Origin of the sequence: Desulfuribacillus alkaliarsenatis, assembly GCF_001730225.1 — a bacterium.
Taxonomy (GTDB): domain Bacteria; phylum Bacillota; class Bacilli; order Desulfuribacillales; family Desulfuribacillaceae; genus Desulfuribacillus; species Desulfuribacillus alkaliarsenatis.
This window is the reverse complement of sequence record NZ_MIJE01000001.1, coordinates 288,358-346,028: the sequence shown is the minus strand read 5'-3', so window position 1 is coordinate 346,028 and position 57,671 is coordinate 288,358. Positions and strand designations below refer to the sequence as shown.

Annotated in this window: 59 protein-coding genes and 1 riboswitch (2 of these 60 only partly in view); of the genes, 10 read left to right on the top strand and 49 right to left on the bottom strand. The window is 36.6% G+C overall.

Features of this window, described 5'->3' with window-relative positions:
* The 4 genes in view from gcvPB to gcvT are tightly spaced (at most 37 nt apart) and all read right to left on the bottom strand, a layout consistent with a single transcriptional unit that may run on beyond the window.
* Positions 1 to 718 carry the start of an aminomethyl-transferring glycine dehydrogenase subunit GcvPB gene (gene gcvPB / locus BHF68_RS01705; protein ID WP_069641910.1) on the bottom strand. It extends 740 nt beyond the left edge of the window, so only the first 718 of its 1,458 coding nucleotides appear in the window; it begins with the start codon at positions 716 to 718; its stop codon lies off the left edge, out of view.
* A complete protein-coding gene (gene gcvPA, locus BHF68_RS01700; protein WP_069641909.1) occupies positions 715 to 2,061 on the bottom strand; it encodes an aminomethyl-transferring glycine dehydrogenase subunit GcvPA in 1,347 nt (448 codons plus the stop codon). The genes gcvPB and gcvPA overlap by 4 nt, the downstream gene beginning before the upstream one ends.
* 4 nt (positions 2,062 to 2,065) lie before the next feature.
* A complete protein-coding gene (gcvH, locus tag BHF68_RS01695; protein WP_069641908.1) occupies positions 2,066 to 2,455 on the bottom strand; it encodes a glycine cleavage system protein GcvH in 390 nt (129 codons plus the stop codon).
* Between the two features lie 37 nt (positions 2,456 to 2,492).
* A complete protein-coding gene (gene gcvT, locus BHF68_RS01690) occupies positions 2,493 to 3,593 on the bottom strand; it encodes a glycine cleavage system aminomethyltransferase GcvT (RefSeq protein WP_069641907.1) in 1,101 nt (366 codons plus the stop codon).
* Positions 3,594 to 3,845: 252 nt separating this feature from the next.
* A riboswitch (glycine riboswitch) is annotated at positions 3,846 to 3,952 on the bottom strand.
* 290 nt (positions 3,953 to 4,242) lie between these two features.
* Between gcvT and BHF68_RS01685 the strand changes: the two genes are divergently transcribed.
* The 3 genes from BHF68_RS01685 to BHF68_RS15295 are packed head-to-tail and all read left to right on the top strand — an operon-like array spanning position 4,243 to position 6,947.
* Complete coding sequence (locus BHF68_RS01685; protein WP_069642261.1) at positions 4,243 to 5,871, top strand: DEAD/DEAH box helicase; 1,629 nt, start codon at positions 4,243 to 4,245, stop codon at positions 5,869 to 5,871.
* The gene (locus BHF68_RS01680; protein WP_069641906.1) at positions 5,855 to 6,745 is read left to right on the top strand and encodes a YqhG family protein; all 891 of its coding nucleotides are present in this window, start codon (positions 5,855 to 5,857) and stop codon (positions 6,743 to 6,745) included. Before BHF68_RS01685 ends, BHF68_RS01680 begins: the two co-directional genes overlap by 17 nt.
* A gap of 49 nt (positions 6,746 to 6,794) precedes the next feature.
* Positions 6,795 to 6,947 carry a hypothetical protein gene (locus BHF68_RS15295; RefSeq protein ID WP_176719859.1) on the top strand — a complete coding sequence of 51 codons (153 nt, stop codon included), beginning with the start codon at positions 6,795 to 6,797 and terminating at the stop codon, positions 6,945 to 6,947.
* 29 nt (positions 6,948 to 6,976) lie between these two features.
* Here BHF68_RS15295 and BHF68_RS01675 read toward each other — a convergent pair whose 3' ends face one another.
* On the bottom strand, positions 6,977 to 7,681 hold the full coding sequence (locus BHF68_RS01675) for an HAD family hydrolase (protein WP_069641905.1): 705 nt from the start codon (positions 7,679 to 7,681) through the stop codon (positions 6,977 to 6,979).
* A 154-nt stretch (positions 7,682 to 7,835) separates the two neighbouring features.
* On the opposite strand from BHF68_RS01675, the gene BHF68_RS01670 reads away from it, so the two are divergent.
* Both BHF68_RS01670 and BHF68_RS01665 read left to right on the top strand, forming a co-directional pair.
* On the top strand, positions 7,836 to 8,528 hold the full coding sequence (locus BHF68_RS01670; protein ID WP_069641904.1) for an HAD-IC family P-type ATPase: 693 nt from the start codon (positions 7,836 to 7,838) through the stop codon (positions 8,526 to 8,528).
* Between the two features lie 160 nt (positions 8,529 to 8,688).
* Positions 8,689 to 9,387 carry a hypothetical protein gene (locus BHF68_RS01665; protein WP_069641903.1) on the top strand — a complete coding sequence of 233 codons (699 nt, stop codon included), beginning with the start codon at positions 8,689 to 8,691 and terminating at the stop codon, positions 9,385 to 9,387.
* On the opposite strand, the gene asnB is transcribed toward BHF68_RS01665, so the two are convergent.
* From asnB to BHF68_RS01560, 21 genes are all read right to left on the bottom strand, one after another.
* Positions 9,347 to 11,281 (bottom strand): asparagine synthase (glutamine-hydrolyzing), encoded by a 1,935-nt coding sequence (asnB, locus tag BHF68_RS01660; RefSeq protein ID WP_069642260.1) that lies wholly within the window; start codon positions 11,279 to 11,281, stop codon positions 9,347 to 9,349. The genes BHF68_RS01665 and asnB overlap by 41 nt on opposite strands.
* Before the next feature lie 136 nt (positions 11,282 to 11,417).
* Positions 11,418 to 11,990: a shikimate kinase gene (locus tag BHF68_RS01655; protein WP_069641902.1), complete on the bottom strand. Its 573-nt coding sequence runs from the start codon at positions 11,988 to 11,990 to the stop codon at positions 11,418 to 11,420.
* A gap of 115 nt (positions 11,991 to 12,105) precedes the next feature.
* Entirely contained in the window at positions 12,106 to 12,546 is a 441-nt protein-coding gene (locus BHF68_RS01650) for a hypothetical protein (RefSeq protein ID WP_069641901.1), read from the bottom strand.
* 3 nt (positions 12,547 to 12,549) lie between these two features.
* On the bottom strand, positions 12,550 to 13,041 hold the full coding sequence (locus BHF68_RS01645; RefSeq protein WP_084019127.1) for a prepilin-type N-terminal cleavage/methylation domain-containing protein: 492 nt from the start codon (positions 13,039 to 13,041) through the stop codon (positions 12,550 to 12,552).
* Positions 13,016 to 13,450, bottom strand: a complete 435-nt coding sequence (locus BHF68_RS01640; RefSeq protein WP_069641899.1) for a hypothetical protein — start codon at positions 13,448 to 13,450, stop codon at positions 13,016 to 13,018. The genes BHF68_RS01645 and BHF68_RS01640 overlap by 26 nt, the downstream gene beginning before the upstream one ends.
* A gap of 95 nt (positions 13,451 to 13,545) precedes the next feature.
* Complete coding sequence (locus BHF68_RS01635) at positions 13,546 to 13,986, bottom strand: prepilin-type N-terminal cleavage/methylation domain-containing protein (protein ID WP_084019126.1); 441 nt, start codon at positions 13,984 to 13,986, stop codon at positions 13,546 to 13,548.
* Between the two features lie 3 nt (positions 13,987 to 13,989).
* A complete protein-coding gene (locus BHF68_RS01630) occupies positions 13,990 to 14,526 on the bottom strand; it encodes a competence type IV pilus major pilin ComGC (protein ID WP_069641897.1) in 537 nt (178 codons plus the stop codon).
* Between the two features lie 26 nt (positions 14,527 to 14,552).
* Complete coding sequence (locus tag BHF68_RS01625; protein ID WP_069641896.1) at positions 14,553 to 15,608, bottom strand: type II secretion system F family protein; 1,056 nt, start codon at positions 15,606 to 15,608, stop codon at positions 14,553 to 14,555.
* Positions 15,571 to 16,737 (bottom strand): GspE/PulE family protein, encoded by a 1,167-nt coding sequence (locus BHF68_RS01620; RefSeq protein ID WP_069641895.1) that lies wholly within the window; start codon positions 16,735 to 16,737, stop codon positions 15,571 to 15,573. Before BHF68_RS01620 ends, BHF68_RS01625 begins: the two co-directional genes overlap by 38 nt.
* A 151-nt stretch (positions 16,738 to 16,888) precedes the next feature.
* Positions 16,889 to 17,770 carry a protease HtpX gene (htpX, locus tag BHF68_RS01615; protein WP_069641894.1) on the bottom strand — a complete coding sequence of 294 codons (882 nt, stop codon included), beginning with the start codon at positions 17,768 to 17,770 and terminating at the stop codon, positions 16,889 to 16,891.
* A 107-nt stretch (positions 17,771 to 17,877) separates the two neighbouring features.
* Positions 17,878 to 19,551: a putative bifunctional diguanylate cyclase/phosphodiesterase gene (locus BHF68_RS01610; protein WP_069641893.1), complete on the bottom strand. Its 1,674-nt coding sequence runs from the start codon at positions 19,549 to 19,551 to the stop codon at positions 17,878 to 17,880.
* Positions 19,552 to 19,582: 31 nt separating this feature from the next.
* Positions 19,583 to 21,604, bottom strand: a complete 2,022-nt coding sequence (locus BHF68_RS01605) for a putative bifunctional diguanylate cyclase/phosphodiesterase (protein ID WP_069641892.1) — start codon at positions 21,602 to 21,604, stop codon at positions 19,583 to 19,585.
* Positions 21,605 to 21,744: 140 nt separating this feature from the next.
* On the bottom strand, positions 21,745 to 22,050 hold the full coding sequence (locus BHF68_RS01600) for an STAS domain-containing protein (protein ID WP_069641891.1): 306 nt from the start codon (positions 22,048 to 22,050) through the stop codon (positions 21,745 to 21,747).
* A 16-nt stretch (positions 22,051 to 22,066) separates the two neighbouring features.
* Positions 22,067 to 22,552, bottom strand: a complete 486-nt coding sequence (locus BHF68_RS01595; protein WP_069641890.1) for a chemotaxis protein CheD — start codon at positions 22,550 to 22,552, stop codon at positions 22,067 to 22,069.
* The gene (locus BHF68_RS01590) at positions 22,539 to 23,186 is read right to left on the bottom strand and encodes a chemotaxis protein CheC (protein WP_069641889.1); all 648 of its coding nucleotides are present in this window, start codon (positions 23,184 to 23,186) and stop codon (positions 22,539 to 22,541) included. The genes BHF68_RS01595 and BHF68_RS01590 overlap by 14 nt, the downstream gene beginning before the upstream one ends.
* A gap of 17 nt (positions 23,187 to 23,203) precedes the next feature.
* Positions 23,204 to 23,566, bottom strand: coding sequence for a response regulator (locus BHF68_RS01585; RefSeq protein ID WP_069641888.1), 363 nt, complete (start codon positions 23,564 to 23,566; stop codon positions 23,204 to 23,206).
* A 30-nt stretch (positions 23,567 to 23,596) separates the two neighbouring features.
* Entirely contained in the window at positions 23,597 to 23,998 is a 402-nt protein-coding gene (locus tag BHF68_RS01580; protein WP_069641887.1) for a bacteriohemerythrin, read from the bottom strand.
* Between the two features lie 53 nt (positions 23,999 to 24,051).
* Positions 24,052 to 25,122 carry an HD-GYP domain-containing protein gene (locus BHF68_RS01575; protein ID WP_069641886.1) on the bottom strand — a complete coding sequence of 357 codons (1,071 nt, stop codon included), beginning with the start codon at positions 25,120 to 25,122 and terminating at the stop codon, positions 24,052 to 24,054.
* A 79-nt stretch (positions 25,123 to 25,201) separates the two neighbouring features.
* Positions 25,202 to 25,501, bottom strand: coding sequence for an Hpt domain-containing protein (locus tag BHF68_RS01570; RefSeq protein WP_069641885.1), 300 nt, complete (start codon positions 25,499 to 25,501; stop codon positions 25,202 to 25,204).
* 82 nt (positions 25,502 to 25,583) lie between these two features.
* On the bottom strand, positions 25,584 to 26,663 hold the full coding sequence (locus BHF68_RS01565) for an HD-GYP domain-containing protein (protein WP_069641884.1): 1,080 nt from the start codon (positions 26,661 to 26,663) through the stop codon (positions 25,584 to 25,586).
* 135 nt (positions 26,664 to 26,798) lie between these two features.
* On the bottom strand, positions 26,799 to 28,820 hold the full coding sequence (locus BHF68_RS01560; protein WP_069641883.1) for a methyl-accepting chemotaxis protein: 2,022 nt from the start codon (positions 28,818 to 28,820) through the stop codon (positions 26,799 to 26,801).
* 183 nt (positions 28,821 to 29,003) lie between these two features.
* Between BHF68_RS01560 and BHF68_RS01555 the strand changes: the two genes are divergently transcribed.
* Positions 29,004 to 29,645: a phosphoribosyltransferase gene (locus BHF68_RS01555; protein WP_084019123.1), complete on the top strand. Its 642-nt coding sequence runs from the start codon at positions 29,004 to 29,006 to the stop codon at positions 29,643 to 29,645.
* On the opposite strand, the gene BHF68_RS01550 is transcribed toward BHF68_RS01555, so the two are convergent.
* Together BHF68_RS01550 and BHF68_RS01545 are read right to left on the bottom strand one after the other, a co-directional pair.
* Entirely contained in the window at positions 29,628 to 29,879 is a 252-nt protein-coding gene (locus BHF68_RS01550) for a hypothetical protein (protein ID WP_069641882.1), read from the bottom strand. The genes BHF68_RS01555 and BHF68_RS01550 overlap by 18 nt on opposite strands.
* Positions 29,880 to 29,898: 19 nt before the next feature.
* Positions 29,899 to 30,957: an asparaginase gene (locus tag BHF68_RS01545; protein WP_069641881.1), complete on the bottom strand. Its 1,059-nt coding sequence runs from the start codon at positions 30,955 to 30,957 to the stop codon at positions 29,899 to 29,901.
* Between the two features lie 130 nt (positions 30,958 to 31,087).
* On the opposite strand from BHF68_RS01545, the gene BHF68_RS01540 reads away from it, so the two are divergent.
* Entirely contained in the window at positions 31,088 to 32,551 is a 1,464-nt protein-coding gene (locus tag BHF68_RS01540; RefSeq protein WP_069641880.1) for a M14 family zinc carboxypeptidase, read from the top strand.
* 281 nt (positions 32,552 to 32,832) lie between these two features.
* On the opposite strand, the gene BHF68_RS01535 is transcribed toward BHF68_RS01540, so the two are convergent.
* The 7 genes from BHF68_RS01535 to BHF68_RS01505 form a co-directional block, all read right to left on the bottom strand.
* Positions 32,833 to 33,666, bottom strand: a complete 834-nt coding sequence (locus BHF68_RS01535; protein ID WP_069641879.1) for a 1,4-dihydroxy-6-naphtoate synthase — start codon at positions 33,664 to 33,666, stop codon at positions 32,833 to 32,835.
* Positions 33,667 to 34,362, bottom strand: coding sequence for a futalosine hydrolase (locus tag BHF68_RS01530; RefSeq protein WP_069641878.1), 696 nt, complete (start codon positions 34,360 to 34,362; stop codon positions 33,667 to 33,669).
* Positions 34,363 to 34,408: 46 nt separating this feature from the next.
* A complete protein-coding gene (locus BHF68_RS01525; RefSeq protein ID WP_069641877.1) occupies positions 34,409 to 35,764 on the bottom strand; it encodes a stalk domain-containing protein in 1,356 nt (451 codons plus the stop codon).
* A 117-nt stretch (positions 35,765 to 35,881) separates the two neighbouring features.
* The gene (locus BHF68_RS01520; protein WP_069641876.1) at positions 35,882 to 36,121 is read right to left on the bottom strand and encodes a hypothetical protein; all 240 of its coding nucleotides are present in this window, start codon (positions 36,119 to 36,121) and stop codon (positions 35,882 to 35,884) included.
* 39 nt (positions 36,122 to 36,160) lie between these two features.
* Positions 36,161 to 38,203 (bottom strand): putative bifunctional diguanylate cyclase/phosphodiesterase, encoded by a 2,043-nt coding sequence (locus BHF68_RS01515; RefSeq protein ID WP_069641875.1) that lies wholly within the window; start codon positions 38,201 to 38,203, stop codon positions 36,161 to 36,163.
* A 150-nt stretch (positions 38,204 to 38,353) separates the two neighbouring features.
* Positions 38,354 to 39,205 carry a thiamine pyrophosphate-dependent enzyme gene (locus tag BHF68_RS01510; protein ID WP_069641874.1) on the bottom strand — a complete coding sequence of 284 codons (852 nt, stop codon included), beginning with the start codon at positions 39,203 to 39,205 and terminating at the stop codon, positions 38,354 to 38,356.
* Positions 39,206 to 40,894: a 2-oxoacid:acceptor oxidoreductase subunit alpha gene (locus BHF68_RS01505; protein WP_069641873.1), complete on the bottom strand. Its 1,689-nt coding sequence runs from the start codon at positions 40,892 to 40,894 to the stop codon at positions 39,206 to 39,208.
* A gap of 205 nt (positions 40,895 to 41,099) precedes the next feature.
* Here BHF68_RS01505 and BHF68_RS01500 point away from each other — a divergent pair, with 205 nt between their 5' ends.
* Both BHF68_RS01500 and BHF68_RS01495 read left to right on the top strand, forming a co-directional pair.
* Positions 41,100 to 41,981 (top strand): DMT family transporter, encoded by an 882-nt coding sequence (locus tag BHF68_RS01500; RefSeq protein WP_069641872.1) that lies wholly within the window; start codon positions 41,100 to 41,102, stop codon positions 41,979 to 41,981.
* A 26-nt stretch (positions 41,982 to 42,007) separates the two neighbouring features.
* Complete coding sequence (locus BHF68_RS01495) at positions 42,008 to 42,217, top strand: DUF3892 domain-containing protein (RefSeq protein ID WP_069641871.1); 210 nt, start codon at positions 42,008 to 42,010, stop codon at positions 42,215 to 42,217.
* Positions 42,218 to 42,285: 68 nt separating this feature from the next.
* Here the strand turns inward: BHF68_RS01495 and sucD are convergent, their stop codons facing one another.
* Together sucD and sucC are read right to left on the bottom strand one after the other, a co-directional pair.
* Positions 42,286 to 43,161, bottom strand: a complete 876-nt coding sequence (gene sucD, locus BHF68_RS01490) for a succinate--CoA ligase subunit alpha (protein ID WP_069641870.1) — start codon at positions 43,159 to 43,161, stop codon at positions 42,286 to 42,288.
* Positions 43,145 to 44,353, bottom strand: coding sequence for an ADP-forming succinate--CoA ligase subunit beta (gene sucC, locus BHF68_RS01485; RefSeq protein WP_069641869.1), 1,209 nt, complete (start codon positions 44,351 to 44,353; stop codon positions 43,145 to 43,147). Before sucC ends, sucD begins: the two co-directional genes overlap by 17 nt.
* Positions 44,354 to 44,532: 179 nt before the next feature.
* Here sucC and BHF68_RS01480 point away from each other — a divergent pair, with 179 nt between their 5' ends.
* A complete protein-coding gene (locus tag BHF68_RS01480; protein WP_069641868.1) occupies positions 44,533 to 45,453 on the top strand; it encodes a DHH family phosphoesterase in 921 nt (306 codons plus the stop codon).
* Between the two features lie 140 nt (positions 45,454 to 45,593).
* On the opposite strand, the gene BHF68_RS01475 is transcribed toward BHF68_RS01480, so the two are convergent.
* The 12 genes from BHF68_RS01475 to BHF68_RS01425 all read right to left on the bottom strand — a co-directional run.
* Positions 45,594 to 46,352 carry an XdhC family protein gene (locus BHF68_RS01475; protein WP_069641867.1) on the bottom strand — a complete coding sequence of 253 codons (759 nt, stop codon included), beginning with the start codon at positions 46,350 to 46,352 and terminating at the stop codon, positions 45,594 to 45,596.
* 225 nt (positions 46,353 to 46,577) lie between these two features.
* Entirely contained in the window at positions 46,578 to 46,754 is a 177-nt protein-coding gene (locus BHF68_RS15290) for a hypothetical protein (protein ID WP_176719858.1), read from the bottom strand.
* A 189-nt stretch (positions 46,755 to 46,943) separates the two neighbouring features.
* Positions 46,944 to 47,582, bottom strand: a complete 639-nt coding sequence (locus tag BHF68_RS01465) for a hypothetical protein (RefSeq protein WP_069641865.1) — start codon at positions 47,580 to 47,582, stop codon at positions 46,944 to 46,946.
* A 16-nt stretch (positions 47,583 to 47,598) separates the two neighbouring features.
* Positions 47,599 to 49,227: an N-acyl-D-amino-acid deacylase family protein gene (locus BHF68_RS01460; RefSeq protein ID WP_069641864.1), complete on the bottom strand. Its 1,629-nt coding sequence runs from the start codon at positions 49,225 to 49,227 to the stop codon at positions 47,599 to 47,601.
* Positions 49,228 to 49,275: 48 nt separating this feature from the next.
* Positions 49,276 to 49,413, bottom strand: coding sequence for a His/Gly/Thr/Pro-type tRNA ligase C-terminal domain-containing protein (locus BHF68_RS15770; protein WP_141706215.1), 138 nt, complete (start codon positions 49,411 to 49,413; stop codon positions 49,276 to 49,278).
* 126 nt (positions 49,414 to 49,539) lie between these two features.
* Positions 49,540 to 51,501: a guanylate kinase gene (gene gmk / locus BHF68_RS01455; protein WP_069641863.1), complete on the bottom strand. Its 1,962-nt coding sequence runs from the start codon at positions 51,499 to 51,501 to the stop codon at positions 49,540 to 49,542.
* 42 nt (positions 51,502 to 51,543) lie between these two features.
* Positions 51,544 to 52,860 carry a B12-binding domain-containing radical SAM protein gene (locus BHF68_RS01450; RefSeq protein ID WP_069641862.1) on the bottom strand — a complete coding sequence of 439 codons (1,317 nt, stop codon included), beginning with the start codon at positions 52,858 to 52,860 and terminating at the stop codon, positions 51,544 to 51,546.
* A 28-nt stretch (positions 52,861 to 52,888) separates the two neighbouring features.
* Complete coding sequence (locus BHF68_RS01445; protein WP_069641861.1) at positions 52,889 to 54,253, bottom strand: B12-binding domain-containing radical SAM protein; 1,365 nt, start codon at positions 54,251 to 54,253, stop codon at positions 52,889 to 52,891.
* A gap of 13 nt (positions 54,254 to 54,266) precedes the next feature.
* Entirely contained in the window at positions 54,267 to 54,929 is a 663-nt protein-coding gene (locus tag BHF68_RS01440) for a class I SAM-dependent DNA methyltransferase (protein WP_069641860.1), read from the bottom strand.
* Between the two features lie 3 nt (positions 54,930 to 54,932).
* Positions 54,933 to 56,237 (bottom strand): B12-binding domain-containing radical SAM protein, encoded by a 1,305-nt coding sequence (locus BHF68_RS01435; RefSeq protein WP_069641859.1) that lies wholly within the window; start codon positions 56,235 to 56,237, stop codon positions 54,933 to 54,935.
* A 37-nt stretch (positions 56,238 to 56,274) separates the two neighbouring features.
* Positions 56,275 to 57,291, bottom strand: a complete 1,017-nt coding sequence (locus BHF68_RS01430; protein ID WP_069641858.1) for a GNAT family N-acetyltransferase — start codon at positions 57,289 to 57,291, stop codon at positions 56,275 to 56,277.
* A gap of 12 nt (positions 57,292 to 57,303) precedes the next feature.
* Positions 57,304 to 57,671 carry the 3' portion of a hypothetical protein gene (locus BHF68_RS01425; RefSeq protein WP_069641857.1) on the bottom strand. The gene runs 709 nt beyond the window's last position, so only the last 368 of its 1,077 coding nucleotides appear in the window; the start codon falls outside the window, past its right edge — the gene reads right to left on this strand; it ends in the stop codon at positions 57,304 to 57,306.

The following is a 57,671-nucleotide window of genomic DNA, read 5'->3' as shown; positions in this document are numbered from 1 at the left end:
ATAATAAGCCACCAGCTTTATGTACGAGCTGAGCAATTTCTAAAATTTGCTCCTCAAACAAACCAAGGGTACTTGGGTTCGTCAACATAATCGCTGCTACATCAGCGCCTAAGTGACTCTTTAAATCTTCAATATCGACGCCACCCTGCGCGTTAGATTTTATTGTAATAGTCTCAAAACCCGCCACGGTAGCACTGGCTGGATTCGTTCCATGGGCTGTGTCTGGGATGAGGACTTTATTCCGCTGCTCACCCTTTGCTTCATGATAAGCACGAATCATCATCAGGGCTGCCCATTCCCCATGTGCCCCTGCCGCTGGCTGTAGGCTAAATCGTTCCATACCTGTAATTTCAGACAGGTCTCGCTCTAGCTCATACATTAGCTGTAAAGCACCTTGAACCGTTACCGGCTCTTGGTAAGGATGAATATTTGCAAAACCAGTTAGTTGCGCCATATCTTCGTTAATCTTTGGATTGTACTTCATCGTACATGAGCCTAAGGGATAAAAACCATTATCTACACCAAAGCTGCGACGCGAAAGTGCTGTATAATGCCTAACTACGTCCACTTCACTTACCTCAGGTAAATCTACAGGCTCATCTCGCAGATATTGTTGAGGGATAAAATCTGTAATATCTTGCGCTGGTACGTCTATTGCTGGTATTGTACTTGCCCGTCTACCAGCCTTTGATATTTCAAAAATCAGTGGCTGACTCATATTATCCCCTCCAATACCTTCACAAAATCATCCAGCTCTTCCTTCGTCCGCTTTTCAGTAACTGCAATCAGCATATGCTTTTCTAGCTGAACATCAACCTTACCTAAATCGTATCCACCAATCATCTTATACTTATATAACTCTGCATTGACAGTGCTAATTTCTACTGGAAGCTTAATTGCAAATTCATTAAAAAACGGATTCTTAAATGGTATTTCTACGCCCTCTAGCTGACTTAGTTTATTATATAGGTAATGTGCTTTTTGTACATTTGCCTGAGCTAACTCCACAAGTCCTTGTTTTCCTATCGTAGCTAAATAGATTGTCGCCACTAAGGCATTCAACGCCTGATTCGAGCAAATGTTGGATGTCGCCTTTTCCCTACGAATATGCTGCTCACGAGCTTGTAGGGTTAAAGCAAAACCCCTGCGCCCTTCTCCGTCAACGGTCTGCCCAACAATACGCCCTGGAATCTTCCGCATTAGTGCCTTGGTCGTCGCAAAAAAACCTAGGTATGGGCCTCCAAAAGATAAACTATTTCCTAATGGTTGACCTTCTCCAACTACAATATCTGCCCCTAGCTCCCCTGGCGATTTTAGTACTCCTAAGGCAATCGGGTTAACACTTACGACAAATAATCCTTTACGCTGATGTGTCAACTCAGCAATACGCTGTAAATCCTCTATGCTACCAAAGAAATTTGGACATTGCACACAAACAGCCGCTATTTCATCAGTAATCATCGATGAAAGGGCTTCCATATCTATAATTCCTAACCTTTGTGGTATTTCCTCAACCTCAATGCCTTGACCTTTACAATAGTTATTAATAATTTCAAAAGATTCTGGATGTACTGTTTCTGAGACTAGTACTTTTTTTCTTCTAGTACTGGCCGCTGCCATCGTTGCAGCTTCCGCAAATGCTGTTTGCCCGTCGTACATCGATGCATTTACTACCTCTAGCCCTGTGAGCTGACTAATCATCGTTTGATATTCATAGATAGCCTGCAGGATTCCCTGGGAAATTTCTGGCTGATAAGGTGTATAGGCAGTGTAGAATTCAGAACGGAACACTAAATGTTTAACTAAGCTAGGTATGTAATGATCATAGGCTCCAGCACCTAAAAACGTAGCATATTCTTCTGTTGAAGCATTCTTACTGGCAAGTCCTTTCATGTGTTTCACTAACGCATCCTCAGTCATTGCTGGTGTAATATGTAGTTCTCTGTTAAGGCGGGCTTTTGCTGGTATATTTTGAAATAATTCATCCATACCTTCGGCCCCTATGCTATCAAGCATCTCTTTTATGTCAGCTTCCGTGTTAGGTATATAGCGAAACACCATCGTTCTATTCCTCCTCTTTTGTAAAGCCGTCATACTCCTTCGCAGATAGTAGCTGCTCTAATTCGCTTGAGTCTGACATCTCAATAATACAAATCCAGCCTTCATCATATGGTGATTCATTTATTAATTCTGGTGAGTCTTCGAGTGCTTCGTTGACCTCTACAACAGTTCCGCTAACTGGGATATATATATCTGATACTGCCTTAACGGATTCAACTACACCAATATTTTCATTAGCCGTAATCTCTCTTCCTACCTCAGGTAACTCGATAAATACAATATCTCCTAAGGAATCCTGAGCGTAATCAGAAATCCCGATTTTTGCCCGCTTACCCTCAACAATTACCCACTCATGATCTTTACTGTACTTTAACTCTTCTCTAACTTCTGCCATTATTAAATCCTCCAATTCAATTTAAATCTTATTTTGTTTATTTGCTTAAAAACGGTGTCTCTATAATCCTTGCCTTAACATATTTATTACGGATTTCTATGTCTAGCTCCTGCCCTATATCAGCGTAGTGTACTCCTACAAGTGCTAAGCCAATGTTTTTCTTAAGGGTAGGTGAAAAAGAACCCGTTGTAACTGTTCCAATTTGCTTACCATCATTGTATACATGATAGCCCGCACGTGGTACTCCCCGTTCCACCATCTCAAAGCCTATAAGCTTTCTCTCCACACCAGTTTGCTTTTGCTGAAGTAGTGCACCCCTACCAACAAAATCTCCTTTATCAAATTTCACGAAGTAATCTAACCCCGCTTCAAGAGGAGATATATCCTTGTTCAGTTCTTGACCGTATAACGGTAGTTTGGCTTCGAACCTTAATGTATCGCGAGCTCCAAGGCCTATAGGTGCTAGTTCATGGGCTTTGCCAGCATCTAAGATTGCTTCCCATAATGTTATTGCATCCTTGGCAGCAATATATAACTCAAACCCATCTTCCCCAGTATACCCTGTCCTTGATACCAGAGCTTCAACGCCTGCAACATTAACCTGCTCCACAAACCGAAAACGTTTAATCTGTGCCAAATCATAGTTTGCTAGCGGTTGTAAAATTTCTAGTGATTTTGGACCTTGGATTGCTAATAAAGCCGTTTCTTCTGAGATATCATTTATGCTAACTTCCCACGTATCAGCTCTATGCTGCTTATGTAGCCATTCTAAATCCTTCTCAATATTTGCGGCATTAACGACTAACATGTATCGCTCTTCACTTAGACGATATATTAGCAAATCATCGACAGTGCCACCATCCTCATAGCAAAAAAACGTATACATCGCCTGATTGTCAGTTAGTTTAGAAATATCATTTGTGCTTATGTATTGGAGAAACCTTTCAGCATCTTTACCTGTAACAAGTATCTGTCCCATATGTGATACATCAAACAACCCCGCATGTTCTCGCACCTGTTGATGCTCCTCAATGATACCCTGAAACTGTACAGGCAACGCCCAGCCCCCAAAGTCTATAACCTTTGCTCCATATTGTTTGTATATTGGAAATAGCGGAGTTTCTCGTAGTTCCTGCATTTTATATATTCACCCCCTAAACATCACACAATTTCAGAAATTAATTAATTAACTATAGCATTTGTATATTCGAAAAAACTATAGGCCTAATTGTGAAAATTTTTGTATAGACAATCTTTGAAAAGCAATTTAGACAATAGAAAAAGGACATAAGAAAAAAAGACTTCCTTTTTTTCTCTGTCCTTGTACCTGAGAGTTTTTGGTTACCTTACCCCTTTGGTGGCTATTCGCGGATAGCGCTCTCCAGAGTTGCATCATGTCAAAGTACAGTTACCTGAGAGATTCAAAGACCATTGGAAAAATCTCAGTCAATTTGCTCCTTCGGCGGTGGCTAATCCACGCTCTCCTTAGACAATCATTTGCATATTTAATATTTAGTAGGAATTATATCATAACTATTTTGTCTATAACAACGTCTATTGGGCAAAAATTATATAGTGAACAAAAAAAGCATAAAAAATTCTCATTTGCCCAAAATATAAGAATCATCATTAAATCTTTTAAATCATCATTATAACTAGATAATCATCATTATAACTTAGCAATCATCATATGTAGGTGGAGGGTGGAAACTTTGGAGATATTAAAAGAAACAGAGCTTTTTCCCATTTATATAAATCGCCAGCTTTACAACCAATTTTCTGAATACATGCAAGATAATAAGACTGATTCATGGTCGTTAATTGAATTGGCACACGAAGCAGAGAAAATCCTAATGGCCAAGGACTTTCATCAATTAGAGTGTATTAAACATCTTCCGCAAATTATACCCTATCCCCATCAACTAAAAACGGCTCAGCGTGTCATTAGTGAGATGCGTGGTCGAGCAATTCTAGCAGATGAAGTGGGATTAGGAAAAACAATTGAGGCAGGTTTAATTCTAAAAGAGTATATGCTAAGAGGCTTAGTTAAAAAGGTTTTAGTACTAGTTCCAGCATCTTTGGTCTTACAATGGACCCGTGAACTTAACGAGAAATTCTATATCCCCGCTACTGCGCACCGTAAACATTACTCCTGGGACGCAGAAATTGTTGTTGCTTCCATTGATACTGCGAAGCGTGAAGACCACATGAACATTATTTTAGATAAAGAGTACGACATGCTTATAGTTGATGAAGCTCACAAACTTAAAAATCGCAAAACAAAAAACTGGCAAAACATTAATAAGATTAAGAAAAAATATTGTTTACTATTAACTGCTACACCTGTGCAAAACAGTTTAGATGAGTTGTTTAATCTTATTACACTTTTAAAACCTGGACAATTAGGTAGCTATAACTCCTTTTTACACAACTATGTTGAAGGAAAAAGAATACCAAAAAACAAAAATGAGCTAAAAAAATTAGTAGATAAAGTTATGATTCGTAATAAACGGCGCGATGGTGGTGTTGAGTTCGTCGACCGTAATATACATACTATTTCAGTAGAATTATCTGAAGAAGAGCGTAATCTTTACGAAGCCGTTACTGGCTTTATTCGTAGTAATAGAGAATTAAACATGCTGTCAATGCTAACACTGCAGCGGGAGGTTTGTAGTAGCTCTGACGCAACCTTTGTTACCCTGATCAATATGCTTAAAAATGTTGAGCCTGGAAGTGCATTAGATCAAGAAATTCGCCAGTTATTAGATATTAGCAGAACAGTGAAAGAGGTTACAAAGGCACAGAAGTTAGTTGAGATTATTAAATCCGTCAATGATAAGGTTATCGTCTTCACAGAATACCGTGCAACCCAGGAATTCCTGCAGATGTATCTTGCCCACCACCAAATCTCCTCCGTTCCTTACCGTGGTGGATTTAAAAGAGGTAAAAAAGAATGGATGAAGGATTTATTTTTCAGCAGAGCCCAAGTGATGGTGGCTACGGAAGCTGGCGGCGAGGGGATTAATCTGCAGTTTTGTAACAATATTATCAATTACGATTTACCGTGGAATCCCATGCGCATAGAGCAGCGGATTGGACGTGTCCACCGACTCGGTCAAGCACGCGATGTTAATATCTATAATCTGTCAACAAAGGATACAATTGAAGAGCATATTCTATTTCTTTTACAAGAAAAAATAAACATGTTTGAAATGGTTATAGGTGAACTTGATAGCATATTAACTAAACTAAAAATGACAAAGGGTCAAAAGCTCGAATCATCAATTTTAAATATTGTTTATAATGCTGATAACCAGAAGGAAATGGTCAACAAGATCAATGAACTAGGCGAAAAAATTGTCCAAGCTAAACAAGAGCTAGTAAAGGAGAGTGGATCCCTTGACATTTTCAACTGATCATTTCGTCAAACGTTATTTTGAAGCCGTTAAATCAGAAATCCTCAGCGATAAAAACGATGCTATATTTTCCGTAAAAGTACCTATCGACGTAGATAAAGAGTTAACTCACCGCCCATATTATTGGATGTATCTAGAGTCGCTAGGCAAAGAGCCTGTGCCGTCTATTATGAATTTTGCCTTTGACCCAAGTGTCGAACCACCTGAAGATGTTGACTGTGAGCTTATTACTATGGGTTCCATTCGCTTTCATAACATATTAAATTCAGCCCGTAGGAGAGGGAAAATTGGTAGGCTATATCAGTATTTTCCTCCCCGTTCTAGGTTAAGTCGCTCTAGCCTACGACCTTATCTACTAATAAACATGAGGGTCTCATTAATAGCAGATAAAACCCAGGATCACTTATACTCGCTAGGCATAAACCTACAGACTGGACAGCTATATAGAAACTTTTATAACAATGTAACTATGTTCCCATTAACTGAAGTTAAACCCCACGACAGCTTACTGGGAGAAGCTACAATTAGTCTCAAGCAAGCTATTGCTAAAATGGAGGAAGACCTTTGTCAATACGTGACGGAGACTGATAATAAATGGGCCCAGCAGGCAAGGATTACATTAGATGAAGAAGTTAAACAAATTGAGTCTTACTATAAAGCGCAAATTGAAGAAAAAGAGCAGCTGTTACAGCTTGGAACGCAGAAAGTAGCATCTGACACTGAATTTAATCAAATAGATTACAAACAAATGATTCTCGGAGAAATCGGATACTTAGAATACGAAAAAAAACAACGTATCGACGAGGTCCACTGGCAGTTCAGTCCACGGGTAGAAATTAGTCCCTATTCTATGGTTATGGTTTATATGGTATAAATATTAAAGTCCCATTTAACAAGTCGAAAAACTCATGAGGAGGCCTAGCATGACAGTTTCAAAAAATTATAAAACCCTAGATCTTGATCCACTACTTTTAAGTAAAATCCATGCGTTAGAGTCAGAAATCCGTACTACAACAAATAAAGAAGTGTTATTACTTGCATACGAAGACACCTATATTAGTAAACGACGCACTTAATTGATAAACCCAATTGTTAATCAGTTATACTAACAATTGGGTTCTAGTATTCTCCACTTTCTTTCTTCGGCAATAACTCTTAGCTTTGGCTCGGGAGATACACACACAGGATTACCAACTAACTCTAGAACAGGTAGATCAGACTGGCTATCTGCATAAGCTGCACTATCATTCCAATTGACTTCCACTTCAGTGCCTCTCTCGTCAGGCAAATACTTGTCCAGGGCACTTTCTAGTTCTTTAACCTTTTTGTTCCCTTGTATGTATACTATCTCCTTCTGTTCATCAAACCTTCCACTTGTAATCGGAATTTCTGAGCCTATTACAATATCAAAAGGTATATCTCGACCTACTATTTCTAAAAGTGGCTTAACAGCCCCAGAAACCAGTACAATTACATACCCCTGTTCCTTAAGCTTATGTAGCTCTTCTAGCACATTATTATTGACCCTATCTTTCATATCAGCATAAGCATACTCAAAAAAACTATAAATTTCTTTTTCAGTCAAACCTTTAAATAATCTCACAAATGTCTTTAAAGCTTTTTCTCTCATCATAAATTTCGGCATTAATTTAAGCTTATATTTTGCATATGTCGTAAAAAACTGCAGATTAAACGAATAATAACGCGATTGAAAGCCCTTTTGTTTTTTTAGTTGCTTGATTAAAAAAGTGAAAGTTTCAAATGGATATAATGTTCCATCAAAATCGAAGACTGCTATCTTTTTCCCCATCTAGAAACACCCCATAATATTCTGTAAATATTAAAGCCAGTCTATCATATTTAATCACTTGAAACTAGTTACACATTGCAAACACACAAACTTCACTACTTATTTCTATAAATTGTTACGATATTTACATAGACTAAGTCGGGAGGTATATATAATGGAGGATAGCAAACATAACAATAACAATTACCATAACAATAATCGTCATAAGCATAAAAACCATAATCACAACGACCATCAACATGATAATAATGGTAATAATAAACACGACCATAACAACCAAGAGCATAATAACGCGCTAGCTGATGAGATCAGGGAGTCTTCATTCAATGCTATTAAGAAATTGAAAGAGATGAATATAAAAACTATCATGCTTACAGGAGACAATAAACAAGTGGCCAATTTGGTCGCCAAGCAACTCTCTATAGATGAAGTGTATGCAGAGGTATTGCCACACGAAAAATCTGATATAATTGAAGATTTACAAAATAAAGGATTAAGGGTAGCGATGACAGGAGATGGTATCAACGATGCCCCTGCCCTTGCTAAAGCAGATTTAGGAATTGCCATTGGCGCAGGAACAGATGTGGCTATTGAAAGTGCTGATATTATACTTGTGAAAAGTAATCCAAATGACATTGTGTCCATCTTTGAATTATCCAAAAAAACCTACAGAAAAATGATTCAAAATTTAGCCTGGGCTACAGGTTATAATGTTTTTGCAATTCCTCTAGCTGCCGGTGTCTTATATACATTCGGTATACTATTAAGCCCTGCCGTAGGAGCTATTCTAATGTCACTAAGTACTATAATTGTTGCAATAAACGCAAAACTGCTGAAAATTAACTAGCATTTAAATGGAGATTAGCTAGCATTTTGTCGAAAACTTTTTAACTTATAATACAAAAACAAACAAACTTTTCAACTATAGGGTGATAGGATTAGGACAGACTCTTTGGACAAGCTTTCTTCGACAAGCTTGTGAACAATACTACACAGGGAGGATTTATATGTCACAATTGACTACTGTCCATACTTTAGTTTGTAAGTTTCGGACTATCTGCTTAATCGCCCTTATTTTTAGCCTAATCTATATAGTCACTACAAGCATTACTGATTTCTTTCCAGTCGAGCAACAGTCGTTTATGAATATGGCAATTGCTTCGACAGCAACTGAACAAACAATAGAACAGCAGCAGAAACAAATCGAGTGGGTGCTAGACCCTCAAGACCGTAAGCTTGTAGCTGGTTATCGCGTTTGGCAAAATGACCGTTTGATTGAGGAAACATATTTAAACAGTTTTTTTGGCTATTTGGATGCTTCTACTTTGCCAATTTCACTAGTAAAAGATAAAGCGGAAAGCGGAAAGGTTCATCATATTGGACCCTTAATGCTTTTTATAGAACTCGACGGTGTGTTCTTAGATGTCGCCGCTAATGAGTATTTACCTGCGACCTTGTTTGAAGAAATACTTGCGTCCCAAGAATTACTTGCATTTCAGGAATTACTCAATTTTCAGAAATTACAAACAAAAGAGCCTGTAACCCACCCTTGGTTATCAGACTCTAGCAATACTTTTATATTTCAAACCAACAATTATTTTGCTCATTTTTATATAGAATATCTTGATAGCGAAGAAATATCACCTATTATAAAAGTGATTGATCCTATTGCGCCAGAGCAGCATAGTCTCGTTTACGTCCCATAGGCTCAAATGTTTCACGTTTTTCGATAAAAATACGATGCCATAGCATAAAGATAATAATCGTCCATAGCTTTCTACTTACGTCAGCCTTTCCAGACTTATGGATTTCAAGTAGATTTAGCACTTCATTCTTGCTTATTAAGTGCTCTGTCTGGCTATCAACAATCAACTCATATATTGGGCGATATAATCCACCGCGCAACCAATCCCGAGTAGGTACTGGAAAACCAAGCTTCTTACGGTTAGCTACTTGCTCAGGCAATACCTGCTTCATCGCTTCACGCAGGGCGTATTTTGTAGTTCCGTTATGAACACGATATTTTGTTGGAATTGTCGCAGCAAATTCGAACACTTTCTTATCAAGGAAAGGTACTCGTAGTTCTAAGGAATTTGCCATTGTCATTTTATCAGCTTTCATTAAAATGTCACCTGGCAGCCATGTATGCAAATCTAAATATTGCATTTTTGTTATGTCATCATAACCAACTGCTTTGTTATAAACCTCTCTGGTAACATCATTAGGCTTTCGATAAAATTGGAAGAATCGTTCTTCTAATGTCGAAAGCTGTTTTTTTTCGTCTTCGTTAAAGATAAATGCATTGCCAAAGAAGCGCTCCTCTACACTCTTGGAACCACGTTGTATAAAGCCCTTACCCTTCATTCCCTCAGGTAACACACTTGCAACGTCAGCTAAGGTTTTACGTAGTCCTGGTGGTATGTATTGAAACATTTTCAGCGATTCAGGCTCATGGTAGATGTTATATCCACCAAAGATTTCATCAGCACCCTCCCCTGACAGTACCACCGTTATATGCTCACTGGCAATTTTCGCAACGAAGTATAGTGCAATTGCCGAAGGGTCAGCTACTGGGTCATCCTGGTGCCAAACTAAGCGAGGTAAGTTTGTCCAAAACATTTCCGAAGTAATGGTTAAGTCTTCATGTTTAGTACCTATATAATTTGCCGTTTCCCTTGCATAATCAGCCTCATTATATTTACCACAATCAAATCCGACGGTAAATGTTCTTACATCCTCTATTTCCTTGACTAAGGCAACGATTGCACTGGAGTCAATACCAGACGACAGAAATGCTCCCCTAGGCACATCGCTTACTAAATGTGCTTTTACAGAGTCACGCATTACGTCCCTTATACCTTCAACAAAATAGTTTAAATCCTTCGATTCATCAGGCTTAAAATCAACCTTCCAATAGCGTTCAATATTCATTTCGTTATTTTCAATTGTAAAGTAGTGCGCCGCTGGCAATTTCATAATGCCCTTAAACATCGTCATCGGATCTGGAACATACTGAAATGTTAAGTAATTTAAAAAAGATTGTTCGTCCACTTCAGCTTTATATTCTGGTAGTTGCAGTAGACTTTTTATTTCTGAAGCAAAGGCAAAGCGTTCATTTGTTTCAACATAATAATATGGTTTTATGCCAAATGGATCACGGGCACCGTACAAGCGCTGATTTTTCTCATCCCAAATAAGAAAAGCAAACATACCACGAAGCCTTTCAGCACATTTAGGGCCAAGCTCCTCATACAGGTGAATAATTACTTCCGTATCTGAATCCGTAGAAAATCTATGTCCTTTAGTTATTAACTCTTCACGTAGCTCTTTATAATTATATATCTCTCCATTAAAAGCAATCCAAACCGTACCATCCTCATTAGTAAGGGGTTGATGCCCGCCCTCTAAGTCAATAATACTTAATCTACGAAAACCTAAACCAGCAGGACCGTTAATATGAAAACCGAAATCATCAGGTCCACGGTGTAAAATTTGTTGGGTCATGCTTTCTAGGAGTTTCTTTGCTTCTATTTCATATGTAGAGTCCACTTCTTTTAATTGTGTTCGATTTTTATTATATATTCCACTAATACCACACATACTTATGTTGTCCCCCATTCCGATTGCAGCAAATGCTAGAGCTATTTCCGTGTTCATAGATATACACTTTAGTATAACCTCTTTATTCTATTATTTAAACGCCGTTTCGTCAAAATATATCTATTGGGATTTACGCTCATCCATTGAGATTGTTATATTTGATAGGGAGTTTAGCAGTTATTTCTTCCACTATATCTTCTGGGCTCTTGTTATCAGTCGTAACATGAATGTCGGCTAGCCGATAATTATGCTCACGAGAAGCCATCAGTGTTGTGATGCGTTGCTCAAGCTCATTATTATGTGAATCTTGAGATTTGCCCTTTTTTTCACTTGTCTGCAACAGAGGTCTTGTTGTGTCATTATTAAGGCGTTTAACTATCTCTTCAATGCTAGTTGTGAGCCACACAATCTTGCCCGAGTCCATTAAAATTTTACGATTAAGCTCGCGTTCAAAAGCCCCACCACCTGTTGCTACAACAGCTGGATTGGTTTCACCTTTATCACTAATAGTGCGCAGAGCATCGGTCTCTAGATCCCTAAAATATGCTTCTCCATTTGTAGCAAATATATCTGAAATACTCCTACCATGCTCTTCTACTATATATTGATCTATATCTATAAATTGTCTGTTTAAATGTTCTGCTAGCTTTTTCCCAATTGTAGTCTTGCCTGTTCCCATCATACCAACTAAATATATATTGTAAGCCATCGAAACCTCTCCTCCTAATAAGCATAGCTACACGCTAATTATGTGAAACTCTATTAGCTAAACTTCTCTGACTATTGTTACACTATATCAACTAATAGGCAAGCTACAATTAGATTTATTCAAACCATTCTTTTTTTATTATTTTGCCCGTATTCAATTCAACTAATGCTACTACTACATTATTAACATCAAATTCTATATTAGGTACATGCACCTTGCTCTTAACCTTTATTTCTACTAACTCATCACTTTGTGGTATTAAGTCAATTGTGAACATGCCTGTATATATTGAATTCTCATAATATAGAAGCTCATTAAGGCTATGGTATAAGGTGCTTTGGAAGCTTGCAATTTCAGGATTATTATAAACCTCGTTTATCACAGAATTTAGTCCTGCTGTAGTTATGTAGTTGCTGTAAATATACGCCTCTTCATAACTAACTAGCTTCTGTTTGTCTACTACCTGTGATAACAAAAAACCGCCCATTAGCTGCGCGATGATAATAAATGCTAAAATTATTGGTAATACCTTTCCTTGCTGATTATTTACGAGCATATATCATCCATCCTGCCTGTATCGGTAAAAACGTTCCCGTATTTCAGAGCCTAACACCTTGTAGGTCACTAACACACCATAATCAGTAATTTCAAAATCCAAATAATCAATATGAACGCCCGCAGTTATTCTGCCAAGGTAGCTAAACCCATTAGATTGCTTTGTACCTACATCAACCCTTTTTTCTAAATGTTTATAATGATAGCGATAACTAACACCATTGTCCATAAGCAAATATAAATAATGGGTATCTTTAGTTACGGATACCGCATTCTGTATATCCCTAGATAAGTAGTGTAAAAAATGACGTTCATAGCTTAAACGCTCTTCTTTCTCTACACTTGTTTTCCATTCTCCTATTAGATAGATATAAAACATAGCAAATAACATTAGGACTATCGTAAGGATTTGCATAGCCAGCAGGACTTCGATTAGTGTGAAGCCCTTTTGCAATGTTTTTGGAAAACTATTATTCGTCATTAATGAATTCATCATCAATGACCTCCTCACTACTTCTAATAAATTGATTGGTAACTAATGTGATTACCTGCTGTCTGCTGCCATCCTGCCAGCTAACCTGTCCTTTAATATTAGCTAAATGCGTATCAATAAGCCTCCAGCTAAGTTCAATTTCAATAGTAAGCTGTAGCTCTTCTATAGATTTCTGTTTATTATAAACATCATAACCTATTAAATCATCGCTATTTTTAGTCTCTGCTATATGGTTAGCGATAAATAGCTCCATCTCTGATTGGAGAGTGTATAGCGCCGCTTGCCTCTGTTCGTTACCATGAATTGCTGTACGATTAAACATAGTCACCGTTACGATAAACAAAATAATCACAAGAATGATTTGCACTGATATTAATAATTCTACTAATATATAGCCGCCTTTAGTTCTCATGCCTACCCGACTCCATATAATTTAATTTAAAATAATATTCTTATGATTAGGAAACTCCCACTTGATGCGTCTCGATAATTGGTTAGTAGTTCACATTAGCGCACTTCTATAATGCCAGAAAAAAGGTGGATTATTATTTCCTTAGATTGCCCGTAGGAGTTGGTTAAGCGAATAGTGCCGCCCGCTGGTCTAACATTTCCTAGTGAACCGAACTCTATCAAATTATTACTAGCAATATTTTGGTATAAGCTAATATCATCAGGCAGGTAGTGTCGTTCAACAATATTCACTTCATCCCGCAGACCATAGCTATTGGGAAATGAAGATACATAGAACCTAACTACTGTCCTTCTTTTCTCCAATATCGCCTGCTGTCTAGAACGTTCCAGGAATGTGGCCAGCTTTTGAGCTTCCTGTTCTAGTAAGTAATACTGATATTGCCTCTCTACCGTCGGATACACAGGAATCATAATTGTTGAGATAATTACAATTACTAACAATACCTCTAATAGCGTAAACCCTTTTTTGCAATTCATATGTTAGTTTAATACTGAGCACATAATGTCAGTAACACGATTATTATCACCGAGCTTTATTAAATAGAAACCACCCCTGGGACATATAGCAATTTGCTGCAAAAACCCTTCCTCTTTCATTTCTAGTAGATTAACAGCATGCCAATCTTCTTTATCGTTTGCTGCAAGTTCTTGGTATGCACCATGAAACCAATTACCGTTTGCAAGCTGTTCGTCTATATCAAAATCATCATAGAAGAGCTTTATGCCGTTTTCTCCATCAATATTTTCTAGTAATGGGTATTGACCATTAATCATAAAATAATTCTCAAGCTGTGCCATAATTATTTTTTTATTGCCATCACACCCGGAAATCTGTGCAGTTTCACCAGCTTTTTGAAAATTAGGTATGGCAATAGCCATAACAATGACTATAATTGTGATAGCAATCATCAACTCAATCAAGGTAAATCCTGTTTGGTTTGTACTGAGTTTCTTTCTTTCTTCTATTGTTTTTTTGAATTTCTTTTTCTTGACTTTCATGTTTTTGATTCCACCCATTTATCCTCCGCCCCCGTCGCTCGTTTTTAAATATTTTCTAATAAATCAAATAAGGGTAGTAGCATTGTTACAATAATCAATGCAACCGCAATACCTAATACTAAAATGATTGCTGGCTCTATGCTTTTTAATAAAATTTGAATTAGATTTTTCATGCGCATATTATAGAAAATCTCTGCCCCCGTAAAGCTTGAATCTAAATTTCCTGTTGCTTCACCAAGCTCTACGAAGCCAACTAAGTTTTGATCAAAGCATTTCATTTTACTTAACGTGACGCTAATTTGATTCCCTGCTACAACTTGCTGTTTTAGATTATTAACTTCCTTCGCTATCGGACCTCTGTAGAGATTTTCTATACTAGAGAATGCCTCATTTACAGATATGCCACCTTTTATTAACATAGAAAGCTGCATAACCAACACATGGGTATTCATATAACGAAACAAACTTCCAATCATCGGTATATATAAGGCTAACCACATTAGATAAAATCGTATTGGTTTTATAGCAACTGCTAATAAAATTACAATTGCCATCCCTAGGATTACATATAATAAATTATTATTGTTATCTACCAGCCAGGCTTGAATAGTAAATAGATAGCTTGTACTACTGGGCACTGTAAGTCCTAGTCCATGGTATAATTGTTTGAAGTTTGGTAGCACAAAGTACAACATAAAATAAAAGCTAAATAATACAGTAATTAAAATCATTAAAGGGTACATTAATGCTTGACTAATCTTATTTTTTAGCTCACCAAGCTTTTCGTAATGGTCTGCAAGTAAGTATAAGCTCTGAACGATTCTCCCACTGTCTTCACCAGCTTTTATTGTGCTTACAAACAAAAAAGGAAATTGATATTCTCTAAAAACAAATGATAAGTCTTTACCTTCCTCTAGGTATTGCTTCCATTTCATATCTTTAAATGCTTTATTAAGCCGAGCATGCTTGCTTAAAGTGTAAAACGCTAGCCGTATGTCAACACCTGAATCTAATAACTCTCCTAATTGGGAAGCAATTTCGGATAGTTGTGTGTGATTATGTCTATATTGAGTAAGATAATTCTTGATACTCTTGTTCATCTATAACTCCCTTCGATAGTAGTATTTGCGCATTATCAAGCATAGATAACCAGCCACGTTCTTTTAACATTTTAGTGAGTTCGCTAGCTGTTCCCCGTTTCATTATATGTTGAGAAATCGCTTCATCCATGGTTATGATTTCAAATACTCCAGTTCTCCCACAGTATCCTGTAAATAGGCATATATCACATCCAGACCCTGTACAGTTTGTACAAACCTTTCTTACTAAACGTTGAGCTACTACTGCTGATATTCCTTGGACAGCTAGATATGGTTGGATATCCATATCCAACAAGCGGTATAAGGCACTTACTGCGTTATTAGTATGTAACGTCGATAATATCTTGTGTCCTGTAAGGGAAGCTCTAATTGCTATGTCCGCTGTTTCGTGGTCACGAATTTCCCCAATCATTATTATATCTGGATCTTGACGTAAGATTGAGCGCAATGCAGAGGAAAATGTAACGCTACGTTCTTGATGTATTTGCATTTGATTTATACCTTGTATCATATATTCTATTGGATCTTCTATTGTAATTATATTATGTTGAGGGTTGTTCAAATGATGAAGTGCTGTATATAATGTCGTAGACTTTCCTGATCCAGTCGGACCCGCAACAAGGATTAAGCCATTATCTTTTCGAAGTGCTTGTAAAAAGTGGGTTAAAACATTCTGAGGAATTCCTAAGCTGTTAAAGTCATTAGATAAATCCTGACTCTTTAAAATCCTGATTACACATTTTTCGCCATAAGCCATTGGCATTGTAGAGATACGAATGTCAACCTCTGGACTACTCCAACGTAATGCACCATCCTGAGGAGCCCGTTTCTCTGCAATATTCATATTAGCTAGATATTTAATACGATTGACCATGTTTTGATAATGTATCATTAGCCCCGATACACGCTCATGTAGTTTTCCGTCAATTCGAACTCTTATACGATAATAGTTTTTTCCTGGCTCTAAATGAATATCGCTTGCTTTAAATAAACAGGCATCTCGTATAACAGTGTCAATAATAAAATCTTCCTCTACACTTGGTACATCTTTACTTTTTTTAGTTTTTATTATATTTAGTAATTTGTTTATATTGAGCTCCCCTTCCCATCTCAGTCTATTACTTTCCATCTTTAGTCTATATTTGTCTTTTCGACAAAATTAGTTAAATTCCTCCTGAAATATACAATCCTACAGATTTTTTTCTATTATATATTCTAGAATCTAAAAATAGCTCTGCCTGTGGCAGAGCTATCCTTAGTTTATTCAATATTATCTTTACTTATTTTGCTTGTAAACGACTAATTCTTTCATCTAAATCAGGGTGCGAAGAGAACAATGCAGCTAGTTTGCTTCTGCCACCGTTAATTTTTAAGCTTTGGAAAGCTTTTTCTTCATTGTCTACCATGTTTACGTTTTGTTTAATTTGCTGTAATGCACGAATCATCTTGTCTTTACCAGCTAAATCCGCACCACCTATATCTGCACGGAACTCTCGGTATCTTGAGAATGCCATAACTCCAATACTACCAAGAATACCAAAGATAATTTGGAAGAAGATGATTGCCGCAAAGTGCACAATCCCAGCTAATTCTGGCTTAACCATTCTTGAAACGGCAAAGGCAGCAATTCTTGCAAAAAATACTACGAATGTATTGATTACACCTTGTACCAGTGTCATTGTAACCATATCACCATTAGCAATATGTGCTACTTCGTGAGCTAAAACACCCTCAACAGCGTCATCATCCATGCGTTGTAATAAACCAGTTGAAACTGCCACTAGGGAACGGTTCTTACTCGGCCCCGTTGCAAAAGCATTTACCTCAGGGGAGTTGTATATACCAACCTCTGGCATTACTGTAATTCCTGCACTTCTTGATAATTCATGTACCTGATCAACTATTTTACGCTCTCTTGGTCCTAAATTCGCGCTTGGATCTAGAACTTGTACATTCATCATTTTCTTAGCCATCCAGCGTGATAACGCTAACGATATAAATGCACCAGAGAAGCCGACTACTGCACTAAAAACTAATAGTGCTTCATATTGAATACCAAGCTCGCTATCAATATAACGTCCTACTCCTAATAATTGAGTAACAATTACTATTGTAAGTAGCACTAGCATATTTACTAATAAAAATAATCCTATACGTTTCATTTACTTATTCAGCCTCCAGTCTTATTAATATACTATATAATTTATATCGCATTAAGATATATTTTATAATATAAACCATAATATTTGTTAATTCATTTTTAACAATTTTATGAACGTTTAGACATAAACTTTTTTTCGAACTCTTCTGCAGGTACCGGCTTACTAAATAGGTACCCTTGGAAATTATCACAATGATTTTCTTTTAAATACTTTAATTGTTCTTCAGTTTCTACCCCTTCAGCAACTACCTTCAGCTTTAAGTTATGTGCCATAGCAATAATCGCCGAAGCAATAGCAGCGTCATCTGTATCATCTATGATATCTCTGATAAACGATCTGTCTATTTTAAGCGACTGAATTGGGAAGCTCTTTAGATACAATAACGATGAATAGCCTGTACCAAAATCGTCTATCGACACCTGGATTCCTAATTCATTTAACTCCTTTAATGTACGTACTACAAAATCAATGTTCTGCATACTTACAGTCTCTGTAATTTCTAAGACTAAATAGTTTGCATCAAGCCCACACTCCCTAAGTATACTAGAGACTGTTTCTACTAAATTCTCCTGTTGAAACTGTCGAGCAGATAGGTTCACAGAGATTTTTATGTGATTGTAGCCAGCTTCCTGCCATTCTTTTGTTTGTCTACACGCTTCACGTAATACCCACTCACCAATATTGATAATAAGTCCTGTTTCTTCAGCAACTGGGATAAATTCTGAAGGTAGTACCACGCCTAACTCAGGATGATTCCATCTTACTAAAGCTTCCATACAGACTACTTTTCCCGTATCTGCATCAGTTTGTGGCTGGTAATAAACCTCAAACTCTTGAAACTCAATTGCTTTCCTTAAATCGCATTCTATCTTTATACGCTTTGCATGCTTAGAATTCATTTCATAGCGATACTTCTGATATGTATTTCGTCCTTTATCTTTAGCTTGATGTAATGCTATATCAGCATTTTTTATCAGCATATCTAAATCTATACCATCATTAGGATAAATACTAATTCCAACACTTGAGCTGACATATAATTCGTGACCTTCTATGAAAAAAGGTTTTGATAGGGAACGAATAATATTTTCTGCTAGCTTCTTAGCTGTGTGTTCATGCTTAATATCTTCTACAATGATAGCAAAGCCATCTCCGCTTACCCTTGCTACAGTATTAACACTAGATACTCCAGCCTTTATTCTTTTAGCAACTGCTTTTAATAATAAATCACCAATTGCATGGCCAAGGCTATCATTAATTAACTTAAATCTATCTAAATCAAACACAAGTAGAGCAAACTTACGAAAATTAGGCTCCGCATGAACGATAGCTTGGTTAAGTCTATCATGAAATAGGATTCTATTAGGTAGCCCTGTAAGCTGGTCGTGATTAATGTAATGTAATAGTGTTTTTTCCGTAATCTTATGTTCTGTTATTTCTGTAACATAGCCTATTACTTCATCTAATTTTTTGTTTGGTTTAGGATTTGGTTTAATTAAATTATTAAAGACGCGACCTTGAATTTCTGATAAAAACTCAACCACTTCGCCAGCAAAAGCTCGTTTTAGAGCAGGAATCATGGTGTCAGCCATTTCATTAGTGTATAGTTCTTCAACAAACTTACCCTGTATATCTTCTGTTGCTAAATTGAATTCGCGGGCAAGTGCCCCTTCATTAAAGACTTTGTAAATTCTGCCTCTACGATCAATTCTTGCTTTGAAAATTGATGTTGGTAATAAAAAAATTGTTTCGCGAAATTCTTCCATTTTTTCCTTCTCCATAATCCACCTCATTTGTGCTTCAAAGTGTTATTTAACTCACTTTACTCATAAATTTCTCTGCTGCCGCTACAGGAACAGGTGGGCTAATTAAATAGCCTTGGATAAGCTGGCAGCCTCTCTGCTCTAACAAACCTCTTTGCTCATCAGTCTCCACACCTTCAGCAACTAAAGCTAAGCCAAGCTTTTCTGCTAATGAAACCATAGTTTCAACAATAGCTATATCATCCTCATCGATACTGATATCACGGATGAATGTTCTATCAAGTTTAAGCTTAGCAATTGGAAGTTGTTTTAAAATATTTAGTGAAGAAAATCCAACACCAAAATCGTCTATCGAAATTTGGATGCCTATATCATTAAGTTCATTAAGTATACCGATTACATATTCGACATCAAACATAGCAATGCTCTCAGTAATCTCAAACTCTAAAAACCCTGGGTCTACATCATACTCTTTAATTATATCCTTAACAACTTCAATAAATTGTGGGTTTTGAAACTCTTTCATGGAAATATTAATTGCCACAGGCAGTGGTTGAATACCTTGTCTTTGCCACGTAATAATTTGCTTACAGACATCTCTTAGAACCCAATTGCCAATTTCAATAATAGTACCTGCCTCCTCAGCAACAGGAATAAATTCCAGCGGCGAGATTAGACCCTTCTCAGGATGATTCCAACGTATCAGTGCCTCAAGTGCTAAAATTTTATTTGTACTCAAATGTATCTGTGGTTGGTAGTAAAGAGAGAACTCCTCTCTCTGTAGCGCTAATTGTAAATCGTTATGGAGTGCTAGTTTTTGCAGTGCGTCTTCATGCATATTTGCGGAATAGAATTTGTACTTACTATGTCCATAATCCTTAGCATAATGAATTGCCGTGTCAGCATTTCTAAATAACGACCCAACATCTTCTCCATCCGCAGGGAAAATTGCTATCCCAATACTTACTGATGAAAAAATAGTAATTCCATTAACATCATAAGGCCTATCAAACTCCTCTATTACCATTGCTGCACATTTTTCAAAATCTATCTGCTCATCCCTTTTAGGTATAATAAGAGCAAATTCATCTCCACCTAAACGGTAGACAAAACATCCAGAACTGAATTTTGATTTTATTCTATTAGCTACTTCTATTAAAAACGAATCTCCGAATTTATGCCCTAGTGAGTCATTAATAGTTTTAAATTGGTTAATATCTAATAATATGATAGCAAATTCACAGTATTTCCCTTTACACTCTTCAATCATCGTATCTACTTCTTGGTTAAATAACTGGCGATTTCCTAAGCCTGTAAGCTGATCAAAAAATGCTAAACTATGTATATTTTCCTCCGCTTTTTTACGCTCTGAAATGTTCCTGATTACTGCTACAGCATGCCATTGGTCCTTAATTAAAACTGTAGAAACTGATACTTCTACTGGTATTTCTTGTCCCCACTTGTCTGCAGCTAATATTTCTAAGACTTTAATTGTCCCAGAGCTTTCGCTAGTCTCTACAAAGCGATTTAACCCTTCTAGTAATGCATCATAATATTTATGTTGGTTTACAAGGATGTACCATGATTTGTTTATAAGTTCATCCTTTTCGTAGCCAAATAAATTAAGGGCCGATTCATTGCAATAAGTTATTTTACCACGCTCATTAATAATTAATATAGCATCCTGTGTTGCTTGTGTTAAGAGTCGAAACTGCTTTTTAGCATCTTTTAGTTCATCAATTGTTTCACTAAGCTTGTCTTCGTTGTCAATAAATACATCATTAACCAATACTTTAATCCCAAAGATAATGTTAATTAACATGCTAGTTCCAACCACTATGTATACGAATAGCTCGTTTAAACCAAACATGAAATAATCAATGACAACTATTCCAGAGCTCAAGGATGCAGTTACAACTGCTCCCAAAAAACGCCAGTAGTAATATCCTATGTATATAAGACCATACAAAGCAATCATTAAAACAATAGTGTATTCCTTTAGCGCTAAAGAAATAATTGGCAAAGACAGAATATATGCTGTTAGAATCATTAGTAGGTATTTTCTGTTCACTTCCATCTTCTCCTTAAATTATTAAGCACTTCATTTTAGGTTACTAGAGTTATATTTGACGTACAAGATACATTTTTACTATTTTCATATAAAGAATGGATATAAAACAATCCTCCAAAATTAATTGAAGGATTAAATATTTACTCATTTATAATTCTAATAACCTTATCTAAATGTATCATTTCAAACATCTTTCTTATGTACTCACTTTTCACATGTTTTACTATTAATTCGCCGTCTTTTTCCTTTAATTTCTTTTGGAATAATAGCAACTTCCCTAATCCAGAGCTATCAATACCATTAACCTGAGAAAAGTCAACAGTAATTACAGTAAAACCTTCGTTATAGAGCTCCAGTAATTTCTCCTTCAAAATATGAGAATTACTCATATCAATACGTCCTGTTGGCTCTAGACAAGCTTCTGAACCGCTTTTCCTAATTTCCATGGTATTACCCTCCTATTTATATTACTTTTTCTTGCTTAGTTGCCGTCCTAATCTGGTACCTTCCATCATCTGTATACAGTTCAACTGTACGACCAAAATTCCCGCCAGTATCTTCAGCAATCACTCTAATACCTAATTTCTTCAATGCTTCTTTACAGGCCTCTACATTTCTCGGTCCAATTCTCATGGTTTCACTACTACCAGAAAAACTAAACATCTGTGACCCACCCGCTAGCTTTGCTACTAACCTAGCTTTGTTAGCACCTGCTTTAATCACCATTTCAAGTAGCTCAGGCAACGCGGTATCTGCATATTTTGCATTTTTGAAGTCACTGTTTTTTGCTAATGTTGATGAAGGTAGCATAACATGTGCCATACCCGCAACTTTTGTAGTGGGATCATATAATGTAACTCCTACGCATGACCCTAAACCAGTGGTACGTATGGAGTTTGGATATTTAGCAATATTTGAGTCTGCCATCCATACTTTAACTACTTCCATGGTTCTGCACTCCTAACGCAACAAACAACTTCTCAAAAGATTCTGGATCTGGTAATAAGAAAAAATGCCCTCCACCATTTTGAATAATTGCCTGTTCTACTGTATTTATAATTCCAATCTCTGCGTCGATAAGTATTGCATAATCGCCACTTCTACCCAATTCCATTAATCCTTCACCCAGAAGAGCTCCCGCCATATCGACTGCCAATGAAGGAATACTTGGCTGCAAGTCTAATCCAGTGAAATCAGATAATGCCGTTAAATAAGAGCCCGAAAGAATATTACCTATTTCTTGAAGGACAGAAAAACCCATTTCTGATATTTCTTCGCCTTCTACTGTTCCTAGCATATCCTTAATTAAATCTCTAGCAACTTCAGTATTAATAACAAAAAACATCGTCCCTGAAATATCCCCTTCAATCCTTAGAAGCACTGTTGCTACAACATTCTCAGCACCACCAACATACTCAAGTATGTCATTAAAGTGTAATGGTAGTACCTGGGACACATTCATATGAGTAGGACGACTTAATAGCTTTGACAGTGCTGTTGCAGCATTACCAGCCCCTATATTACTAATTTCCTTTAATACATCAAGCTGAAAATCTGTAATGTTTTTTATTGGGTCACTCATATTTTTCCTCCTCAAGACTACCCTAGAGCTTTTGTAATCGCCTCTATTACTCTATCTGCTTGGAATGGCTTAACGATAAAGTCCTTAGCACCTGCTTGTATAGCATCGATTACCATAGCTTGTTGACCCATTGCAGAACACATTATTACCTTAGCCGCAGGATTCATTTTTTTTATATCCTTCAGCGCCGCAATTCCATCCTTCTCTGGCATTGTTATATCCATGGTTACAATATCAGGCTCTAACTCTTTATATCTAGCCACAGCTTCTTCCCCATTAGCAGCTTCACCTACTACATTGAACCCATTCTTTGAAAGTATATCTTTAATCATCATTCTCATAAAAGCTGCATCATCTACTATTAGCACCTTTGCCGACACGTTAAACTCCTCCTAAAAATAAAACTTTATTTATATTTTTTTGTTAATTTTTTCTGTCATAATTTTGTCGTATGTCATTATATGCTCAACTGTCCAACTCAACAATTCGTCGCGCATATGATGGATTTGCTCTTTTGTTAGTTCCTTATTCAACAAGGATTTTTTAGCTTCGTAGACCATATTAATGAAACTTGAGTGTTTATCTCTATGCTCTTTAAATCCTGCATAGCCATTTCGTATCATAATCAGCTCTTCAGCACCGAAGTGTTGAATTGTGTAGCCTATCAGATAGTCTACTGTATCTTCTATTACTTCTATGTCATCATTATTAACCGCCTGTACGAACGCATCAATACGTTCAATTAGTTTTTTGTGCTGATCATCTATTATGCCGATACCAGTTTCAAGACTTTTATTCCATTCAACCTTCATTTATTCACCCACTTTCCTACACGTTTAACTGTACAATATTTAATAGACTATATTTATAATATAATTTCTTTTATCGCCAAATCCCTTCGTTTACGTAAATCAATGTATTCTTTATCAATTTGCAATAATGGTCGTAACGGCTCTTCATTATGGACTAGTAAAATTTTAGCTCGTATTTTATTATTAAGTATTACTTCATAACCTACATATCCACTTATTAAGAAATAAGTAAACTTAGTTACTATTTCCACACTATATTTACCCTCGTACATACCTTTAGTTAGCTCATCAATCGCGACAAAGGGAGACTCTTTCTTTTTGTAAACCCTATCTGAGCAGATTGCATCATAGGTGTCTGCGACTGCAATAATTTGTGCATATAATGGAATCTCATCACCCTTCAGACCTAAGGGATATCCAGAGCCATTCAATCGTTCGTGGTGAGCAAGTGCTGCAGTTTGTATCTTCATTGATATATTCCCTAAGTCCTGTAGTACCTCATATCCGAAGGTTGTGTGAAATTGCACTTTATTATATTCATCATCAGTTAAAGGTCCTTTTTTCCCGATGATTTGCTCATTTATCTTAACTTTGCCAATATCATGTAGCAATCCAGCTTGACTCAGATTGGTGATATCCTCCAAGGATAATCCCATTAGTTTCCCAATTATACCAGATATCAAACTGACATTTAAACTATGACGGTAAGTATAATCGTCATAACCGCGAATTTTATGTAACACATGCAACAGGTAGCCACGTGCTAACGCACCTTCCAGTAATACAAGGTAATTATCAAATACTTCTTCAAGCTTTGCTTCATTACCTTCAACAATATTAGCAAATAGCTGTTTAACACCGTTAATATTTTCAATATATCCATCATTAAATTCTTTATTTACATTCGACCACAGTGAATGAATTTGATGAATAATGCTATCAGCTATTTTCTTATCGTCGGTTTCTACTATTACAGAAGATACATTATTCTTAATGAGTAATGTGATGTCAGTAGCCCTTAAGCGATGACCCTTGCTTAATAATAGCAACCCTGTCTGAGGATTCTCTAAATCTTTTGCTAGAATATCATTTACCAACATATAAGACAGGTCTTTTTCTATCATCGTAAAATCCCCCTACGTTGCCAATAATCCTTATATAGAATTATAGCATAGGTTTTCGAAACTGCTAGTATTTTTACAATTATTCGAATCTAATTTCAATTTTTCCCATATAGTCTTCGAACTCTGTAATTTTCTTTGCTACTTCCAATGACTGTCCTTGCTTTGCAGCCTGCTCCAATTCAGCACCTATTTTAGATATTTCGTCGAAACCGTACCCAGCACCAAAACCCTTCATACTATGGCCAGTAATTGCTATGCTTTGATAATCATTATACTCTAGCTTTTCCTTTAAGGCTCTTATATCTCTATACCTATTTTCCAGAAATCCAGGAATTAGGTCCTCTAAATCAGCGTCAACTGTAACTATTATTCTTTCCATGTGAGCTCCTTATCTGCTAAGCGTATTTATCTACTATGCATATCTTTCTGCCAAATCTATTAAAGCTTGTTTATATTGGATTTTAAATAACTTCGCTAATCATAACCTTTGGGTCCGTATACAAATCTATTTCATAGCTTTCTGTAACTGGGGTCTTATCATTGTTCATGATTACCCTTACCTTTGGCCGCTGAGGACTGATTTTATTCTCCTCAGATACAACAGCAATTCTACCATCGTTTAATAACACTGACATCCCTATTGGGTAGATGGCTATTTTGTCACGAAACATTTTTACGAGTTCATAATCAAAATGATGATTGCCAGCTCCAAATAATAATTCTACTGCTTCGTGTGGCAAATAAGCTTTTCTGTACGACCTCGTCGACGTAAGGGCATCATACACATCTGCTATAGCAGTAATTCTAGCATATTCGTGTTGTTCAAGCTTAGCTAATCCCCTAGGATAGCCTGAACCATTCCAACGCTCGTGGTGTTGCAATGCAACGTGGGCAGAAATCAACGGTATCCCAGGTTGTTCTTTTAGAATCTCAAAACCTAGCATTGAGTGCTCTTTCATTAAATCATACTCTAGCTCATTTAAAATACCTGGCTTATTAAGTATCTCTATTGGTATTAATGTTTTACCTACATCGTGTAAGGTAGCACCAATACCCAATTCAATTAACTTATCCTTGGAATATTTCAATCCGACACCAAGAATCACTGAAATAATACCTACATTGACAGAATGGTGAAAAAGGTAATCATCCATACTTTGCATATTAACCATGTTATACATACTACCAGGATGCCTCTGTACATCTGTAATAATTGCTTCAACTTCCTTCTTAATATTGAATTCATCCCTACCAATAATTTTATCTCTTTTCTTTTTCATTAGGTTGTTAATTATAGTAGATGTCTTTTCCAGTGCTTTTCTTCTAGTCTCTTCAGACACTACGTCTATAGGGTTTATTCCTTCTGTTAACGGATCATCTATGTACACATATGGAATTCGGCGAATTTGTAACCGCAATATTAATTTAGCTGTTAATTTAGTTCCTGCACGTAATAGGATTTGACCGTTTTCAGCTAAAATGTTCTTAGCTAATGTATGTTCTTTATGTGCTTCTAAATTTTGCAGGGCAATAAGACGCAAACGTACTACCTCCTAGCTATATAAACACGCAACATTTGATATATTTATATTATCACGCCAACACTATACAAAACAACACATTATTGAGTAAGCCTCCGCAGTGTTTGCGGAGGCTTATTATGGTTTATTATTTATCTATATTTTAAATTTAGTTACTTCGTTCTCTAACTCATGGGCTAGCTGTGATAGCTTCTCTGAAGATTTCGTAACCTCTTCAATTGCGGTAACCTGTTCTTGAATTTTATCAGAAATTTGCGATGTACTTGCATTTGCATCACGTGATATAGTTGATAGCTCGCTCACTGATGCGCTTACTTCTTCAGTGCCAGCAGACATTTCTTCGGCAATAGCAGACATACTTTCAATCTTCCCTGCTACTTCGTTAATGGCCTGTAAAATATTGATAAAGGCTTTATCCACATTCTGAATTGACTCTATTCCTTCTTCAGTCTCTTTCTGGTTATTGGCCAATGATTCGACTGTTACACCAGTTACCTTTTTAATATCCGTTACAATAGTGTTTATCTCTTTAGTTGACTCGGCCGATTCCTCTGCAAGCTTTCTAACCTCATCAGCAACAACTGCAAAACCTCGACCATGTTCCCCTGCCCTTGCCGCTTCGATACTTGCGTTGAGTGCTAAAAGATTAGTCTGCTCAGATATATCATTAATCGTATTGACAAAAACATTAATCTTATCTAATCCCGCCACTAATTGATTGGTTGCATCTGCTATCTGCTTCGCACTTGATTGTATATCGTTCATCTTCTTAACTGCACCCGATACGGCAATTTTTCCATTGTCGGCCTCTTTCCTCATGGCAGTAGAATCCTCTGTAATACTAGAAGCTGTTTCTGCAACTTGGTTTACCCCATGGGCCATTTCATCCATAGATGTAGCGGTCTCATTAGCAATATTAGTTTGTGTTTCCGACATTCTTTGTATTTCGTGAATAAAGCCCTCTACTTCCTTCAGTGATGCTAATGTGTTTTCCGAAAGCTGAAGTAAATCATCAGAAGAATTAGCTACCGTCTCTGAGCTATTAATAATTTCTTTAATCATTTTCTTCGTATTATTCTGCATTTGCTGAATTGCATTAGCCATTTCACCGATTTCCTCTGGGTGATTTTTGTGACTTGCAGCCACTTCCGCCCGATAGTCACTATCAGCAGCAGCCGTAATCACTTTAGTCATATCAGAAATTGGAGAGATCTTATACTTAATAATTGGGTACATTACTAAGAAAAATACTACTTGTATAGCAATCTGAAATAGTATTCCAAACCAAATATCGGCTCTATTGTTTTCATCATAAGGTACTGCACTTGAACTAGCCATAACCATACCTATAATAGTTCCCTCTATATTCTTGACGGGAGTAAAGCTAGCGAAAATATCATAATCAGTAAAACCTGAAATACGACCTGACCATTCATTTCCTTGTCTTAAAACTGTGTTAATGATTTGATTATCAGTAATTCTTTGGCCAACAACATTAGTACCTTGACCATTGATAGATGATACAATTAGCTCAGCTTCAGAGAAAACTGAGTAGTTAACACCTAGGCCATCCCTTAAATCAGTCAAGTAATCATCATACATTAATCGTCCAATTTCTATAATAGCAATTTCCTGACCAGTTGCTGATTTGACAATACCAGCAGTTACCATTTCTAACCCTAGGTTAGTCATATTAAATGTGGTTGCTTGCTCTTTATCATCTAGCAAAACCCGATTTACTGCTTGTATACTAGCAGTATCCCTTTGATTATTCTCGTATATTTGGTTATTATATATTGCGTTTAAATTCATGTTGCGAATTACTAAGCTTGTAGCTCCTAACTCGCGCTGTAAATCAGCAAATAATTGATTAGCTTCTCTAGTTATAAGTGCTGTTTGTCCAGATTGAATAGCTTCAAATAAATTGTCGTCTTGCCGTTGCGTAAATATCTCTTGTTCAAGATATTCAAGCTCTTTTAGTACAAAAAAATCAAAGGCACTTATCTTATCACTAATCGTTTCAATAGCTATTTCCGACGTAAAATTCGTACTTCGGTATACAGATGTTGCTTGTAATAAAGACATTGAAACTAAAATAGCAATAACTACTAAAATCTGGAGCTTTACGTTCAAAGGTAAACCTGTAAGCTTTTTCAATTGTGATCCCCCTTGTTAAAATTAGTATAAACTTACTACGATTATAAAGTTTTAATCTATAGTATATAGTACAAAATAATTAGCATTTAATGAAAATTTATCATAAAATCAACTGTAAAACAACGATATATTAATAACCAAATTGTACAAAATAATAACAAGATTTTATAAGGAGTGAGCTATATGGGCTTAACTATTTACAAAAACAGACTTGAAGCTGGACAAATTCTTGCACATGAATTGATGATTTTCAAAAACGACCACCCTGTAATTTTAGCTCTTCCTAGAGGTGGAATTCCTATTGCAGCTCCAATTGTTAAACAGTTAAATACGGACTTTGACATCATTATCCCACGTAAAATTGGAGCTCCATATAATGAAGAGGTAGCAATCGGGTCAGTAACCGAAGAAGGGCACGCGATTTTGAATCAATCATTAATAGAACGACTTGCTGTTCCAGATTCTTATATTGAACAAGCTACGCTCAAACAAGTTCAGGAAATAAAAAGACGCCTTAACACATATCGTCAAGGACGTGCACCTATTAAGCTTGAAGGTAGAGTTGTAATATTAGTTGATGATGGAATAGCCACCGGTTATACAATGCATGCTGCAATTCAATCTGTACAACATCAAAATCCAAAAAAACTAATTATAGCTGTACCAGTAGCGCCACCAGAAACTGTAGATACACTGACTGAATTGATCGATGCTGTTGTATGTCCACTTCAAGTTATACATTTTCAAGCCGTTGGACAATTCTATGATGAATTTAATCAGGTAAGCGATGAAGAAGTATCGGAGCTATTAAAGATAATCGTCTAAAGAGGACTGTTCAGTATAGTCCTCTTTTTCGTTCCAAGCTTTTGCATCTGTTTTAATATGAATTGGTTCAATACGCAAAACGTTCGCTAGAGAGAGCTTATGATAACGCTTTTGATTATCATAGAAATCTATTTCGGAACCACTCCAGCTATCAATAACACCAACCAATGTCACTCTGTATTTACCTAACTGTAGATAACGTATCCTTACTTGATTGTTCTTTAAGTCTCTCATAAAAAGTATCCTCGATATACTATAATTTGAGGTGTTCTGCTGCTACTGTTTGTTCATTTAAGAAGAATTCAATTTGTGTCTTATTGAATTGATTCCCATAAGCTAGCATCAATTTCGGCAGAGCCGCTTCTGTCAGCATATTGTAGATTGGGACAACACCTGTGCTAAGTATATCATTGGTTGTTGCGTAATCTAAAGGCTTTTTTTCTATAGATGTAACATAGCAATCAATTCCCTGCTTTATTGCGCTATTAATAAAATCTACTACAGAGTACTCTCCCATTGTTGCGGCAGTGCCCGAATGATATAAGTCATGTAATATAGCCTTTGGTTTTTGGGCTCTTTCATCTGTAATAATTGACTTTAAGTAATCATAACGCAGACCAGGATATGGCTTTATGTACAATATTTCGTCTGAAAAACGGTTATTGAAATTTTTAAAATTATTATTGTTAGAATTTTTAAAAATAGTCTCATTTGTATGTTTAGATTTCTGTATTTCTAATCTACCCTGTGACATAATGCCAAGATTAAGCTCAGGAAAAATATCGTAATCATGTATGAATGCCAATGATTGCATCATACGCGTACCTAAATAGACATTTACTTGCTTATCTCTATTTTGAAAAATACAAACCACCTTAGGAATTGGATTATTTGCGATTAAATCTACTGCCGATACAAAGTTAACAAAACCATCAGTTTGTTCATTTTTAATAGGTTGGTTACTTGCAATCAAAACAATGGGTATTTTCGTATCAGCAAACAAATAGCTCATGGCAGCAGCTGTATAAGGTAAGGTATCTGTTCCATGGGTAATTATAACGCCATCGTAGTTATCATTTTTAGCAAGCTCAACGTTAAGTGCATCAATTAATAGCTGCCAATCTGCGGGCACTATATTTTCACTTAATATTTGTAATGGCTGACGGATTGTAAACTCCACTTCAGACCTATCATAGTGCTCATTAAATAAATCAAGCAAAATATTTGTAGCATTGGGGGCAACATCAATCCCTTCACCCTTTACAGCACTACCGATCGTACCGCCAGTTATCATTAGTAATATCTGCTTCATAACATCCACTCCATTCAATCAATAGTGTACCCTAAACAAACATTAATTTGGCATAAATTTTTGTCATCTCTTTCATAATCTCGCCATAGATATAAAAAAGTTGACTTTATCATCTATAGGAGTGATTGCTTTGGCCAAATACAAATGTTTAATATTCGCAGGTTTTCTATTCCTTCTATTAGCAACTAAGTCAAGCGCAAGTACAACGCCTATAGAAATTGTAACAATCAAGAACTATGATTATGTAACATTGAAGCAAGACTTACATGATTTGAAGCATACCCACTCTGATATTATTGATTATTGGGTGCTAGGACAATCTTTTTATAATCGAGATATATTTGTCGTTACACTTGGCTCTGGGGATGCTGTAGTCTATATAGATGGCTCTAGACATGGTCGTGAATGGATTTCTACATACATAACCATGAAAATGATTGAAGAGTATGCACATGCTATAACATTTGGTGACGGTATATATGGAGAATATAATGTTCAAGACATACTTAATAAGGTAACGTTCTATTTCATCCCTATGATTAATCCAGATGGTGTAGATTTAACAATCCACGGACTTACTGCTTTTCCTGAAGAATCACATGAAGCTTTAATAGGTATGAACGACGGTAGCACAGACTTCCAGAGATGGAAGGCAAATGCGTTAGGTATTGATTTAAACCGTATTTGGGATGCGGGTTGGGATGAAATAATAAATAGCCCACCTGGTCCTTCCTGGCATAATTTTAAAGGAGTCGAACCATTTGACCAAAGAGCCGTAGAGGATTTATATATCCGCGACTTTGTTTATGAAATTGACCCAGAGATAGCTGTATCTTATCATTCCACAGGCAGAATCCTATATTGGTGGTGGCGCGAACTAGACCCTAGCCTTGAGGATATGAACTTTCAAATCGCTTCTAGGGTGAGTCAACTAACAGATTATCCATTGTTTCCAGCTAATCGACCACACACAAATGGTGGTGGTATGACAGATTGGTTCACAAAAGAATTCCAAAGACCTGGCTTAACCCCTGAGCTAGCACCTTTTCATTATCATCAGCCAGTAGAGCTTCAATGGTTTGCAGAAGAATGGGATCGTAATAAGTATGTGGGGTTATCTGTAGCGGAGGAAGCATACAAGCTCTGGTGGGAGCGTAACGATATGAAAAATCATTGGGCTTATGAAGCTTATATGAATCTTTATAATGAAAATATTATTACTGAAGAGTATTTAGATTTAACTAGAACGATAAAATTCCCAGAATTCCTAGAATTATTACATGCCGCCAGCATTTCTAGCAATGTAGAAATAGAAAAGCAATCCTTTCACCGCTTAGATTTAGCAAGGATTGCAAATGATATTATAAACCCTAATATTCCAACAATTAATTATGTAACTAATTATGCCCACTATACAGCTATGTTCCGCAATCTCAAAACTGTCTACTTTCCACATAAAATGGTGCATACAGTAGCAGTCAATAAGCTTCGCTTCAATAACGTGAACCAGGATTTCTTGCCATACATGCCAGTATCTATGGCTGAAGTAATTGATTTGCTTAATAAAATTATAACGGATGATGATCTTTTATGAAAACGCTTTCCATGATATCTATTATCAACCAATCGAATATGATATATGTAACAATTATGAACGAAATGTGATATTTTACTTGATTTCCCAGTCAATCATAGGCTATAATGCCTATATATTCGTTGTGATTCCGTGCTATTGGTCACAAAAAACATCAGGAGGCTATTATGGACTCTAACAAGAAAAAACCAGATTTCAGCAGCATAAAACCAGTAATAGCAGTTATAGTAACAGCTAATTTATCGCTTATATATTTCCTGTATCAATTCTACATGAGGTAGTTATGAACGGAGTAGCTTAGGCTCAATGCTTGGCAATATACTTTCCTGAGCTGCTCTATCAAGCAATGTCAAGACCGCCTTGTAGCCTTCCTCCCCTAAGTCCAGAGAGTAATTATTTACGTACAAATTAATATGGGCCTTTACCACATTCATAGACATTTCCTGAGCATGCTCTAAGATGTACGCTTCTGATGCTTGAGGATGTTTCCAAGCATATGCTAAGGATTGCCTAATCCAATTAGCAATTGCATCTGTGTCTAATGAACGTTTAGCAATAATTGCACCTAAAGGTATCGGTAGTCCAGTATCTTCCTCCCACCAATGACCTAAATCAACCATTTCAGTTAATGCAAATTGATGAAACGTAAAACGAGCCTCATGAATTACTAGGCCAGCATCGATTGATCCATCACGCACCGCTGGCATAATCTGTTCGAATGGCATAACAACAATCTCACCAGTCCATTGTGGGACTTTTTCTGCTAACCATAAACGGAATAATAAATATGCTGACGAGCGCTCACTTGGTACGGCAATTTTTTTTCCTATTAAATCTTTAGCGGTTAGCTTATCCTCTGCCGTCAGTAATAGCGGGCCACAACCGCGACCTAATGCTCCACCACACGGAATTAAGGCATAGTCTGACAATACATACGGTAGTGTTGCATAGGATATTTTCATCACATCTAAGCCTTCAGGGCTTGTTGCTAAATGATTCGTAATATTAATATCTGCATATGTGACATCAAGCTTCGGTGCATTTGCTATTAAGCCGTGTACCCATGCATGAAAGATAAAGGTATCATTGGGACATGGGGAAAATGCAATCTTCATTTATAATACCTCCGTTAATACAGAACCTACTTCTTCTAGCCTCTTTAGTGCTTCATTAATTTTCCAGTTACCTCTATCCCTTGGCCCAACCGCATTTGATATAGAACGAATCTCAATCACAGGCAAGCCCTTTAGCTTAGCAGCAATAGCCACACCATAGCCCTCCATAGCCTCAGCTAACACACCAGGCGTTCTTTCCAATAATGTTGCGGCTGTACTCGCTGTTCCTGTTACTGTAGATAGGGTAATGATTGGTCCAGTGTATACAGGTGCTTTTCTCGCCTTAAGGCCTTCAAACACCAATTCTGTGTACTTGACATCGGTAGCTATTCTAGTAGTGCCCAGATTTAATTCTTCTAGACTTTTAAATCCCTCAGCAGCTTCTGCCCCCAAATCTGCAGCAATAACCTCAGAGGCAAGAACTATAGATTCCAGCTCTACCTTACCAACAAATCCGCCACCAATACCACTATTAATAACGAGCTGATAGTTTTTTTCAGCTAATGCCGTTGCTGTATTTGCAGCTGCTATTGTGGGGCCTACCCCAGCTGCAATTACATCAAACCTATTGTCAGCCTTCAAACCTTTCATAATTGCTTCCTTCTCAGCTGCTACTGATGTCACTATCAGAAACCGTCCAAGCTTGCTATTATCTATAGAAATATGCGAATCATGCTCTAATGAATCATAGTCCATTATATATTGCTCCTATCTTAACGACTGAAAATTTAACGACAAAAATTTAACGACTGAAAAACTTTTGTGTATAGTATACACCATAACTCCCGCCGTAAGCTGTGCCAACACCTAAAAATTGCTGATTTGAAATTAGTGCCTCTCGATGACCCCAGGAATTCATCCAACCAACATGGGCTGTAATGGCATCTGGTTGCCCTGCAGCTAAATTCTCTGCCGCACCCCGGAAGCTAATACCATCATTTCGCATTCGATCAAAAGGGGATAGCCCCTGTAAATTCGTATGGGAAAAATAATCTTTTGTAGCCATGTCTATACTGTGCTTCTCGGATGTAAAGGCAGCAGCATCGCTCCACCTTAGTACAGACAGACCCTTACTAACTCTCATTGCATTAGCTAAATCAAATATTTGCAATGATAACGCATTCTTTAGTTCATTTGTAGGCTGTGGTAAGAAGCCACGAAGCGAATCCCTACTGGCTCGCTCAAGTAGCTTAATAGCTATGACTTCATCATTTTCATGCTGGTCATAGTAAACATATACATAATTATTCCCCACTAGAAACACATCATAATCGCTACTTGATTGCATGTATCTAGTATTATTAATTTGAATATACTTCAACGGACTACCTAATTCTTTACGTATAGATGTACGAGTATAACCATCTAGTTCTATAACATTTAAGAACGAAACCACTCTATTGTTTTTTATACCTAGCTTCACATACTTATTGTAATCACTATTGTACACATGCCAATTATAGTCGTATATACTTGGTTCTATACGATTGGCCGCTCCAAGTTTTTCATTTACACTTGTTAATGAGTCACCAATAGAAATCGCACTAACACTGAAAATACTATTTTTAACTATTACATCTTGTGCTGCTTCTTGTTTTTCCTGGTTATTCTGTTTTTCATACTTTACTTGTTCATCTAGCGAATCACCAGAAACGCTATCGGTATATACATAGACAATGATATCATTGTCATCCCTAGCCCAATCAACTTTAGCACCTAATCCCTCAAGCACAAAACGTATTGGCACAAAGTTACGGTATAGACTCGAATTATACACCATCTCTGTATCCATCATCATTTTCAAACCATTAACATTATATTCCCGAGATCCTGCCGTTAACTCTACTATTCTATCATTTTTAATTGCCGTGACTTTTTGCTGATGATTATCCCACGAAACTTCTGCACCTACAGCCTCTGCTGGAAAACGCACTGGCACCATGGTTCTATAATTACTATCAATATAAGGCTTGGCATCGATAAAGTTTACTTGCTTGCCGTCCACATAGATTCTTATCTCTCGTTCATTAGCATCTGCATAGGCAGTAAATATTATTAAAATAGCTATCATCAAACATAACTGTACAATTTTTCTCAATGTTGTCTTCTCCTCTACGCTGTATTTTAACTAATATTTTACCATAGACAACGACGCTTTTGTTATGTAAACTTCTGCTATGCTATAGCCTTATTAGTTATACTGGTATATGCTGAGCTATTCTGATGTATGCCTAGTGAATCTATTATTTGTCCATTTTATTATCCCCATCAAAAAGTACATAACAGCAAAGGCGATACCTACATTTATAATCCATTGGTATGAATAAACAGGACATACTCCTGATGGTGCATGTAGACGGTCGTAATATATCCTTATTAAGACATAACCAATTATTGTAATCGCTATATAAAAAGTTGTGTTATGCGTGTAATCCCACCATTTGCTATTTATCATTTCTACCTCCATAATTGCAGCTGGCATACATACGTTAATTTAATTATTAGTAACTGGCTGTTCAAGCAGGTTCATTATTTCTTCTACAGCAACAGGCTTACTAAAAAGATAACCCTGCCCTTTAGGACAATTGTTTTTAACTAGAAAATTTAGTTGCGCTTTTGATTCAATACCTTCTGCCACAACCTCATACCCTAAAGCGTTAGCTAAACTTATTACTGACTTGATAATCTTCGCATCTTTGCTATCACTATTTTCTTCAAGGCTCTTTATAAAACTGCGATCTAGCTTGATAATATCTATCGGTAAATTTTTCAAATACGTTAAAGAAGAATATCCAGTTCCAAAGTCATCTAATGCAATCCTTACTCCTAGCTTTTTCAAATTATGCAAACGTGAGATAACAAAATCCATGTTTGACAAAATTGCCGTCTCTGTAATCTCAATCGTAATATCTTTGAAATTCAGATTATAGGAAGCTATTAAGCTCTCAATTTCAAAAAAGTTCGTATCGCTTGTTAGGGTTTTACTAGATAAATTGATAGATATGCTTATATCTTCAAGCCCCTGTTCTTCAAATTGTTTTTTCTGTTCTAGGGCTGTACGAAACACCCATTTTTCTATGGCATAAATCTGTCCAGTCTCTTCTGCCAGTGAAATAAAGCTAGCTGGAGATACAAACCCATACTCCTTATCATGCCAACGCACCAATGCCTCAAGACCTATAATTTTCTCTGAATTTAGCTCTATTTGCGGTTGATAATGCTGCATTAATAAGTTGTTCTCTATCGCATATTGTAAACGATTAACCAAATGTACATTGATTTGGTTTTCTATTAAGATATCTTCAGTATAAAAAACAATCCTGCCCTTGCCTGCCTTTTTCGCCTTATACATCGCAATATCTGCATTCTTAACTAAATGCTCGTGGTTAAAGCCGTTTTCTGGGTACAGTACCACACCAATACTTAGGGAAATAAAGAATTCATGATGATTATATGACCATGTCTTGCCTAAATATTCGCTCAAATCCTCAAGGGTTGCTTTGATTTCATTCCAATTCGTGCTGCCTTTTAAAATAATTGCAAATTCATCTCCACTAATACGAGTAACTAAATCGGGTTCTTTTACGTAGCTTCGTATACACTTAGCAATATATTTCAAAAATTCATCACCAACAGAATGCCCTAAGGTGTCATTTATATATTTGAAATTATCTATATCTATATACGCTAACGCAAATGGTGTTTGTTCTCTAATTAATACCTTTATCTCCGTCTCTAGCATAGCACGATTGGGTAGTTTAGTAAGCATATCAAAATAAGCCATATCTCGTAACTTTTCTTCTAATAACTTGCGGCTTGTGATGTCTGTACCAACTGATACAATTTCTTGATTTAACCCTTTAGTTTTTATAATACTGCTGTTCCAAAGTATAGTAACCTCTTTTTTATCTTTAGTCATAAACTTACTTTCAATATTTTTCAATTGGGAGTTTTTCTGGATTTGCTTTAGTGTTTCAATCACAACTGCTTCATCTTTATTACCACTTAAGAACTCGGCCCACATGCGACCAAACATTTCATCCTGTGAGTATCCTAGTAGCTTCAGTCCATATGGGTTTATCCTAATGATTTCACCTTTATCATTCCAAGCCGCTATAATAACAGGAGCATTATTAATCATGTTTTCCGTAAACTCTGTCTGATTAATTAATTCTTCATCACTAGCTACCAGCTCTTCGTGGGTAGCTTCTAAATCTTCGTACGATTGTCTAATAGTATTTAAAGCTTTTTGGAATAAAGTAGAGCGCGAACGAACTAAGGTATAGATTAAACCCATGGTGACTAATACATAAATCCAGCCTTTATATGTTTGAATTTGTCTAAATAAAGACAAGTCGTCTATTATCATATAAAGTATACGATCCGATAGGGCAATCCACAGCATACCAAAGAAACCATAAATAAGCGTTACATACAAAGCCTCATTAATAGGATTCACTTGGTAATTACTTTCTAAAAAATCATTTATGCTGTCTTTATTTTTATCTACTTTGTTTGTGCTCTTTGTTCTAAACATAAAATCACCCTCAAATCTTAGGACTAGATTGTTGTTATGTTTTGACTGAATCGTTTTTATTTTTGTATTAATTCTTTATTAATAACCAAATTCCTTTTTTCAAACAAAATAACAGTAAACCATATCGATAGTCTACTGTTAATTATCACGTTATAGGCTTAACAGCTCACTGACTTTATCTAAGTCGCGTTTACGATGCACAATTGGCTGTTGGTTATTTTGATAAACTGGCAATTGCTGTTCAAATGTTGGCTGTCCTTGTTTTTGGTAGAGAACCCCTAGGGCAAAGTGCTCGACATCTAAGGCTTTTTCCATTGCCATGTTAAAGTCATTCCGATTGTAGTCTGCACTTAATTGGTAGCAATTATTTTTGTACCATTTAAAATTATTAATTTTGTTAAAGGTTACGCAAGGGTGAAATATATCGACAAGGGCATAGCCTTCATGGGTTATTGCTTGCTTAATAATTTCCTTTGTCTGCTCGGGATATCCTGAAAATGCCCTTGCCACAAAGGTGGCACCTAATGATAGGGCTACTGCTAGTGGATTAAATGGTTCATTAGCAACTCCACTGGTTTGTACAGGGGTCTGCATCGATTTCTTACTTGTTGGCGAGGCTTGACCTTTAGTCAGGCCGTATACCATATTATTGTGTACTAGGTGGGCAATATTAGGATTTCGGCGAATGTTATGAATAAAGTGATTTCCACCCTCACCATACATATCACCATCGCCACCTTCTGCTATCACAGTCAAATCTGGGTTTGCTGCTTTTATAGCAACTGCAACTGGCAGGGCACGCCCATGTAAACCATTGAAATAATTCACATCGATATATTGCGGCATTTTCGCAGCTTGTCCGATTCCTGAAGAGATTACAACCTGCTCAGGTTCTAGCTCTAACTCCTGTAAAGCCTCAATTAATGATGTGCGAATGTTGAAATTACCACACCCTGGGCACCATGCTATATCCAATTCTTGTTCGAATTCAAAATTCTTCATCTACAGCACCTCCTGTAATCTTTGTGCAACTTCATCGACGAAGAAGGGTTCGCCATTATATTTCAATATGGAATGGTTCACAGATACGTTCAACTCAATTTTTAACAAATTAGCGAGTTGTCCCGTTGCATTGTTTTCAACAACTATAATGTTATCTGCCTGTTCAAAATACGTCGATAGCTTTTCATGTAGTGGATACACCTGCTTTACATATAAAAATGCTACCCCACTGTCAGTGTTGGTTTCAACGTACTCTTTTAAGACTCCATAGGTAGAACCCCAGCCAACTATTAGGGTATTATAATCAGCATTACCTATTAACTCCGCTTCTGCAAAGGATTCTAGTAATCCAGCCCTTTTCCGTAGGCGCTTATCATTCATCTGTACTCTGACTTCAAAGCTTTCCGTAATTTGTCCAGCTTCATCGTGCTCATCACTATCTACCTTAACTAACCCACTTCCAAAGCCAGGAATACCCCGTGGCGAAATGCCGTTTTCCGTTAGTTGGTAACGCTTGTAACCAGATTCTGTCTCAATAATCGAATCTTGCAAGTAAGTTTCATCTAACGTAATACCTTCCATTTGCCCCATTGAATCTAGTAGGTATTGATCTGTAAGGATAAACACAGGAACCTGATACTTATCCGCTATATAAAACGCTTTCTGTGTAAGTAGTACTGCATCTTCTAGGTTTCCTGGCGCAAATACGACTCTCGGAAATTCACCATGACCTGCATACACTGCTAGGTTTAAATCAGCCTGCTCTGTCCTAGTTGGTAGCCCCGTGGCTGGTCCTGGCCTTTGTGCAATGTGCACTACACATGGGGTTTCTGTCATACCAGACAAGCTAACTGCTTCAACCATCAAGGCAAAGCCACCACCTGATGTCGTAGCTAATCCCCTTGCACCTGTGTACCATGATCCGATAACCATATTAAGTGCAGCAATCTCATCTTCAGCCTGCTCAACAAGTACATCAAAATCCTTCACTTTCTTAGCTAAGAAAGTTAAAACACCAGTACCTGGAGACATTGGGTAGGAAGCAATAAAGTTACATCCACCAGCTAACGCACCAATCCCTACTGCATTAGTTCCGTCTAACACTTTTAATGGAGCGGGATTGACTAAGCTTTTTATATTGAATAAATCGGTATACTGTTGACCTTTTTCAAAACCAACAGTAAATGCTTTTTGGTTTGTTTCGACAATCTTGTCAGACTTATTCTGAAACTTCTCTTTGATTTGCTGGAGACAGAAATCTTTATTTAGCTGCATGATTCCTGCAATAAATCCGTATAAAATGGTATTCGCATATATTTTACCATACTCTTTTGCTAATTCCTCCACATCTAACTCGTTAAAGGATGCTTCACATTCTTCTAACATAGATGCTTTAACAGAACCCTTTTTGCCAAAGATGACCGTCCCTTTTGTTACTTTAGTTCGTAATCGCTCAAAGGCATCGTCATTAAGCAAAAACAACAAATCAATCGTTTGCTTACTAGCATATATTTTTTCGCTAGCGACACGAATTTGAACCGTATTATTACCTCCCCTAATACGGCTCATGACATCCTTAGTTGAAAACACGTAGTACTCTTTAGCAATCGACGCTACTAAAAACTCCTCGATTGTTTGCAATCCCTGACCAGCTTCCCCCGATAAAACAATCGAAATCGATTCTTTCATATAAGTAACCTCCCACCAAGTACAATTTTCTCTTTCTTTTACTTGCTTTCTTTCATCTTATCATTGTACATTTCTAGAATGCGAATAATAACATGCTACTACTAATGAAATTAAAATATTAGATTAGCCTTTAAAAACAGATAAATGTTTGCTATGATTTGACTTTAATAGAGATGGACTAGAAGTAATGTTAGGGGTTGCTTAAATGAGAACACAGTTAGCCTATATTTATATTGCCTTAGCTGCTGCATTATGGGGAATTATCGGTTTGTTCGTTACATACTTGTATGATGCTGGATTTACTCCAACACAGGTTGTGACAATTCGAGCAATCTCAACCACAGTATTTCTGTTAATATACATTGGTATAAAAAACAGGAAGCTGATGTTAATCAAGCTCACTGATAGTAAATATTTTATTGGTACTGGAGTTATTAGTATAGTCTGTTTTAACTTGCTGTTGTTTACAGCGATACAGGAGACTTCCATTTCCGTTGCTGCAATTCTTCTATATACAGCGCCTGCCTTTGTTACAATCCTTTCAAGGATACTATTTAAAGAATACATGACTCCACAAAAAATAGCTGCATTGTTCGTAACTCTGTTAGGCTGTTCCCTTGTTGTCGGCGTTATCCCTAACAATACAGAAACCATATCACTTTATGGATTTCTATTAGGCATAGGAGCAGGTTTTTTCTATGCTCTATATAGTGTTTTCGGAAAATTTGCCTTAAAGAAATATACACCCATAACTGTAACCTTATATACGTTTGTATTTGCTGCAATTGCAATTACACCTTTTAGCGGCCTGTGGACAGTCCTACCTAAATTCTTGAACTTAGAGGTTTGGCTATACATTATTGGACTAGGATTCCTATCCACTATGATGGCATTTATATTATATACAAAAGGTTTAGACGCAATTGAAACGAGCCGAGCATCAATCATCGCAACTTTAGAACCAGTTGTTGCTGCCTTTGTGGGCTTTCTAGTATTTCAAGAGCAATTGCACACATGGCAATACTTGGGGATATTATTAGTTATTTCTGCAGTTATTTTAGTGCAGAAAGGAAATAATGAATACTGATACCTGCACAAAAAGAGGTGCTTATTATGCCAGAAGAACCTAGATTGAAGGTCGTAGAGGAAAGTGAAACGGGAATGAATGAGAAGTTCTTAGATACAGTAACAGGAGAAGTTCTAACTCGTGACCAAGTGGCTGAGAATATCGATAAATACCAGGATTATCAAGTAGTCACTCGCAATGGAAAAAAAGTGATACGTTCACAACCAGATTTTAATCCCGATAACAACCTAGGCTAAACAAAACTTGATTTACGCCTAGTAAAAAATCCATTGTGCAGGTATCACTCCAATTTTCTATTTGATATTTACTTGTTTTTTAACACATTTACTAATGTATCTGCTAGAACTGTAAGGTTATCAGCCACTTTAATTCCAGCTTGCTCCATGGCTGCTATTTTAGCATCTGCTGTACCCTTTCCTGCAGATACTATCGCTCCTGCATGACCCATACGTTTTTGAGCTGGCGCAGTTTTTCCACTAATAAACCCGATTACTGGCTTCTTCATATGCTCCTTCACCCAGGCAGCAGCTTTTTCTTCTGCGTCACCACCAATTTCACCCATCATAATCACTGCATCTGTATCATTATCATTATTGAATTCTTTCAATGCATCGATGAAATCTGTTCCTATGATTGGGTCCCCGCCGATACCGACAACAGTTGACTGGCCGAGTCCCCTTTGCGTTAATTGATGCACGGCCTCATAGGTCAAAGTCCCAGAACGGGATATCACTCCTACCCTACCTTTTTTGTGAATATAACCTGGCATTATACCTATTTTGCATTCTCCAGGAGTAATAATTCCTGGACAGTTAGGGCCGATTAGTCTTGTCTTTTTACCTTCAAGGTAACGCTTAACCATCACCATATCACGAATTGGAATATGCTCTGTTATACAAATTACTAAATCCATTTCTGCTTCGATTGCTTCTTGTATTGCATCTGCAGCAAATTTTGCAGGTACATAAATTATTGAGGTGTTTGCACCGGTCTCCTGTTTTGCTTTTTTTACCGTATTAAACACAGGTACAGCCTCAATAGTAGTTCCTGCTTTGCCTGGAGTAACCCCCGCTACAATATTCGTGCCGTATTCAAGCATCTGCAGCGTGTGGTAGCTAGCTGCTTTGCCTGTAATTCCTTGTACCAATACCTTTGTATCGCTGTTAACCCATATACTCAATGTCAACACCCCTAACTAGCTCTACAATTTTCTTAGCCCCTTCGCCTATGGATGCTACCGTAGTAATATTAAGTTCCGAATGATTTAATATGTCCCTTCCGAATTCTACGTTTGTACCTTCAAGCTTGACAACAAGTGGCAGCTCGACCTTAACTTCCTCTGCTGCCTTAATGATACCTCTGGCAATCACGTCACACTTCATAATACCGCCAAATATATTTACAAAAATCCCTTTTACTTTTTTATTTGACAGCATAATTTTAAAGGCTTTAGTAACTTTTTCTTCCGAAGCCCCACCACCTACATCGAGAAAGTTAGCAGGCTCACCACCGTAATACTTGATTATATCCATGGTAGCCATAGCAAGGCCAGCTCCATTTACCATACAAGCAATATTTCCTGGCAATGAAACGTAGGACAAATCATATTTAGACGCTTCTACTTCCATTTCGTCCTCTTCGTAGATGTCTCTATATTTCAATAAATCCTGATTTCTATATAGACTATTATCATCAAAATTCATTTTTGCATCTAATGCCTTAAGCTTGTTATCGTTAGTTATAACTAAAGGGTTTATTTCAAGTAGTAAGCAGTCATTATCTATATAACAACGATACATATTTAGCATGAGCTTAACCATATCATTAATTAGCTGTTTTGGTATGTTGATATCGAAACAAATTCTGCGTGCTTGGAATTCAGAAAGACCAATTAACGGATCAATAATCTCAGTAAATATCTTTTTAGGATTTTCATCGGCAGCTTCCTCTATGTCAACTCCACCCTCTTCAGAAGCGACTACTGTAACCCGCGCAGTATCACGATCTAATGTTAGAGCTACATAATATTCATTAATGAAAACACACTTCTCTTCAATTAAAACTGCCCTAACTTCTCGCCCTTCTGGTCCTGTTTGCTGTGTAACAAGCTGCTTACCCAGTATTTCTTTGGCAAATTCCTGAGTTTGAGTTGAGCTAGTGGCAATTTTAGCTCCACCAGCCTTACCTCGGCCTCCAGCATGGATTTGCGCTTTGACTATATATGCATCTAAGTCAGCTTCATTATCCGTATTGCTTCGGATTGCTGCAATTGCTTCAATTGCTTTTTCCGCTTGAAAAATAACTTTGCCTGAAGGTATTGGTATTTCATAAGCTTTAAGCAACTCTTTAGCTTGATATTCGTGTATATTCATCCTAACTCCTCCAGTTTCAATGTTTATATATATTAATTCCAATCATATCACTGAAGTTACTGAACGCCAAAAAATCTTACTAGTTTATCTATTTTTTTCTAAAATAGCATTGATACTATGCTAATAGTCCTATATATTATCCTTATAGACGTTCTAAATTATAAAGGGAGTGATTTGTTTTGACTGATAAATATCGATTGATAACCCGCAGTGATTTTGATGGGCTGGTTTGTGCGGTACTCTTAAAAGAACTAGATATGATAGATGACATCAAATTCGTCCATCCAAAGGATATGCAAGATGGTTTGATTGAAGTTACAAATCGCGATATAACTACAAACTTACCTTATGTAGAAGGGGCCCATTTAGCTTTTGACCACCATCTAAGTGAAACGATTAGAGTAGGTGAGCATGAAAACCATATCATCGAAGCTAGTGCACCATCTGCCGCAAGGGTTGTTTACAATTACTTTGGAGGCAAAGAGCGCTTCCCGTACATCTCTGAGGATATGATGCTGGCAGTAGATAAATCTGACTCCGCTCAATTTAGCATGGATGACGTGTTATATCCAAAAGGCTGGGAATTATTAAATTTTCTAATGGATGCTAGAACGGGACTTGGTAGATTCCGTAATTTTAGAATATCAAACTATGACTTAATGATGAAATTAATTGATGCCTGCAAGGACCTTTCAATTGAAGAAATTCTTGAGCTACCTGATGTTAAAGAACGTGTAGAATTATATTTCCATTATGATGAGAAATTTAAAGAGCAGTTAAAACGCTGCAGTAAGCTCTATGATAATGTACTTGTAGTTAATGTTAAAGACGAGGAAACTATTTTTCCTGGTAACCGTTTCATGATGTATGCTTTGTTCCCTGAGAGTAATATCTCAATCCATATTATCTGGGGACTTAAGCAACAAAATACTGTGTTTAACGTAGGTAAATCAATCTTTAACAGAACTAATGATGTAAACATAGGTGAAATAATGTTATCCTATGGCGGTGGTGGACACAAAAATGCAGGTACCTGCCAAATCCCTAATGATAAAGAGCAAGAGTATATGAAGGAAATTATCGAAAAGGTAAAAGGGTAATTGGTAATATATCAAAAGCTTTGTGCGAATGTATAGATAAATGGTAAGCGTCAATCCTGTTAAAATTGACGCTTACCATTTTTATCATTAATAATCTATGATTATCCTAAACTATGGATTTTCCTTTATGAATTTTGCATCTATGATTTTTCTTTTATGATTTCAGCTATAATGCTTATCGCTATTTCCTCAGGGGTCTCTGCGTTTATATCAATGCCAATCGGTGAATGAACTTGACTAAGCTGTTCATTGGTAATACCTTCCGCCCTTAATTTATCGAAAATACGCATTACCTTTCTCTTACTACCAATCATGCCAATATAAGCGCAGGGATACTGTAACGCTGTCTGCAAAGCAATGTCATCACAATCTTTTGTAAATATAGTGACGTATGACTTCTGAGTGGGTTTTGCCTGCTTTATAGCTTCAACTATATTTTCGTGCGTAAATATGCTTTTTGCACTGGGAAATCTTTTTTTAGTGCAATAATTAGCCCTATCATCAACAACTACATACGAATAAGAGAGATAGTCTGCTAGCTTTGATAAGGCAAAACCTATATGACCGCCTCCGATAATTACTAATTCTGGCTTAGTCGTGTAAACTTCAATAAACACCTTGACCGTCCCACCACAGTGCATACCAATACTATCATTACCATCTTGAGTTAAAGTGTAGCTAACAATCTTAGACTGACCTTGCTGTATAGCTTTAACACTTTCTTGTATTACATAATACTCTACCGCACCACCGCCAATAGTGCCACTACTAGAACCATCAAGGTAAACAATCATTTTGCCAGCATGCCTAGGAGTTGACCCCTTCGATTCGATGATAATTGCTAGAGCAAAGGTTTCATTGTCACGTTCTAGCTTAACCACTTCTTCCATAAATGACATTCCGCACCTCCTAAGGATAAATACAAGATAAATACTTTAATTAAATCTATTATTTCTCATGTTATTCTCCCTGTCTTAAAGTATTCTCCCCCAATACCTCGTTAACAGGATAACGACAAAAAGAGACTTATACTAACAGATTATTAAAACTCGTTAGCAAAAGCCTCTACTATATTTTTCTATTGATATTTTTCTATTGATATTATCTATTCATCAGCACCGTTGCTATTCGTCCGCACCCTTGCTCTTCATCACCATCTGAAACACAGTCATAATAATTAATACGAGTACAACAATATCCATCATAGTTTGTCCAGCGCCACCAGTCGGCCATTCTCGCAGAAATAGATATAGCGCTAAAAACACCCAAAAGAAATAACTAGATTTAAATAGACTTTTCATATTGTTTTTTACAACTCCATTCTTAAAAATTATAATCATAAACAACAAAATGCTCTAGCAGCTCTGGTAGTTCATAGTTAATCATAGTGCTAACAATTTCAAAGTGGTCAGCATATTCTTCCTAAACTAATATAGGGATTGGTTCACTTGAACTCGATGTATTTCCTGAGTTTTATATGTAGCTGGTATCTATTTATACCCGACATTCATCTTGCTTTCATTTAGTTCCACAAGACATTTATTATCAGTTTTAATATATTCTTTAAATTCTTCTGATCTATGATTTGAATATAGCACATTCAACCCAGCCTTTACCCTATAGTTATACCATTTACAATAAAGCTCCAATATAGGTTTATTTATCTCGCTATATTTCAATTGATATTTATGAACATATGGGTTGTGCATAAATATAAAAAACTTATTAGCAAAAATCCTATCCGCTAATTCTATAGTTATTAGCCCTTCTTCTACTAAATATCCCATAATCTCAAAATACATAACATAGTCGCCCATTCTTCGACCATCATCTTCTGTAAACTCTATACCTTCTTTATCGCGATATTCTTTTAGCTTTTTGTATATGTAAGTTATTTCTTGGTTGTTTGAAAAAGTATCGTTTAGCGAATAAATGAATTCAGCTTTTGATAATTGATAATCTTTTCTTAATTGATAGAATATGGCAACCCCAGCAAAAAGCGCTGTTAAAATAGTCGCTAATTCACTAATCGTATCATCGAAATGTATTTTTGCTAGTAAAATAATTGCTATTAAAACTAAAATAGTTGCAATAAAATAAACTGTATGTCTTGATATTTTCATATTCATGTATAACTCTCCCCAATTATCGTTTAAGTTTTAACAAATTACCGCAACTTGTCCTATTATACGAGTCATTATAGATTATCTGCCCATTAACCATAACCATGCTTAGTCCTTCTGGGAATTGTCTTGGATTTAAATACGTCCCTAAGTGTTTGAATTGATGCTGGTCGAATAGCAACAAATCAGCATAAGCCCCTTCTTTAATAATTCCACGATCAATTAAACCAAATAACTTCGCTGCTTTATATGTCATTTTATATATAGCTTCTTCTATACTAATCAAATCTAATTTTTCAACATAATCGCTGATAAATTTAGGATATGACCCATAGGCCCGTGGGTGTGGGTTGCCTACTAATATGCCATCTGTGCATAGGTTCATCTCCTCTCTGCAAATAAAGGTTTTAAGGTGCTCATTGGATCCATAAAAATTAACCATTGTTACATGGTTCTCCTCTTCTACCAATAGATCTAAAGCAGCCTCTAAAGGGTCCTGCCCACGTATTTCACCCAGCTCATTTAAACTTTTACCTATTAGCATTTTATTTTTTTCGCTTTTAACATTTGTTATATAAATACCATTTGTTCCTGCAAATTCAACAAAGTTATCCCAATCTGAATCTACAGCTTTAATCGACTTTATTATTTTATTGCGTGTTTTTCTATCTTTTAAACGCATTATCAATTTATCTGTACCACCTTCGTGCGCCCATGGTGGGACGATTACCCCTAACATTGTACTTCCTGCAATATATGGATACATGTCAAATGACACACTGAGGCCTTTTCTACTTGCTTCATCTAGCTTCTCTATTACTTGATCAAGTTTATTCCAATTTTTCTTACCACAAATTTTAAAATGAGAAAAGTGAACCTTAACACCTGTAGCTAAGCCAATCCTAATTATCTCATCCATTGACTCTAGAATAGAATTAGCTTCACTCCGTTGATGGACAACAAAAACCCCATCATAGTCTGCCACAACCTTACAAAGTTCAATTAATTCATGCTCACCTGCATAAGTACATGGGATATAAATTAATCCTGTTGATAATCCTAAGCAACCTTGCTGCATCGCTTCATGTACTATCTCTTTCATTTGTTCAAGTTGTTCAATTGTCGGTTGAGAATTTTCAAGGCCTACAACATTCATCCGTAAGTTACCATGCGGTATTAAGTAAGCATAATTGCTTGTTGTCGTGGTGCTAGAAATTATTTTAAGATATCCTTCGATAGTTTTATAGCTCCAGTCTATATCATCACTATCACCACATAAACCAGCTATATTGTTTCTCCAATATTTTATGTGTTCTATAGGTAATGGAGCCATAGAAACACCATCCTGGCCGAGAATCTCTGTTGTAACGCCCTGACGAATTTTCGGCTCTAGGATATCTTTAGTTATGATTTCTAAATCACTATGGCTATGCGTATCAATAAACCCTGGAGTTAAGACATAATCGCTCCCATCAATTCTTTGATTAAGCTCTAGTTGTTCAAGTTTTGATGTCTCTTCAAGCGGATAAATTTTTGCTATACGCTCTCCTTCAACAAGTAAATGCCCTCGATAAGCTGGTTGCTTTGTTCCGTCAATAATATTCGCATTAAATATTCCAATTTTCTTTGTACTGCTTTCAGTCGTTTCCATAGAAATTAATAACTCCTATTCGTTAATTATAGATACCAAGTCACCAAGTTACTTTAAGTCCATTAGTATTTCTGTCCCCTGAACTAAATCCCTTAATTTAATCTTTTTGTTATGTAGCTCTTCATCACCAATAATAAAGGCGAATTTGCAGTTGTCTCGGTCAGCTGCTTGGAAGAGCTTCTTGATACAAAGTCTGACAGTCTTTCTAAAGACGTGGCAAAGCCGAAACCATTCTTAAGTAGCGTCTTAGTTGATTGACTTATTTCTCCGAATAGTCTCTCGCCATACTCACCACCACTGTAATTTGCCCCTTTACTTATTGTCTAACACGTTATCTATGATTGTTAATACCTTTTCTATCGCTTCATCAATATTATCATTAGTAATGATATAGTCAAAATGTGGCTTCTGCTGACTTTCGTATTCAATGCGGTTCATTCTTGTTTTAATATCCTTCGCATTATCGCCACGTTTCTTTAGCCGTTCTATTAGAACACTAATATCTGAAGGTTGGATAAATAGTAGCGTTACTTGCTGGCCAAAGACCTGTCTGAATTTCAGTGCTCCATTAACATCAATGTCTTTTATGATATTACAACCATTACTTAGCTTTTGCTCATATATACTTTTAATGGTCCCGTAGTAGTTCCCATGAATTTCTTCATACTCTATAAAGCTATTATTAGCTACTCGCTCATGAAACTCTTTCTCACTGATAAAGTAATAGGGATTACCCTGGCTTTCTTCAGGTCGAATAGCCCTTGTTGTCACTGAAGGGATGTATTCTAATGAGCAGTTGTTTTTGTTAATGTGGTTAATAATTGTATTCTTGCCAGCACCAGAGTAACCTGACAGGATAAATATGTGTCCCTTGCCCTTCTGAATATCTCCACTAGCGAGCATTAGTTTAACATATCTAACGAACAGTTTCGATGACCCTTTTAACAGTCTGAACAGTGTTAGTAATCCGAACTTTCTAATCATATATACGACATTTCTAATAGAAGTATTTACGTAAATATTGGTTTTCAGCAATTCATAGTAATAGCGATTAATGCTCATTTTAGAAGGTTTAATAATTACTTGTCCGAAACTCCACTTCTCAAAGTCGTCTTTATCATACAATAAGCGGTCTTGGTATTCTTGATATAAAGGTAGATTAGGAAACGGTGTCAGTGGTGATAAACTAATAGTTTCGGGACTTAGCTGTTTTATGTATTTTCTAAAAGCTTTGAAGTCTTTACTATCCCAGTTAGGATGAATCATAAACGACGCCCATACGTCGAGCTTAATTGACTTCAGGAATTTACTTGCTAACAAATTCTCTTCCATAGTCGATTTTTTCTGATAGGTTGCTAGTTCTTCATTTTTAAACGTCTCATAGCCTACTAGAACAGCTTTTAGGCCATTATTCTGAAACCTTCGAACTGCTTCTTTATTCTGCAAAATACTTTGAACACTTGCATAGCAGATAAAACTCTTCTGTATATGTTCCTGTTCTAAACGTTCACATAATTCAAGAATACGCTTACCATTGTGCAGAAAATCATTATCAATAATCATAATAGTTGATTCGTCAATGTCTTTGATTTCCTCTATTACGAAATCCATCGGAAAATACTCCTCAACATGACCTTCGATCCGCCAGCGCAAACAAAAACGGCATACCTTAGAACAACCTTGTGCTGTTGCCATGATGGCAGACTGCTTGTAACCAAAGTATGAATAATTGTGCCGATATTTCCTAGTTGATTTTCTGTTAGGGTGTATATATTCGTTCCTACCTAGTTTTCTAGTAGATTGGAATTCATTAGATCGACTACGAATCCCGTCAATCATAGGAACTTTGTCGTTAATATCAGGAGCTCTGTTATTTTTTTCTAAATATTGTAATAGCTTTGTTAAATTTTCTGATGTCGTAAATTCCATAACGTGATCAACTACATCTGTAAAAAACCCTTGCGGGTTTAGGAATGTTTGTGTTCCGCCGATTATTGTAACAATGTTAGGGTTGTGGGCTTTAACTTTCTTCGCCAACTCAATAACCATCGGTACATCAATACACAATGTAGTAATACCTACTACCTGGGGTTTGTATTCTATTAACTTATCAACAATATCTACTTGTTCAGCCATCATATCTAATATCTCGACTTGATGCTGACTTTCTAACATCGAATAGATAATTTCTAGACCTATCGGTTCACTATACATGAATTCCCCTAGGGTTATCGCTTGCTTGATTCTTGGAGGTCTAACTAAAAGCACCTTCATAATTGACCCTCCCGTTCTCTTTTCAAACTTCTAGCACACTCACTATATAATATTAGGTGTTATCTTTTGCTTAATTTGATAACGATAGTATAGGTTTACACCAAGATAAAACAAAAACCTGTCTGCTTTTTTGAAAAAATCTCTTCTAAACACTGTACGCTTTAGAATCGAAGAAATTGAGAAAACTTCATTGTATAAGTCCCAGTAGGCCGTTGTTAGTTGTTCTGGACTCATGTTTTTCGGTAGGTGGACGGCTTCACTTCCGTTATATGAATACATGTCATCATTATAAATTCGATTCTCAGCTTTCAGTGTGTCATAATACTTTGTCCCAGGTATCGGCGTTAAAATATAAAATCTCGGTATTACAATTTTATTATCACTTATAAATTCGGCTGTGTTTTTAATAGATTCAAGTGTATCGCCGTCTGCCCCTACTACCATTTCCGTTGAAACATCGATACCAGCTGCTTGAATGTTTTTGATGAGAGCGGCATATTCGTTAGGTTTAGCCCAGGCCTTATCCATATATTTAAGACTTTCTGCCGATATGCTTTCTAGACCGAAGCTTAATGCTATACAGCCGCTATCAGCGACTACTTGCAAAAGCTCTGGGTCTCTGCCGATTATAATTGAACATTGGGATGCCCATTGCATATTGAGCTTTTTAATCTCACTACATAATTCAAACAAATAGGAACGATCAGCTATAATATTGTCATCTAATAATAGGAATTTATGAAATCCAAATTCTTTAACCTGCTTAATATCTCTAATTACATCAGTAATGCTTCTCTTTAAGTACTTGTTCTTATAAAGACAGTAAACGGAGCAAAAGCTACAGGAGTTAGGACAACCCCTCCCTGCTTGAACTGGCAGGAAGTCGCCAATATTCTTATTTAGGATTAAATCAAATCTCGGCAATGGGGTTATTAACTGGGTTAATTCTGATTGGTAGATTTTCTGTAATTGTCCATTTTCATAGTCGCTAATTAACTTTTCCCAAATGTTTTCCGCATCACCGACAACTACACTGTTACAATACCTAGTGGCTTCCTCTGCCATTAGGCTTGCCATATAACCCCCAAGCACAACCGTCTTTCCCCGCCTCTTAAATTCTTCGGCAATATCTATTGTTCGGATAATAGCGTGACCCATCGAACCTATTGCAATCAGGTCAGCATCGGTATCAAAGGGGATATCCTCAATTGTTTCTAGAATAATCTCTACTTGCCAATTTTTTGGCGTTAGAGCTGCTATTAAGGGTAATGCTAACCCGACAAAATAAAGCTTCTTCTTTTTAATCGGTTTTCGTTCCGAATCATATGGAGTTGACTGAATCAGCAGGAGTTTTTTCATAGATTACATACTTCCTCACTTATTACATTTACTTCGCCACTATGATTTTTTTAAGGTATTGCATAGTAACAGCACTGCTACCTACAGATAATTTCAACACTTCTGACAGACCATATTTGCGAATTAATCTCAGTACGTTTTTCGGTCGCATTGTAATCTTATAATAAAGCTTTACTATTTCCATGTAATAGCTACGGACACTCATCTTCTCTGGCTTTAACACAAGATGGGCCAGATCCCATTTCTCATATTCTTCTCTATCTATTATTAAATCTTTTTCGTATTGCTGATAAATTTCTGTACCATACAAGGGCGTTAGGGGCTGTAAATTAACGAATGTAATGTCCATCTTCACTAGCCATTGGTATAAGCTTTGAAAATCCGCTTTGGAAAAGTCCATCCCTAGAATTATCGTCCCGTAAATCTCAATGTCATATTTTTTCAATACATTTATCGCCTTTTCGTTTTCGATAATACTTGTCCTTTTATTGTATTTCTGCAAGTCGTCATTTTTGAATGACTCTAGCCCCATAATCACAGCCCTCAATCCATGGTCACGGAATATTTCTATTACATCTGCATTACTACTAACGAAGTCAGCTCGTCCGTATACGAGAAATTTCTTCGTTATATTATATTTTGCTAGTTGGCTACAGAATTCCAATATGCGTTCACGAGAAAATAAAAAATCATCGTCTACAATGTAAATCTCAGGCTCAGGGATTGTTAATAACTCTTCAATTACAGACTCGATACTTCTAGTAAAATATTTCCCGTCAGTGACTTCCTTACAGAAGCAAAAACTACAACTATATGGGCAACCATATGATGTTTTAATCAGTGCACAAGGATTGTGGAACATATAATAATATTTGTCTCGATAGCGGTTTACCTTGTCACGGTCAGGATTTTCATAGGGAAATGAAGTGTCTTTACGACTTGTCAATCTAGGTCTATATGTTCCATCAATATATGACATTTTTTCTTTACGCTGCATTAGGTAATTAATAATAGTATTAAAAGTTGCTGGGCCATTGGCCTCTACAATATAGTCTATATCAGGACTAACAAAATCCGCTGGCACAACTTCTGCATAGACCCCACCTGCGACCACAATACAATCTGGCTTTAGCTTTTTTATTCTATGGGCATAATTCTTAATCACATTTACGTGTGTTACGTAGCCCGTCATTCCAACTACATCAGGATCAAACTGCTTGATGAAAGTTTCTAACGGCTCCTTCTCTAAAATCATATCGAGGATTTCTACTTTTACATCAGCGAGATCAATATTAGCCGCTAGATACTCCAGCTCAAGGGGCTCACAGACCATAACGTGCTGTAAACCAATCGTTTCTTTATCTGGTTTTGGGCGAATCAGTAAAATATTCATCCGTTGTTGCCTCTCATATATCTAATAGTGTTTTTTTGAAAGCGAACAAAATAAGTGATGGCATATACTTTTTGTCGCTTATTCTTACAATTTTCTCACATTTAAAAAGTGATTCTGACATCGACTTAATTTCTTCGATACTTAGGTAATTTGCCTTGCCTGTTGTTAACTTGACAAAACTCATAACAAACCTGTCGTAAAGCGTGTTTTCTGAAGCTTGTGCTAAAAATAGATAGCCTTGGTTATTAAGCTTGTTATGAAATTGCTGTAACACTTGGAGCTGTTTACTATAATAAGGGAACGAATGGGTACAAACAATAACGTCATAGGTTCCTGCAAGCTGCCCAAGCTGTTCGACATCTAATAGATAGAGATCTATATCTTTATACAAATCACCATTGTGAGTGTTATTATGTTGCTTCGCTACTTCAATCATTTGCTGTGAATAATCTATACCTGTTAAATGTAAATTGTAATCGGGAAACTCTTGTCTTATCTCCCTTAATAGCTGCCCGATTCCGCACCCCACATCGAGAATTTTGTAGTCTATATCTGGTTGTAAATACTCCCTTAATTGCCGTAGTATTTGTTGGCGTGTTGGCTGTAGTGAGAACTTCTGCACCCACAATCGTTCATATCGTTTAGCCCACTGATCCCATATCTTTCGATTTGACATGATTTACCTCCAGGGATTAAATGATGACCATAATAGTCCACGGATGTGCCGACTTCGGAAAAATTGTTCTACATATAGCATATAAAAGTTAATATAAAACAATATTGTTGGCATGTTAGTTGGCTTTATTATCGCATGCAAAAAATCATTACTCTCATGTTTATGATCTATAATCTGCTCTTTATATTCTTGATATAGGGCTGTACCCTTTAAGGGTGTAAAGATAGATAGTGCGTAGGAGTCTAAATTACTTGCTCTAATCCAGCATCTGAGCCTGCGAAAATCTTTAAAAGTAAAATCTATGCCAACTATAAATAATGCAGTAATCCGTATATTGTACTTGCTAGCTATCTTAGTTGCCTGCATGTTTTGGTTGGCTGAACATTGTTTATTCATCGTCTGCAAGCTCTGATCATCTACCGCTTCAATACCTACAATTAGTTCTATAAATCCTATCTCTGCTAGTTTCGCAATTATGTCCTCGTTATTCGCAATAAAATCAACCCTTGTGTAGGCAATAAATTTCTTATTAGTGTTTTGCGCTTTAACCTCTGCTATAAACTCCAAGATTCTTTGGCGCTCAAGTAGAAAACTATCGTCAACAATCCAGATATAGTCTGTATTAATCTCTTTAATTTCTTCAATTACAGATTGCATATTACGAGTAGTATATTCACCCATATTTAATAGTCTGCAATAACAGAACTTGCACTTAAAGGGACAGGACATAGCAGTTTGTACTAAGGCTACGGGACTATATTGCATATATTTTGTTTTTTGCTTATAGGTTTCTAAGTATGCTCTATTTGGTAGGGCTAGACAGCTTAAATCAGTTTGCTTCTTTTCATTTACTTGCCATTGCTGACCATTATGAAAAGCTATTCCCCCAATCTGATGTGCTGTGTCCTTGCTAAAAGCAGTCTTGATAAGTTCTGCAAACGCATTAATCTGATTGGAATGTACAATATAATCAATACTATCTATAAAAAAATCTTGGTAGTTAATTTCTGCATGTACGCCGCCAACAATCACTTTTATATCACGGTTCAATGCTTTAATAAATCGTGCATTATCTAATATAGTCCCAACGGCTGTTACATACCCCGATAAGGCAACGACGTCAGGATTGTACTGGTGTACTATGCTTTGGAATGTCCCGCCCTCTAGTAAAGCATCATAAATCCTGTGCTCTATATCTAACTCTGTTAACAGACTGGACAAATACTCCAATTCAAGGGGCTCTGTTACAATCGGTTCAAAATGAGAGAACAACGTCTTCCTATGACATTTGACTAATAATACTCTCATTTTCAAACCCCCTCCAGTTTTCTTGAGTTTTCCATGATTATGTCTTGAATACGTTATGTTTAATTGCGTAATCTTTGTAAGAAAGTGCGCCGATTCCTTTGCTAATAAGGAAGTTCATTATCGGATTGCTATGATGCGCATATATTAGCTTTGGTTGTAGCTTTGCCCCAATTTTTAGTTTCGTTTCCTCTGTCGTTTGCCCGAAATCTAAGCGCTTTACTCCTAGTTCGATGCCGATTCGGACAATCTGTAATATCATATTGAGATAAAGGTCGTAGGTTTCAATCAAGCTGTAGTTAATTCCCCCAAATATAAAAGTTAACTCTTGATCAGCCTTAACTACTTGGACAAATGCTACAACTTTATTTGTTACAGAAAACGTAATAATTTTCGCTGGAAATTGCTGAAAAAACTCAATAGATTGCTTCTCCAGCTTGTTATCGGAACGCTGGTAAACATCCTCATACAATCGATACATATCTATTGTAAATTCCCTATTATCCGTTAGCTCTCGAATATCAATGGCTGATCCTTTTTCTAATGCTTTTTTGACTCTATATCGATAATGGCTTCTCATGTCTGATAAGTAGTGATTAAAGGATTGCCAGCGATTTTCTAGTATGCAAGATGCTAAGGTACGCCCTTGTGCCATAGATGTATTGAGTCTGTCGGCATTTAAGATAATTGTAAAACCTTTAACCTTCTTTGCAGCTTCCACAATTGCTTGCATGCCCATAGTTTTCATTTCTGCTGTCTGTAGCTCTTTATAAGCATACCCAGGTTTTGCTACAGAAAGTGGCAATCCGACAATTGTCACAGGAACCTTTAAAGAAAGGTGTGGTGTAAATGTAAACAGGTCTAGCTTGTGCTGGTAAGTCACAAACACAGCTTTACGCTCCAAATCAATGTGGTATTTCTGTCCACATGGGTTAAGCTGTTCTAGGGATACCAGGGTTTGTCTTTTTAGAAAATATTTATCGATCTGGACACTCCCAGCGACAATTTCATCCCATGCTTCAGGTAGTTGGTTGGCGTTTTGGTATACTTTAAACATAGCAATGCCTTCCTATACATTAATTGTAAATACTTTGAACTGCTTGTACTCCTGATCACCCCAACGGAATCCGAATCCCCGGGAGTCTATGTTTTCTTCTAATACCCATCCTGATTCACATAACCGGAAGCGGTTTCCGACAAGTTTACGGCATTCATCAAACAATGCCAGGACGGCGCCTTTTTTCTGATAAGCTGGCAATACGCCAATCTCTACTAACTTGAACTTCTGTATTGTTTCTGAAAATAATATATTCTTAAGAACTGTCTTGACTCCTACAGATTCACCAGGATTAATAAGTTCGTTAAAATCGGGATACCAGAGCATAAATCCAATCGGAATGCCTTGATGTTCTAATATTAGCAGATTTTCTTCTTTTA

Coding starts and splice junctions, on each gene's coding strand:
- gcvPA (WP_069641909.1), bottom strand. CDS start 2,061: ATGGTGTTTCGCTATATACCTAACACGGAAGCTGACATAAAAGAGATG.
- gcvH (WP_069641908.1), bottom strand. CDS start 2,455: ATGGCAGAAGTTAGAGAAGAGTTAAAGTACAGTAAAGATCATGAGTGG.
- gcvT (WP_069641907.1), bottom strand. CDS start 3,593: ATGCAGGAACTACGAGAAACTCCGCTATTTCCAATATACAAACAATAT.
- BHF68_RS01685 (WP_069642261.1), top strand. CDS start 4,243: ATGCAAGATAATAAGACTGATTCATGGTCGTTAATTGAATTGGCACAC.
- BHF68_RS15295 (WP_176719859.1), top strand. CDS start 6,795: ATGACAGTTTCAAAAAATTATAAAACCCTAGATCTTGATCCACTACTT.
- BHF68_RS01675 (WP_069641905.1), bottom strand. CDS start 7,681: ATGGGGAAAAAGATAGCAGTCTTCGATTTTGATGGAACATTATATCCA.
- BHF68_RS01670 (WP_069641904.1), top strand. CDS start 7,836: ATGGAGGATAGCAAACATAACAATAACAATTACCATAACAATAATCGT.
- BHF68_RS01665 (WP_069641903.1), top strand. CDS start 8,689: ATGTCACAATTGACTACTGTCCATACTTTAGTTTGTAAGTTTCGGACT.
- asnB (WP_069642260.1), bottom strand. CDS start 11,281: ATGTGTGGTATTAGTGGAATATATAATAAAAATCGAACACAATTAAAA.
- BHF68_RS01655 (WP_069641902.1), bottom strand. CDS start 11,990: ATGGCTTACAATATATATTTAGTTGGTATGATGGGAACAGGCAAGACT.
- BHF68_RS01650 (WP_069641901.1), bottom strand. CDS start 12,546: ATGCTCGTAAATAATCAGCAAGGAAAGGTATTACCAATAATTTTAGCA.
- BHF68_RS01645 (WP_084019127.1), bottom strand. CDS start 13,041: ATGATGAATTCATTAATGACGAATAATAGTTTTCCAAAAACATTGCAA.
- BHF68_RS01640 (WP_069641899.1), bottom strand. CDS start 13,450: ATGAGAACTAAAGGCGGCTATATATTAGTAGAATTATTAATATCAGTG.
- BHF68_RS01635 (WP_084019126.1), bottom strand. CDS start 13,986: ATGAATTGCAAAAAAGGGTTTACGCTATTAGAGGTATTGTTAGTAATT.
- BHF68_RS01630 (WP_069641897.1), bottom strand. CDS start 14,526: ATGGGTGGAATCAAAAACATGAAAGTCAAGAAAAAGAAATTCAAAAAA.
- BHF68_RS01625 (WP_069641896.1), bottom strand. CDS start 15,608: ATGAACAAGAGTATCAAGAATTATCTTACTCAATATAGACATAATCAC.
- BHF68_RS01620 (WP_069641895.1), bottom strand. CDS start 16,737: ATGGAAAGTAATAGACTGAGATGGGAAGGGGAGCTCAATATAAACAAA.
- htpX (WP_069641894.1), bottom strand. CDS start 17,770: ATGAAACGTATAGGATTATTTTTATTAGTAAATATGCTAGTGCTACTT.
- BHF68_RS01610 (WP_069641893.1), bottom strand. CDS start 19,551: ATGGAGAAGGAAAAAATGGAAGAATTTCGCGAAACAATTTTTTTATTA.
- BHF68_RS01600 (WP_069641891.1), bottom strand. CDS start 22,050: ATGGAAATTAGGAAAAGCGGTTCAGAAGCTTGTCTAGAGCCAACAGGA.
- BHF68_RS01595 (WP_069641890.1), bottom strand. CDS start 22,552: ATGGAAGTAGTTAAAGTATGGATGGCAGACTCAAATATTGCTAAATAT.
- BHF68_RS01590 (WP_069641889.1), bottom strand. CDS start 23,186: ATGAGTGACCCAATAAAAAACATTACAGATTTTCAGCTTGATGTATTA.
- BHF68_RS01580 (WP_069641887.1), bottom strand. CDS start 23,998: ATGAAGGTTGAATGGAATAAAAGTCTTGAAACTGGTATCGGCATAATA.
- BHF68_RS01575 (WP_069641886.1), bottom strand. CDS start 25,122: ATGATAGAAAAAGACCTGTCTTATATGTTGGTAAATGATATTCTAGCA.
- BHF68_RS01570 (WP_069641885.1), bottom strand. CDS start 25,501: ATGGAAAGAATAATAGTTACAGTTGACGCTGATTTAGAGGACCTAATT.
- BHF68_RS01555 (WP_084019123.1), top strand. CDS start 29,004: ATGGGCTTAACTATTTACAAAAACAGACTTGAAGCTGGACAAATTCTT.
- BHF68_RS01550 (WP_069641882.1), bottom strand. CDS start 29,879: ATGAGAGACTTAAAGAACAATCAAGTAAGGATACGTTATCTACAGTTA.
- BHF68_RS01545 (WP_069641881.1), bottom strand. CDS start 30,957: ATGAAGCAGATATTACTAATGATAACTGGCGGTACGATCGGTAGTGCT.
- BHF68_RS01535 (WP_069641879.1), bottom strand. CDS start 33,666: ATGAAGATTGCATTTTCCCCATGTCCCAATGATACCTTTATCTTTCAT.
- BHF68_RS01530 (WP_069641878.1), bottom strand. CDS start 34,362: ATGGACTATGATTCATTAGAGCATGATTCGCATATTTCTATAGATAAT.
- BHF68_RS01520 (WP_069641876.1), bottom strand. CDS start 36,121: ATGATAAATAGCAAATGGTGGGATTACACGCATAACACAACTTTTTAT.
- BHF68_RS01515 (WP_069641875.1), bottom strand. CDS start 38,203: ATGTTTAGAACAAAGAGCACAAACAAAGTAGATAAAAATAAAGACAGC.
- BHF68_RS01510 (WP_069641874.1), bottom strand. CDS start 39,205: ATGAAGAATTTTGAATTCGAACAAGAATTGGATATAGCATGGTGCCCA.
- BHF68_RS01505 (WP_069641873.1), bottom strand. CDS start 40,894: ATGAAAGAATCGATTTCGATTGTTTTATCGGGGGAAGCTGGTCAGGGA.
- BHF68_RS01500 (WP_069641872.1), top strand. CDS start 41,100: ATGAGAACACAGTTAGCCTATATTTATATTGCCTTAGCTGCTGCATTA.
- BHF68_RS01495 (WP_069641871.1), top strand. CDS start 42,008: ATGCCAGAAGAACCTAGATTGAAGGTCGTAGAGGAAAGTGAAACGGGA.
- sucC (WP_069641869.1), bottom strand. CDS start 44,353: ATGAATATACACGAATATCAAGCTAAAGAGTTGCTTAAAGCTTATGAA.
- BHF68_RS01475 (WP_069641867.1), bottom strand. CDS start 46,352: ATGTCATTTATGGAAGAAGTGGTTAAGCTAGAACGTGACAATGAAACC.
- BHF68_RS15290 (WP_176719858.1), bottom strand. CDS start 46,754: ATGAAAAGTCTATTTAAATCTAGTTATTTCTTTTGGGTGTTTTTAGCG.
- BHF68_RS01465 (WP_069641865.1), bottom strand. CDS start 47,582: ATGAATATGAAAATATCAAGACATACAGTTTATTTTATTGCAACTATT.
- BHF68_RS01460 (WP_069641864.1), bottom strand. CDS start 49,227: ATGGAAACGACTGAAAGCAGTACAAAGAAAATTGGAATATTTAATGCG.
- gmk (WP_069641863.1), bottom strand. CDS start 51,501: ATGAAGGTGCTTTTAGTTAGACCTCCAAGAATCAAGCAAGCGATAACC.
- BHF68_RS01450 (WP_069641862.1), bottom strand. CDS start 52,860: ATGAAAAAACTCCTGCTGATTCAGTCAACTCCATATGATTCGGAACGA.
- BHF68_RS01445 (WP_069641861.1), bottom strand. CDS start 54,253: ATGAATATTTTACTGATTCGCCCAAAACCAGATAAAGAAACGATTGGT.
- BHF68_RS01440 (WP_069641860.1), bottom strand. CDS start 54,929: ATGTCAAATCGAAAGATATGGGATCAGTGGGCTAAACGATATGAACGA.
- BHF68_RS01435 (WP_069641859.1), bottom strand. CDS start 56,237: ATGAGAGTATTATTAGTCAAATGTCATAGGAAGACGTTGTTCTCTCAT.
- BHF68_RS01430 (WP_069641858.1), bottom strand. CDS start 57,291: ATGTTTAAAGTATACCAAAACGCCAACCAACTACCTGAAGCATGGGAT.